The 56,511-nt window shown below is 68.3% G+C and carries 52 protein-coding genes, 1 pseudogene and 2 riboswitches (1 of these 55 only partly in view); of the genes and pseudogenes, 36 read left to right on the plus strand and 17 right to left on the minus strand.

The genetic code is table 11. The annotated features are described in order from the left end of the window. The 5 genes from ACSFA2_RS23815 to ACSFA2_RS23835 form a co-directional block, all read right to left on the minus strand. Window positions 1-930 (minus strand): methyl-accepting chemotaxis protein (locus ACSFA2_RS23815; protein ID WP_435457806.1); only part of this gene is annotated, 930 nt, incomplete at its 3' end. A gap of 23 nt (window positions 931-953) precedes the next feature. Then, the gene (locus ACSFA2_RS23820) at window positions 954-3,092 is read right to left on the minus strand and encodes a chemotaxis protein CheA (RefSeq protein ID WP_435457807.1); all 2,139 of its coding nucleotides are present in this window, start codon (window positions 3,090-3,092) and stop codon (window positions 954-956) included. After that, on the minus strand, window positions 3,089-3,400 hold the full coding sequence (locus ACSFA2_RS23825) for an STAS domain-containing protein (protein ID WP_435457808.1): 312 nt from the start codon (window positions 3,398-3,400) through the stop codon (window positions 3,089-3,091). Before ACSFA2_RS23825 ends, ACSFA2_RS23820 begins: the two co-directional genes overlap by 4 nt. Then, window positions 3,397-3,765: a response regulator gene (locus ACSFA2_RS23830; RefSeq protein WP_262076251.1), complete on the minus strand. Its 369-nt coding sequence runs from the start codon at window positions 3,763-3,765 to the stop codon at window positions 3,397-3,399. The genes ACSFA2_RS23825 and ACSFA2_RS23830 overlap by 4 nt, the downstream gene beginning before the upstream one ends. A 9-nt stretch (window positions 3,766-3,774) precedes the next feature. Continuing rightward, entirely contained in the window at window positions 3,775-4,941 is a 1,167-nt protein-coding gene (locus ACSFA2_RS23835) for a methyl-accepting chemotaxis protein (RefSeq protein WP_435457809.1), read from the minus strand. A gap of 190 nt (window positions 4,942-5,131) precedes the next feature. On the opposite strand from ACSFA2_RS23835, the gene ACSFA2_RS23840 reads away from it, so the two are divergent. Then, window positions 5,132-6,190 (plus strand): AraC family transcriptional regulator, encoded by a 1,059-nt coding sequence (locus tag ACSFA2_RS23840; RefSeq protein WP_435457810.1) that lies wholly within the window; start codon window positions 5,132-5,134, stop codon window positions 6,188-6,190. A 56-nt stretch (window positions 6,191-6,246) separates the two neighbouring features. On the opposite strand, the gene ACSFA2_RS23845 is transcribed toward ACSFA2_RS23840, so the two are convergent. The 5 genes from ACSFA2_RS23845 to tsaD form a co-directional block, all read right to left on the minus strand. After that, window positions 6,247-7,668, minus strand: a complete 1,422-nt coding sequence (locus ACSFA2_RS23845; protein ID WP_435457811.1) for a CsgG/HfaB family protein — start codon at window positions 7,666-7,668, stop codon at window positions 6,247-6,249. 35 nt (window positions 7,669-7,703) lie between these two features. Then, complete coding sequence (locus ACSFA2_RS23850; RefSeq protein ID WP_435457812.1) at window positions 7,704-8,357, minus strand: hypothetical protein; 654 nt, start codon at window positions 8,355-8,357, stop codon at window positions 7,704-7,706. A gap of 53 nt (window positions 8,358-8,410) precedes the next feature. Next, window positions 8,411-9,526 (minus strand): hypothetical protein, encoded by a 1,116-nt coding sequence (locus ACSFA2_RS23855; RefSeq protein ID WP_435457813.1) that lies wholly within the window; start codon window positions 9,524-9,526, stop codon window positions 8,411-8,413. 11 nt (window positions 9,527-9,537) lie between these two features. Next, window positions 9,538-10,719: a hypothetical protein gene (locus ACSFA2_RS23860; RefSeq protein WP_435457814.1), complete on the minus strand. Its 1,182-nt coding sequence runs from the start codon at window positions 10,717-10,719 to the stop codon at window positions 9,538-9,540. Window positions 10,720-10,889: 170 nt separating this feature from the next. Beyond that, complete coding sequence (gene tsaD / locus ACSFA2_RS23865; protein WP_435457815.1) at window positions 10,890-11,960, minus strand: tRNA (adenosine(37)-N6)-threonylcarbamoyltransferase complex transferase subunit TsaD; 1,071 nt, start codon at window positions 11,958-11,960, stop codon at window positions 10,890-10,892. Between the two features lie 87 nt (window positions 11,961-12,047). Between tsaD and ACSFA2_RS23870 the strand changes: the two genes are divergently transcribed. The 14 genes and pseudogenes from ACSFA2_RS23870 (at window position 12,048) to ACSFA2_RS23935 (ending at window position 27,162) form a co-directional block, all read left to right on the plus strand. Further along, entirely contained in the window at window positions 12,048-13,328 is a 1,281-nt protein-coding gene (locus tag ACSFA2_RS23870; RefSeq protein ID WP_435457816.1) for a nitrate- and nitrite sensing domain-containing protein, read from the plus strand. Between the two features lie 334 nt (window positions 13,329-13,662). Next, window positions 13,663-14,907 carry a CmpA/NrtA family ABC transporter substrate-binding protein gene (locus ACSFA2_RS23875; protein ID WP_435457817.1) on the plus strand — a complete coding sequence of 415 codons (1,245 nt, stop codon included), beginning with the start codon at window positions 13,663-13,665 and terminating at the stop codon, window positions 14,905-14,907. Between the two features lie 10 nt (window positions 14,908-14,917). Then, window positions 14,918-15,841, plus strand: coding sequence for a nitrate ABC transporter permease (gene ntrB / locus ACSFA2_RS23880; RefSeq protein WP_435457818.1), 924 nt, complete (start codon window positions 14,918-14,920; stop codon window positions 15,839-15,841). Continuing rightward, window positions 15,838-16,644 carry an ABC transporter ATP-binding protein gene (locus ACSFA2_RS23885; RefSeq protein WP_435457819.1) on the plus strand — a complete coding sequence of 269 codons (807 nt, stop codon included), beginning with the start codon at window positions 15,838-15,840 and terminating at the stop codon, window positions 16,642-16,644. Before ntrB ends, ACSFA2_RS23885 begins: the two co-directional genes overlap by 4 nt. A 20-nt stretch (window positions 16,645-16,664) precedes the next feature. Further along, a pseudogene (locus tag ACSFA2_RS23890) lies at window positions 16,665-17,882 on the plus strand (NAD(P)/FAD-dependent oxidoreductase); the annotation flags it as partial. Between the two features lie 12 nt (window positions 17,883-17,894). After that, complete coding sequence (locus ACSFA2_RS23895) at window positions 17,895-20,828, plus strand: nitrate reductase (protein WP_435457820.1); 2,934 nt, start codon at window positions 17,895-17,897, stop codon at window positions 20,826-20,828. Between the two features lie 74 nt (window positions 20,829-20,902). Then, the gene (gene ybiB / locus ACSFA2_RS23900) at window positions 20,903-21,808 is read left to right on the plus strand and encodes a DNA-binding protein YbiB (RefSeq protein ID WP_435457821.1); all 906 of its coding nucleotides are present in this window, start codon (window positions 20,903-20,905) and stop codon (window positions 21,806-21,808) included. Further along, window positions 21,805-22,617: a uroporphyrinogen-III C-methyltransferase gene (gene cobA, locus ACSFA2_RS23905; protein ID WP_435457822.1), complete on the plus strand. Its 813-nt coding sequence runs from the start codon at window positions 21,805-21,807 to the stop codon at window positions 22,615-22,617. The genes ybiB and cobA overlap by 4 nt, the downstream gene beginning before the upstream one ends. Window positions 22,618-22,707: 90 nt before the next feature. Further along, complete coding sequence (locus ACSFA2_RS23910) at window positions 22,708-23,838, plus strand: sterol desaturase family protein (RefSeq protein ID WP_435457823.1); 1,131 nt, start codon at window positions 22,708-22,710, stop codon at window positions 23,836-23,838. 5 nt (window positions 23,839-23,843) lie between these two features. Beyond that, window positions 23,844-24,635, plus strand: a complete 792-nt coding sequence (locus tag ACSFA2_RS23915; protein WP_435457824.1) for a YaeF family permuted papain-like enzyme — start codon at window positions 23,844-23,846, stop codon at window positions 24,633-24,635. Then, window positions 24,632-25,834, plus strand: a complete 1,203-nt coding sequence (locus ACSFA2_RS23920; RefSeq protein ID WP_435457825.1) for a BaiN/RdsA family NAD(P)/FAD-dependent oxidoreductase — start codon at window positions 24,632-24,634, stop codon at window positions 25,832-25,834. The genes ACSFA2_RS23915 and ACSFA2_RS23920 overlap by 4 nt, the downstream gene beginning before the upstream one ends. 110 nt (window positions 25,835-25,944) lie before the next feature. Beyond that, on the plus strand, window positions 25,945-26,157 hold the full coding sequence (rpsU, locus tag ACSFA2_RS23925) for a 30S ribosomal protein S21 (protein WP_068628364.1): 213 nt from the start codon (window positions 25,945-25,947) through the stop codon (window positions 26,155-26,157). A gap of 94 nt (window positions 26,158-26,251) precedes the next feature. Next, on the plus strand, window positions 26,252-26,701 hold the full coding sequence (locus tag ACSFA2_RS23930; RefSeq protein WP_435457826.1) for a GatB/YqeY domain-containing protein: 450 nt from the start codon (window positions 26,252-26,254) through the stop codon (window positions 26,699-26,701). After that, the gene (locus ACSFA2_RS23935) at window positions 26,701-27,162 is read left to right on the plus strand and encodes an NUDIX domain-containing protein (protein WP_435457827.1); all 462 of its coding nucleotides are present in this window, start codon (window positions 26,701-26,703) and stop codon (window positions 27,160-27,162) included. The genes ACSFA2_RS23930 and ACSFA2_RS23935 overlap by 1 nt, the downstream gene beginning before the upstream one ends. Here ACSFA2_RS23935 and pmbA read toward each other — a convergent pair whose 3' ends face one another. Next, window positions 27,163-28,533: a metalloprotease PmbA gene (gene pmbA, locus ACSFA2_RS23940; protein WP_435457828.1), complete on the minus strand. Its 1,371-nt coding sequence runs from the start codon at window positions 28,531-28,533 to the stop codon at window positions 27,163-27,165. Between the two features lie 68 nt (window positions 28,534-28,601). Between pmbA and yjgA the strand changes: the two genes are divergently transcribed. The 10 genes from yjgA to ACSFA2_RS23990 all read left to right on the plus strand — a co-directional run bounded on the left by yjgA (window position 28,602) and on the right by ACSFA2_RS23990 (window position 39,174). Continuing rightward, on the plus strand, window positions 28,602-29,258 hold the full coding sequence (gene yjgA / locus ACSFA2_RS23945) for a ribosome biogenesis factor YjgA (protein ID WP_435457829.1): 657 nt from the start codon (window positions 28,602-28,604) through the stop codon (window positions 29,256-29,258). Further along, the gene (gene mog, locus ACSFA2_RS23950; RefSeq protein ID WP_435457830.1) at window positions 29,255-29,848 is read left to right on the plus strand and encodes a molybdopterin adenylyltransferase; all 594 of its coding nucleotides are present in this window, start codon (window positions 29,255-29,257) and stop codon (window positions 29,846-29,848) included. The genes yjgA and mog overlap by 4 nt, the downstream gene beginning before the upstream one ends. Before the next feature lie 134 nt (window positions 29,849-29,982). Beyond that, on the plus strand, window positions 29,983-30,954 hold the full coding sequence (locus ACSFA2_RS23955) for a TRAP transporter substrate-binding protein (RefSeq protein ID WP_435457831.1): 972 nt from the start codon (window positions 29,983-29,985) through the stop codon (window positions 30,952-30,954). Window positions 30,955-31,039: 85 nt separating this feature from the next. Continuing rightward, window positions 31,040-31,534: a TRAP transporter small permease gene (locus tag ACSFA2_RS23960; RefSeq protein WP_435457832.1), complete on the plus strand. Its 495-nt coding sequence runs from the start codon at window positions 31,040-31,042 to the stop codon at window positions 31,532-31,534. An 85-nt stretch (window positions 31,535-31,619) separates the two neighbouring features. Then, window positions 31,620-32,897: a TRAP transporter large permease gene (locus tag ACSFA2_RS23965; protein WP_435457833.1), complete on the plus strand. Its 1,278-nt coding sequence runs from the start codon at window positions 31,620-31,622 to the stop codon at window positions 32,895-32,897. 91 nt (window positions 32,898-32,988) lie between these two features. Further along, window positions 32,989-33,528 (plus strand): hypothetical protein, encoded by a 540-nt coding sequence (locus ACSFA2_RS23970; protein WP_435457834.1) that lies wholly within the window; start codon window positions 32,989-32,991, stop codon window positions 33,526-33,528. A gap of 21 nt (window positions 33,529-33,549) precedes the next feature. Further along, window positions 33,550-33,638, plus strand: a riboswitch (glycine riboswitch). A 12-nt stretch (window positions 33,639-33,650) separates the two neighbouring features. Further along, a riboswitch (glycine riboswitch) is annotated at window positions 33,651-33,772 on the plus strand. 49 nt (window positions 33,773-33,821) lie between these two features. Then, the gene (gene gcvT, locus ACSFA2_RS23975) at window positions 33,822-35,003 is read left to right on the plus strand and encodes a glycine cleavage system aminomethyltransferase GcvT (protein WP_435457835.1); all 1,182 of its coding nucleotides are present in this window, start codon (window positions 33,822-33,824) and stop codon (window positions 35,001-35,003) included. A 30-nt stretch (window positions 35,004-35,033) separates the two neighbouring features. Continuing rightward, window positions 35,034-35,405 carry a glycine cleavage system protein GcvH gene (gene gcvH, locus ACSFA2_RS23980; RefSeq protein ID WP_435457836.1) on the plus strand — a complete coding sequence of 124 codons (372 nt, stop codon included), beginning with the start codon at window positions 35,034-35,036 and terminating at the stop codon, window positions 35,403-35,405. 37 nt (window positions 35,406-35,442) lie between these two features. After that, window positions 35,443-38,343, plus strand: a complete 2,901-nt coding sequence (gene gcvP, locus ACSFA2_RS23985; RefSeq protein WP_435457837.1) for an aminomethyl-transferring glycine dehydrogenase — start codon at window positions 35,443-35,445, stop codon at window positions 38,341-38,343. Window positions 38,344-38,388: 45 nt separating this feature from the next. Beyond that, complete coding sequence (locus ACSFA2_RS23990; RefSeq protein ID WP_435457838.1) at window positions 38,389-39,174, plus strand: SDR family oxidoreductase; 786 nt, start codon at window positions 38,389-38,391, stop codon at window positions 39,172-39,174. A gap of 13 nt (window positions 39,175-39,187) precedes the next feature. Here ACSFA2_RS23990 and ACSFA2_RS23995 read toward each other — a convergent pair whose 3' ends face one another. From ACSFA2_RS23995 to ACSFA2_RS24010, 4 genes are all read right to left on the minus strand, one after another. Then, a complete protein-coding gene (locus ACSFA2_RS23995) occupies window positions 39,188-41,203 on the minus strand; it encodes a putative bifunctional diguanylate cyclase/phosphodiesterase (RefSeq protein WP_435457839.1) in 2,016 nt (671 codons plus the stop codon). A 102-nt stretch (window positions 41,204-41,305) separates the two neighbouring features. Further along, on the minus strand, window positions 41,306-42,073 hold the full coding sequence (locus tag ACSFA2_RS24000; protein WP_435457840.1) for an exodeoxyribonuclease III: 768 nt from the start codon (window positions 42,071-42,073) through the stop codon (window positions 41,306-41,308). Window positions 42,074-42,076: 3 nt separating this feature from the next. Next, the gene (locus ACSFA2_RS24005) at window positions 42,077-42,955 is read right to left on the minus strand and encodes a DUF3014 domain-containing protein (protein ID WP_435457841.1); all 879 of its coding nucleotides are present in this window, start codon (window positions 42,953-42,955) and stop codon (window positions 42,077-42,079) included. A 109-nt stretch (window positions 42,956-43,064) separates the two neighbouring features. Then, on the minus strand, window positions 43,065-43,523 hold the full coding sequence (locus tag ACSFA2_RS24010) for an Lrp/AsnC family transcriptional regulator (RefSeq protein ID WP_286645386.1): 459 nt from the start codon (window positions 43,521-43,523) through the stop codon (window positions 43,065-43,067). A 143-nt stretch (window positions 43,524-43,666) separates the two neighbouring features. Here ACSFA2_RS24010 and metC point away from each other — a divergent pair, with 143 nt between their 5' ends. The 11 genes from metC to ACSFA2_RS24065 all read left to right on the plus strand — a co-directional run bounded on the left by metC (window position 43,667) and on the right by ACSFA2_RS24065 (window position 54,705). After that, entirely contained in the window at window positions 43,667-44,839 is a 1,173-nt protein-coding gene (gene metC, locus ACSFA2_RS24015) for a cystathionine beta-lyase (protein ID WP_435457842.1), read from the plus strand. A gap of 411 nt (window positions 44,840-45,250) precedes the next feature. Then, a complete protein-coding gene (locus tag ACSFA2_RS24020) occupies window positions 45,251-46,252 on the plus strand; it encodes a Bug family tripartite tricarboxylate transporter substrate binding protein (protein WP_435457843.1) in 1,002 nt (333 codons plus the stop codon). A gap of 20 nt (window positions 46,253-46,272) precedes the next feature. Beyond that, complete coding sequence (locus tag ACSFA2_RS24025; RefSeq protein ID WP_435457844.1) at window positions 46,273-47,712, plus strand: NAD(P)-binding domain-containing protein; 1,440 nt, start codon at window positions 46,273-46,275, stop codon at window positions 47,710-47,712. Between the two features lie 43 nt (window positions 47,713-47,755). Continuing rightward, on the plus strand, window positions 47,756-48,271 hold the full coding sequence (locus ACSFA2_RS24030; RefSeq protein WP_435457845.1) for a CMD domain-containing protein: 516 nt from the start codon (window positions 47,756-47,758) through the stop codon (window positions 48,269-48,271). Further along, on the plus strand, window positions 48,268-48,864 hold the full coding sequence (locus ACSFA2_RS24035) for a peroxidase-related enzyme (protein WP_435457846.1): 597 nt from the start codon (window positions 48,268-48,270) through the stop codon (window positions 48,862-48,864). Before ACSFA2_RS24030 ends, ACSFA2_RS24035 begins: the two co-directional genes overlap by 4 nt. 32 nt (window positions 48,865-48,896) lie before the next feature. Next, entirely contained in the window at window positions 48,897-50,024 is a 1,128-nt protein-coding gene (locus ACSFA2_RS24040; RefSeq protein ID WP_435457847.1) for an ABC transporter substrate-binding protein, read from the plus strand. A gap of 13 nt (window positions 50,025-50,037) precedes the next feature. After that, window positions 50,038-50,952, plus strand: a complete 915-nt coding sequence (locus ACSFA2_RS24045) for a branched-chain amino acid ABC transporter permease (RefSeq protein WP_286645381.1) — start codon at window positions 50,038-50,040, stop codon at window positions 50,950-50,952. A gap of 4 nt (window positions 50,953-50,956) precedes the next feature. Then, window positions 50,957-51,946 (plus strand): branched-chain amino acid ABC transporter permease, encoded by a 990-nt coding sequence (locus ACSFA2_RS24050; RefSeq protein ID WP_435457848.1) that lies wholly within the window; start codon window positions 50,957-50,959, stop codon window positions 51,944-51,946. A 16-nt stretch (window positions 51,947-51,962) separates the two neighbouring features. Beyond that, window positions 51,963-52,760 (plus strand): ABC transporter ATP-binding protein, encoded by a 798-nt coding sequence (locus tag ACSFA2_RS24055; protein WP_435457849.1) that lies wholly within the window; start codon window positions 51,963-51,965, stop codon window positions 52,758-52,760. A gap of 8 nt (window positions 52,761-52,768) precedes the next feature. After that, window positions 52,769-53,479 carry an ABC transporter ATP-binding protein gene (locus ACSFA2_RS24060; protein WP_435457901.1) on the plus strand — a complete coding sequence of 237 codons (711 nt, stop codon included), beginning with the start codon at window positions 52,769-52,771 and terminating at the stop codon, window positions 53,477-53,479. Window positions 53,480-53,508: 29 nt separating this feature from the next. After that, a complete protein-coding gene (locus ACSFA2_RS24065) occupies window positions 53,509-54,705 on the plus strand; it encodes a TPM domain-containing protein (RefSeq protein WP_435457850.1) in 1,197 nt (398 codons plus the stop codon). A gap of 30 nt (window positions 54,706-54,735) precedes the next feature. Here the strand turns inward: ACSFA2_RS24065 and ACSFA2_RS24070 are convergent, their stop codons facing one another. Both ACSFA2_RS24070 and ACSFA2_RS24075 read right to left on the minus strand, forming a co-directional pair. After that, window positions 54,736-55,962, minus strand: a complete 1,227-nt coding sequence (locus ACSFA2_RS24070) for a DUF1501 domain-containing protein (RefSeq protein WP_435457851.1) — start codon at window positions 55,960-55,962, stop codon at window positions 54,736-54,738. Window positions 55,963-55,973: 11 nt separating this feature from the next. Then, window positions 55,974-56,511: the 3' portion of a DUF1800 domain-containing protein gene (locus ACSFA2_RS24075; protein WP_435457852.1), read on the minus strand. The gene runs 983 nt beyond the window's last position; the window shows 538 of its 1,521 coding nt (coding positions 984-1,521); the start codon falls outside the window, past its right edge — the gene reads right to left on this strand; the stop codon is at window positions 55,974-55,976.

The following is a 56,511-nucleotide window of genomic DNA, read 5'->3' on the forward strand; positions in this document are numbered from 1 at the left end:
CATCTGTTCCATCGACGCGCTGGTCTCCTCGACGCCGGCAGCCTGCTCGCTGGAGGCCTGGCTCAAGGACTGCGCCGTCGCGCTCACCTCTTCGGAAGCACTGGCCAGCGACTCGGCACCGCCGTTGACTTCGGCCACCACCTGAGACAACCGCGTGACCATGTTCTGCATGGCCTGCAGCAGCTGGCCGGTCTCGTCACGCGACGTGGCCTCGACCGTCACCGTCAGATCGCCCTCGGCCAGCCGGTTTGCGGCGTCCACGGCGCGGGCCAATGGCCGTGTCACGCTGCGGCTGATGATGTAGCCCAGCGCAATGCCGATCAGGATGCCGCCACAGATCACGCCCAGCATCAGGCGCAGTCCGCTCTGATACAGCGTGGTGGTTTCTTCCGCTGCCACCTTGGCTCGCACCTCTTTCTGCTGGGTCAGTTCGCCCAGGTAGTCGTCCAGCGTGTTGGCCTTGGCGCGCACGCTGTCCAGCGACTGGCTCAGCGCCTCGTCGCGACTGGCCAGCTTCTTGGCGCTGGCCAAGGTCAGCGCCTGTTTCATCTCACGCTCGTAGTCGCCCGACACCTTGTCGAACTGCACGAACAGCTCCTTGGCCCGGTCCGACGTGAACAGCGGACGCCCCTTGCCGATGTTGGCCTTGAGCGAATCGGTGCTCTTGGCGATCGACGCCAGGTGCTTGGCGCGCTCGTCTTCCGAAGTGGCCAGCAGGAAGTTGCTGCGCGCACGGCCGATCGAGATCAGGTCGATGTTGGCCTCCTTGATGTAGGACAGCCCCATCAACTCCATGGCGTACATGTCGTCCGCCTTCTCGTTCATCTTGGAGGCGTTCGAGATGCCGATGGCGCCGACGATGGCACTGATGCCCGCGACGATCAGGAAGCCGGCAATCAGCCGCACCCCGATCTTCAGATTTGAGAACATGGCGATACGTCCTTGGTGGAGTTTCAGGAAAATGAAGGGGTGCCGGGCCGTTCGACCGGCTTCGTGCTTTGCGTCTGACGAAGCAGCATGGGCACGTCGAGAATGAGCGCGACCTCGCCGCTGCCCAGGATGCTGGAGCCGCTGATGCCCTCCAGGTGCGCGAACATCGGCGCCATCGGCTTGATGACGGTCTGCGCCTCGCCGAGCAGCCGGTCCACGATCAGGCCGAAGCGCTGCGCGCCCTGCTTGACGACGACGATGCTCTGCCGCGCGCTGGGCGCACCCGCCACCTTGAAGAGTTTGCGCAACCGGATGAAGGGCAGCACCTGGCCGCGCAGTTCGGCGTAGTCGTGGCCCGTGTCCGCCGTGAACTCCACGCACTCCTCGATCACGTCCAGCGGCAGCACGAACACGGCGTTGCCGACGGTGACCTGGAAGCCGTTGATGATGGCCAGCGTGAGCGGCAGGCGCACCGTCACGGTGGTGCCTTCGCCCGGCCGGCTGTCGATGCCGACCACGCCGCGCAGCGCGGTGATGTTGCGCTTGACCACATCCATGCCGACGCCGCGGCCCGACAGGTTCGTCACCTGCTCGGCGGTGGAGAAGCCGGGTTCGAAGATCAACCCGTAGATCTCGGGGTCGCTGAGCGGCTTGCCCGGCTCGATCAGCCCGCGCTCCACCGCCTTGGCCAGGATGCGGTCGCGCGAGAGCCCGCCGCCGTCGTCGCTCACCTCGATCACGATGCTGCCGGAGTCGTGGTACGCATTGAGCGTGACGGTGCCGCGCGCGGGCTTGCCGCGTTCGGCGCGCAGCGCTGCGTTCTCGATGCCGTGGTCCATGCTGTTGCGCACCAGGTGCGTCAGCGGGTCGGCGATCTTCTCGACCACCGTCTTGTCCAGTTCGGTGTCTTCCCCGTGGATATCGAGCGCGATGTCCTTGCCGATTTCGCGCGAGACGTCGTGCACCACGCGCTTGAAGCGGCTGAAGGTCGCGCCGATCTTCACCATGCGCAGTTGCAGCGCGCTGTCGCGCACTTCCTGCACCAGGCTCACCAGCGTCGAATGCGCCTCCTGAAGTGCGGTGCTCTGCAGGTGCTTGCCTGCGACGCTGGCCGTGGCCGATGCGGTGATCAGTTCGCCGACGAGGTCGACCAGGCGATCGAGCTTGTCGGCATCGACGCGCACCGATTGCGTTTCGCCGGCCTTCGCTTCCTTGGCAGCGCGCTGCCGCGGCGCCGCCGCTTCGGCGGTCACGCTGGCGGCCTGGACCTCGGTGACGGGCAGTTCGTCCGATGACGCATCGGCCGTCGCGCCGGCCAGCGCCGCATCGAGCACTGCCCGCGTGAGGCTGCGGCAATGCACCAGGATCTCGCCCATCTCCTGCGCACCCTCGGTGCCGAGCAGATCAAGGTAGTCGGCCACCGGGCTGCCCGGCGGCACGATGCGCACGGCGCAGTCGTCCTGCACGAACTCGAAGGCGCCTTCGATGGCCGCACGGTCCGCGTCGCTGCGCAGCGCCAGCTCGAAGCCCAGGTAGCACGACTCCGCATCCATCTCGGCCAGCGCCGGCAGTGCATCCGGCAAGGTGGCGATGGCGGTGACGGTGCCCAGCTTCTTCAGGTAGCGCAGGAAAGACAGCGGGTCCATGCCATTGCGCAGCACGTCCGGCCCGAAGCGCAGCGAGATGTGCCAATGGGCCGGGTCGGCTTGGGCGCCGGTCGACGGCGCCAGGCCGGGATGTGGCGCGGCCGCGGGCGCAGGCGTCGGCTCGCTGCCGAGGTGGCGGTGCAGCGCCACCAGCAGCGGTGCAGCGCGCGATGTCATGTCGTCGTCGGCCTCGGTGTGGCCCACTGCCGCGGCGTCGACCAGGCTGCCGACGTGATCGCGACAGGCCAGGAGCAGCGTGACCATCGCATCGTCCAACGGCAGCGCGCCGGCGCGCACCTTGTCGAGCACGCTCTCGGCCACGTGGGCGAACGCCACGATGAAGTCGAGGCCGAACAGGCCGGCCGAACCCTTGATGGTGTGCGCCGCACGGAAGATGGCGTTGACAGAGTCGGAGGGGTCGTCCTCCTGCAGCACGCCGAGCAGCGCGGCATCCATCTCCTCGAGCAGTTCCCTGCATTCGACGAAGAAGGTCTGGAGGGCATCGTCCATGTTCATGCGGGCTCTCCCAGCGGCAGCGCTGCCGTCGCGATGTCGAAGAAGGACGCGAGGTCGAAGAGTTCGAACAAGTCGCGCACGGCGTCGCTCGGTGCATGGAGCACCACGGTGCGGCCGCTGGCCAGCGCCGCGCGGTGCGTGGCCATCAGCAGTTGCACACCGGAACTGTCGATTTCAGTCACCTCGGCCAGATCGATGTCCAGGCCTTCGGACGCGTCGGCCAGCGCTGCGATCAGCCGCGCCTGCAGTTCCGCCGCACCGTAGATGGTGAGCTCACCCTCCAGCGCGAGCCGGCCGCGGCCGCTCATGGAAGCACCAGCTTCTCAACCGCCGCCAGCAGCATCGCCGGCTGGAAGGGCTTGACCACCCAGGCCTTGGCGCCGGCCGCCTGGCCTTCGCGCTTCTTGGCTTCCTGGCTTTCGGTGGTGAGCATGATCACCGGCGTGAACCGGTAGGCCGGCATGGCCTTGACGTTCTTCACGAAGGTGATGCCGTCCATGTTGGGCATGTTCACGTCGCTGACGATCAGGTGCACCTTCTGGCCGGTGAGCTTGGTCAGCGCATCCTGGCCGTCGCGGCCCTCGATGACGTCGTACCCGGCGCCCTTGAGCGCAATACCGACGACCTGGCGCACCGAAGCGGAGTCGTCGACGATCAGGATGGTCTTTGCCATGGGAGTCCTCTAGAAGAAAGTGATCTCGTTCTGCGGAGCCGGCGCCGGTGCCTTCGCACCGCCCGGGCCTGTGTGGATGTCGCGCTCGCTGGCCATCGCGTAGGTGGCCTCGAGTTCCTTCAGCAGGCCCGCCGCCTCCAGCGGCTGCAGGTCGCCGTCGCGTTCGCAGGCATCGCAGTGGTCCTGCACCACGTTCGGCATGCGCGTGATGTTGTCGCGCACATGCGCCAGCACCTGGCTCACGCGGTCCTGGAACTGCAGCTGCACCAGGGCGTCGTTGACTTCGGCCTGGATACCGACGCTCTCCTCGCGCAGGAAGGCGGCCGAGTCGGCCAGCGAGCCGGTCAGGCCCTGGAACTGCGCGAGCACGTCGCGGATGCGTGTCTCCGAGGCGGAGACGACCTGCTGCTCCTGCGAGCGGGTCACCTCGGCCACGCTGCGCACCTCGTCGATGGCGCTGCGGATCGCACCGGTCTTGCTGGCGATGAGCCGGCCGGTCTCGCCGGACGCCCGCGACAGCGCGCGCACCTCCTGCGCCACCTGGGAGAAGCCGCGGCCACTTTCGCCCGCGTGCGCCGCCTCGATGGCCGCGTTGATGGCCAGCAGGTTGGTCTGCTGGGCGAGCCGCGACACGCCGTCGGCCATCTCGTGGAGTTCGCCGACGAAGATCTGCAGCCCTTGCACCTTGTCGAGCATCTGCGCCTTGCTCTGCATGGCGTCGCGCAGCGAGGCGACGACGGCCTGGAGCTGTTCCTGGCTGTCTGCATAGAGGGCCGCGGCGGCGGCGTCCGACGTGTTGCCTCCGCCGCTGCCGGAGTCCGACAGCATCTTTCCGAGCTTCTGCACGATGGCCGCAAAGCGTTCGCTCAGCGCGGCGATCGCCGTTTCCATCTGGCTGCGCGAGGCTTCGATCTGGCCGGACCAGACCGGCGCCACGTCGGCGCTGAAGGCGCGGTGTCCCACGAAGTAGAGGCGCAGCGACTCATCGGTCGACTGCTGCGACTTCACGGCGAACCAGCCCGCCGCCGCGCCCAGGCCGGTCAGCGCCACGAAGCAGGCCCCGCCTGCGAGGCTCGCCGACGACAGGAACAGACAGGCCGCACCGCCGAGCACGCCCACGGCGGGTGCAACGAGAAACTGCGCGTTCTTCCGGTTCGACATCAAGTGAAGGTTCATGTTGGTTCCAGGAGTGCGCACCAGGCCAAGCCATGGCCAACGGCCACAGAGGCCGCAGACACGTGCGACAGTCACTCTTCTATTTCGGTGGGCACGGCGTCATCGAAGAGGGCACGAGTGACGAAATAGAGGACTTATCCGGCCAACATCGCCCAATTGACTTTGGCCCCGCTCCCTAGCATGGGCGACCATGGCGCAGCCCTATCCCGTCCCTTACTCCGTGCACGCCGCGACCGCCGAGGCCGAGCACCGCGCCGACCTGGTGCCCGTGGTGCTGCGGCTGCTGGTCGCGCATGCCCGCGCGCGCGAGAAGGACCCGTCGGGCCTGGTGCGGGGCCTGGGCTTCGACCTGTCCGACCTGGACTCGCCCGTGCTGCGGGTGTCGTATCGGCAGTGCGCCGAGGCCATCCGTCGCGCGCTCGTGCTGCTGCCGAACCCCCACCTGGGGCTGGAGATCGGCGAGGCGCTCAACGTCGTGTCGCTCGGCAAGGTCGGCCTGGGGATGATGGCGAGCGAGAACCTGCACCGGATGCTCGAATTCCTGATCGCCTTCCCGCGCCCGGCCGGCTGCCTGCTGTCGCTGCACGGCGAATCGCCCGCGGCGCAGTTCCGCGTCGTGGCCCAGCCGCTGTTCCACGACCCGGCGCTGCAACGCTTTCTGGTGACCTACACGCTGGCATCGCTGGCGTCGCTGGCCCGCCAGATCGTCGGCCCGGCCTGCCGCCCGCTGTCGGTCGAGCTGGCCCTGCCCCGGCCGGCCGCCACGGCAGCCTACGAGCAGGCCTTCGGACAGATGCCGCAGTTCGAGCGGCCGGCCAACCGGCTGGTCTTCGCCGCAGAAGCGCACCCCCTGCCCTGCGCGGAGCCCTCGGTGGCCCGCGCGATGCAGGAGGCGTTGCAGGCGGCCCGGTCGGCCCAACCCGTCCAGGAGATCGGCGCGGCCGTGTCCCAGATCATCCGCCGCCACCACGGCGCGCCGCCGCCGCTGGCGCAGGTGGCCCGCACCTTGAACATGAGCGAGCGCTCGTTGCGCCGCCGGCTGTGCGACGAGGGCCTGAGCTTCCGGGGGCTGGTCGCCGACGACCGGCGCATCCGCACGCTGACGCTCGTGACGCAGTCGGACGCGTCCTTGACCCAGGTGGCGACGCGCTCGGGCTACACCAGCGCGCGCAGCCTGCGGCGGGCCGTCAACCGGTGGACGGGCACCGGGCCGTCCAGCCTGCGCAAGACGGCGCAGCGGCCGGAGTGAACGACCGGCCCAGCGAGGCGGGCCTCAACTACGCGGGGAAATGCGCGCTTCGAAGCTCACCACTTGTCGTCGCTCTTGGACGGCGTGGCGGGCGTCGCCGAAGGCGCAGCAGCCGGGCGTGCCTGAGCGGGCCGTGGTGCCGTTGCCGCCGGCGGCACCGCCGCGCCGCCCGTTGCCGCAGCCGCTTGGGCGGGCTGAACCTTGGCGACGGTCACACCCTTGAGTTCATCGCGCAGCTGCAGGCCGCCGAGGGGCAACTGCTCCAGGTTCGAGCGCACGTTCTCCAGCCGGCCATAGGACAGGTTCGGCGTCACGCGTTCGATCACCAGTTCGCAGCACGGCGACTCGACACGGCCGAGGCTCTGGCCGGTCTGCGGGTCCTTCATCTCGGTGCCCATCGTGACCATCGCGTAGCGCGCGCCCTCCTTGAGCGCCTGGCCGCCCTGGCTGAGCACCACGTTGGTCCCGTCCCGCGAGACGACCGTCACGGGGAAGGTCCGCCGAAGCACCGAGGTCACGACCTGGTTGACCAGGTCGGTGCTCATGTCCTCCAGCACCTTGCCGCCGTCCACGCCGCGCCCGAGCGTGGTGGCCTCGGTCGAGGGCACACTGCCGCGCAGCGAGTCCGACGCCATCACCTGCCGTGTCGCCACGTTCACCAGCTTCTCGGTCAGTGCCCATCCGCCGGAATAGCTCACCAGCTCGCGGTCGCTCGTCTTGAGCTGGCGCGCATGCCGGTTGTAGGCCAGGTTGCTCACCCGGCCGCTCCAGACCAGGTCCGCACTCGCGGCCTGCGAGAGCTTGGCGAGCTCGGCGCTGGGCGCCTGGCCCGACGAGATCATGTCGAGCTCGCCCTGAATGTCGGGGCTGAATTCCCGGTCGAGCACCGCGAAGCGTCCCGTCTGCACCAGCGCGTCGCTGATGCGCTGGCGCAGGGCCGCGCCGACTTCCGCCGACGGCACCGAGCGGTCCCCCATCGGGAGGCTGGCACTGTTGAACCGGATCTGGCCGATGACCAGCTTGACCTTCTGCATCTCCGCCGAAGGCTGGAACTTGGCGATCCGGGCCTCGATGGTCGCCTTGTACTGGTTGCCGCCCAGAACGCCCGGCTCCTTCATCTCGACCAGCTTGAAGTTCTGGATCACGCCACCGGAGCGCTGTGTGACCGCATCGGCGAACGCATTGCCGCGCAGCGAAGCGGCGTCCTGGCCGAGGCTGACGTCGAGGCCGAACTTGACGCTCACGCTCTCGGACTGCACCGCAGCGCCGTTCACCTGAAGGATGGCCAGCTTCATGGCATCGGCCACCGCCTCGCCGGCCGATGCGCCATAGCCTTGTGCCGTGGTCTGCACGTTCGAGAGCTTGCCGACATCGGGCGCCGGCGCCGCGACGCTCATCGGCGTCGGCGCGGGCGCCGCTTTTTCAGGCTCGGCCTTGTTGCAGGCAGCCAGCAGCACCGCCGAAGCGACGGCGGTCATACAGAGGAGTGAGCGCATGAGGAGTCAGCCGATGTTCAAAGGGCCTTGAGCGCGTCGTTGGCGTCGGTCGGCACCGGAATGTCCTGGCTTTGCGCGAACGCGATCGCGTTTTGCAGTGCGCCGCCGACGTTGGACATCGAACCGGGGAAGTTGGAGACGATGTAGACCGCCGACTGCAGCTTGGGCAGTTGCAGCGGCGAGGCGCTCTTCAGGCTCGAACCCATGGTCGACACGTTCTTGCCCACGGCGACCAGTTTGGTGGTGCCGGTGCCCAGGAGCACGAGGCCTTTCGAATACAACGCCTTCGAATTCGCATCCAGCACCGGCTTCTTCGCCATTTCGGCGGCCACGGCGCTGGTCGATGCGGCGACCGCCTTGTTCGACTCTTCCAGCGAATCCTTGGTGGCGCCTTCGGTCAGCGACGCCGAGGTCGCGGCGGAGGTGGCCGCCGCCGTCTTCAGGCCCAGCGCTTCGGCCATCAGGCTGTTGGCGTTCAGCACGTCCTTGTTCGCCGCCACGTAGCCGCGCACCAGCGAATCCTGCTGACCGGTGAGGTCACCGGCCGAGGCGCCCGAGCCGCCCAGGCCCTTCACGCCGGGGATCGACGGCATGGAGAACTGTGCATGCGCTGCGGTGCTGGCACCGAGAGCGAGGATGGCGGAAGCGATGGCGATCTGAAGCTTGTTCATTGTTTTGTCTTTCGAGAGGTGCAATTGGTTTTGGAAGAGAGAGGCAGGCCGGCTTACTGGATGCCCTTGGCCGTGAGCTGGCTGGTGAGCTCGCGCGCGGCGTTGTTCGCGGCCTGCGTGAGCGCACTGCCGCGTGCGGTCGATTCGTCGGGGCCCACGCCGGCGTACTGGATCGGACCGACGGCCGCCTGGGTCGACGGGATGGCCTTGGACACGTTGTAGACCTTCGCATTGACGGTCACGCCGACGCGCACCAGGCCCGTGGCGGGGTCCTTGCCGGCCGGGGCGATGTCCAGCGTGCCGAGGGCGACGTAGGGCACGCCGGCCGTGCGCATGCCGGCGGCGATGGACTGCAGGGTGGCCGACTTCAGGTCGTTGCCGGTCTGGTAGTCCTCTTCGACCTTGGCCACCGAGAAGCGGCCACCGGTGGCCGGCTCGGCCATCCCCGCTTCGATGACCTCGAAGCCGGCGCGCGCGAACATGCCGGTGAAGACGACATTCAGGTTGGCGCTCGGGTAGAGGCGGTAGGTGGCTTCGCTTGCGCGCGTGACCGTGCTGCCGCCCGTCTCGATGCTGCGGCTGCGGTTCGCGGAGAAGTCGGCCGTCGCGGAGGTCGACTCGTTGGTGCTGATCTGGTTGCCGCGGATCGACTCGCCCTCGGTGCCCTTGGCGGTGGTGGCGCCGCGTGCGTTGACGCTGACGTTCTGGTCGACGCGCTTGTAGACGCGGTCGTCAAAGGACTTGACCGAGGCCACCTCGCGCGAGACGAAGACGAAGACCAGCTGCGATTTCTCGGCAGCGCCCGCCTTGGCGACGGCAGAGTTCGACTTCACCAGGTTGCGCAGGTTGGCCACGTTCAGCGAGACGCGAACGGCGACCGTGTACTGGCGCTTGTCGGGTGTGTCTTCTTCGCCCAGCACGGTGGTTTCCAGGATGTAGCGGTCCGGGTTGGCCAGGATCTTGTCGCGCACCACGTCGAAGTTCTCGCTCTCCGACTCGCCAGCCTCGGCGTAGAAGAATTCGATCGCCTTGAGCTGCGCCGCCTGCGTGGCCTTGGCCTTGTCGTCGGCCGACACCGATCGGCCGGGGTAGGTGACCGACGCCTTGCCGCGGGCCTGCTGGACTTGGGCCACCGAAGCGACAGCGAAGCACGCCAGGACGACGGCCATGAGTGAGCGAGTTATTTGCATTGGGACATCAGGAGGTTGGTTTTCAGGATTTGCGCTTCGATGTCGGGCGCCGCGGCCGCGGCCTTGACCCAACTCATCTCTTTGGTGGCGACCGCCGTGGCCAGCCGTGTGAACAGGCCGTTCCACGAGTCGTAGTACGCCGGGAAGTCGTCCACGTAGGTCTGCGTGGCGGGGACGACCTTGGTCTCGCCGTTCTTCAATGCCGTGTCGAGGTAGGCCGTGCCCATCAGGGGCTGCTCGATCCTCATCGTGGCGTAGGTGCCATAGACGAAGCTGTCGCCGGCCGCAACGGAGCCGAACTTCACCTTCTTGATGCCGGTGAGGTCCACGGAGATCGTGTAGTCGGGCTCGGGCAGCTTCAAGGTGAAGACGGTGCCGTCGGACACGCGCATGGCGAACACGTTGCCCACGGCGTAGCCCTGCGAATAAGGAATCAGCGGAACGCCGGCGCGGGTCGAGATCGCCTCGCTCACCATGTCCGCGGCCCAGGTCTCGGCCATGCCCGGTTCGCTCTTGAGGTACGGCGGCAGGCTGGCCATCACGCTCGGGTCGAGGCTGACCTTGGAAACCTTGAGCAGACGCGGCACCTGCGCCGGGAGGGTCGCACCGGCCAGGACGTTGGCGTAGCGCGCGAAGATCCCCGGCTTGTTCGCGGCGCCCTCGTACACCGCCTGCACCCGCCCGAGGATTTCGGCCTGGGTCGGGTCGCGATCGAAGACATCGATGTACGCGAAGCTCAGCGGATACGAGCGGACCACGGTCATGCTCTTGAAGTCGAAGAACAGCGCCTGCGCACGGATCAGCACGAACAGCTTGCGCAGGTTGCCGAAGTGCTCGACCGACACGGTCTCCGAATTCACCACCAGCGAGGTCACGATCGCCTGGTCGCGGCCCTTGAGCTCGGCGATCATGCCGGGCTCGACGGTGAGGTTGCGCGGCGGTGCAGCGGCGATGCTGGCCTGGATGCGTGCATAGGCCCGGCCGCCGGCCTGCTCCAGGCCCTTCTCATAGGCGCGGGAATATGGAAAACGCTGGTCCAGGCTGGCCGCGTCGCCAGAGAACGCCAGGCCTGCCAAGGTGACCTGTGTCCCCTGGGCTTGCGCTGTCGTCGGAAGAAAGAAGGCGTGCACGGTGAGCACGCCGGCCGCCACGGCCCTGCCAAAAAACCTCAAGATGTCTCCCCAGTCGGCCCGCGACGGCGAAGGCGATGTGCCTGCCTGGACGCGCCACATTTGTTATTCGCTAAGTTACGAACGTTTCCAAATGTACAAGATTGGGAGACCTGGTGATGTCGGCTGTGTGACGTGCAGCCGCAAGCCGCCGTCAGGGCCGCCCTGGGCCGTTAACCCGTGAGCGTCGCCGGCGCGGCGGTGGTTGCGTCCTGCGCCAGGCTGTCCAGCGGCCAGCGCGGCTTGACGTCGAAGGCGTAGGCCTCGGTCGCTTCCTGCAGCCCGGCCTGCAGGCGCATGGCGGCGGCCATGGCGATCATGGCGCCGTTGTCGGTGCACAGGTGCAGTTCCGGGTAGTGCACCCGCACGCCGCGCTGCGCGCAGGCGGCGTCGAGCTGCTGGCGCAGCATCCGGTTGGCGCCGACGCCGCCGGCCACCACCAGGCGCTTGAGGCCGGTCGCGGCCAGCGCCGACAGGCTCTTCTTCAGCAGCACCTCGACGATGGCGGCCTGCGTCGATGCCGCCAGGTCGGCCTTGCGCACGTCGAGCTGGTCCCCGAGCTTCTTGGCCTGCGTGAGCACCGCGGTCTTGAGGCCGGCGAAGGAGAAGTCGAGGTCGCCGCTGTGCAGCAGCGGGCGCGGCAGCTTGAAGGCCACCGGGTCGCCCTGCTCCGCCAGCTTGGCCAGCCACGGGCCGCCGGGGTACGGCAGACCCATCAGCTTGGCGGACTTGTCGAAGGCCTCACCCGCCGCGTCGTCGATGGTCTCGCCCAGGATCTCGTAGCGACCCACGCCGTCGACGCGCATCAGCTGGGTGTGGCCACCCGACACGAGCAAGGCCACGAAGGGAAACTCGGGCGGGTCTTCGCTCAGGAAGGGCGACAGCAGGTGCCCTTCGAGGTGGTGCACGCCCAGCACCGGCTTGCCCAGCGCCGCGCCCAGCGCGCAGGCCACGCCGGCCCCCACCAGCAGCGCGCCCGCCAGGCCGGGGCCCCGGGTGTAGGCGACGACATCGACGTCGGCCAGCCGCTTGCCGGCCTCGTCGAGCACCGTCTGCGTCAGCGGCAGCACGCGGCGGATGTGGTCGCGGCTTGCCAGTTCGGGCACCACGCCACCGTAGGCCTGGTGCATGGCGATCTGACTGTGCAGTGCGTGCGAGGCCAGCCGCGGCACGGCCGCGCCCTCCCATTCGACCAGCGCCACGCCGGTTTCGTCGCACGACGATTCGATTCCCAATACGAGCATGGCCGCGAGTGTAGGATGCGCGCGCTTGCGGGGCATGGATGTTGCTGCATGCCCCTTCACCCCGCCCTTCGGAACGCCCACGACACGATGAAATCCGGACTGAGCTTCCTGATCGCCGCCCTGCGCAGCGAGATCGACGAACTCGATCAGCTGTCGCGCACCAGCGCGCTGGTCGGCACCATCGGCCGCCTGGTGCATGCACTGCAGCGCGAACGCGGCATCTCCAACGTGCTGCTGGCCTCGGGTGGCCAGCGCTTCGCCGCCGAACAGAGCACGCAGATCGCCGAGTGCGCCGGCCTCGAGCAGGCGGTGCGCGAATGCTTCGACGCGCTCGAAGCCGATCCCCGCCGCCTGGGCAACAGTGCCCGCCTGTTCAGCCGCATCGCGTGGGTGGTGCCGGGCCTGGACGCCCTGCCGGCGCTGCGCCAGCGCATCGGTGCCCTGCAGATGCCGGCCGCCGAGGCGACGGGTGCCTTCGTCAAGGTGATCGCCGGCCTGCTCGCGGTGGTGTTCGAGGCCGCCGACGGTGCGACCGACCCCGAGATTTCCCGCCTGCTGGTGGCGATGTTCAACTTCATGCAGGGCAAGGAGCTCGCCGGCCAGGAGCGCGCCTGCGGCGCCGCGGCCTTCGCGTCCGGCCGCAACGAGTCGGCACGGCAGCAGCAATGGCTGCACCTGATCGAATCGCAGGAGCGCTGCTTTCAGGTCTTCTCGGAGTTCTCCGGCCCCGAGCTGGAAGCGCAGTGGCTGGCGCACCTGCCGCCGGCCCAGACCGCCGAACTCGAGCGGCTGCGTCGCATCGCCTGCGCCGCGCCCGCCGGCGTGGCGCTCGACCCCAACCTGAGCCCGGTGTGGTTCGACTGCTGCACACGGCGCATCGACGCCATGCAGACGGTCGAGGAGCGGCTGGCGGCGGACCTGCATCAGCTGTGCATCGCCAAGATCAGCCGCGCCCGCGGCGAGCTGCAGACCCACGAGTTGCTGCTGGCGCAGATCGCACACGCGCCGCCCGCCTCGTCGGCCGCCTTCTTCGAGCAGCCGGCCACGCCGCTGCTCGCCGCCTCGCCCGCCGCCGGCGGGCCGCCCTACGGCCGCCAGCTGGAGCGCTCGATCCTCGACATGGTCCAGGAGCAGTCGCTCCGGCTGCAGGCCATGAGCGACGAACTCGACACCGTGCGTGCGTCGCTCAACGAGCGCAAGCTGGTCGAGCGTGCCAAGGGCTTGCTGATGGCACACCGCCGCCTGAGCGAGGCCGAAGCGCACAAGATGCTGCGCCAGACCGCGATGAACCAGAACCGGCGGCTGATCGACGTGGCCGAATCGGTGCTCTCGATGGCGGAGTACCTGCCCGTGGACGGGAAGCCCTGAACGCAATTGGTGCATCGCACAAAGCGTTGCCACGTGCGGCTGAGCGAGTCGATCAGGCCCGGATCCCTGACCAGCCCTTGCTTCAACGCTACGACTTCAATAGCAAAAACAACACCCTGCCTGCTGGCACACCGCTTGCATGTGACTCTGCATAGACCGACGTAGGTCTTCAGGCAGGCGGCATCCAACGCAGGGTGTCTCCCACCGAACCGGACAAAGGCGTCCGTGTCCGTCGAAGCTCGCTTCCCAGCAGCTTCGGCGTGATGCGGACGCCTTTTTTGTTTTTGTTTTGTTGTTTGTCTCTGGCCTTGCCATTTCTTCCGGAGTTCGCCCCATGACCGATCTGCTGAAAACGAAGTTGAGCCGCCGCCGCGTGCTGCAGGCTGCCGCCGTCGGTGCCGCCGGCATCGACCCCGCGCTGCGCGCCCTCGCCTACGCGCAAGGCTCCGACAAGCCCGAGAAGGAAGAAGTCAAGATCGGCTTCATCCCCCTGACCGACTGCGCCAGCGTGGTGATGGCCTCGGTGCTGGGCATCGACAAGAAGTACGGCGTGAAGATCGTGCCCAGCAAGGAAGCCAGCTGGGCCGGCGTGCGCGACAAGCTGGTCAATGGCGACCTCGACATGGCCCACGTGCTCTATGGCCTGGTCTACGGCGTGCACCTCGGCCTGTCCGGTCCGAAGAAGGACATGGCGGTGCTCATGACCCTGAACAACAACGGCCAGGCGATCACGCTGTCGAAGAAGCTGGCCGACAAGGGCGCGGTCGACGCGCCGTCGCTCGCCAAGCTGATCGCCAAGGAAAAGGGCGAGTACACCTTCGCCCAGACCTTCCCGACCGGCACGCACGCGATGTGGCTGTACTACTGGCTGGCCTCGGCCGGCATCGACCCTTTCAAGGACGTGAAGAACATCGTGGTGCCGCCCCCGCAGATGGTGGCGAACATGCGCATCGGCAACATGGACGGCTTCTGCGTGGGCGAGCCCTGGGGCCAGCGCGCCATCATGGACGGCATCGGCGTGACGGCCATCACCACGCAGGACATCTGGAAGGACCACCCCGAAAAGGTGCTGGGCTGCACCGCCGACTTCGTCAAGAAGTACCCGAACACCGCACGCGCCGTGACCGCCGCCATCCTCGAGGCCGGCAAGTGGATCGACGCCGGGCTGCAGAACAAGAACAAGATGGCCGAGACGATCGCCGACAAGAGCTACGTCAACACCAGCGTGGACGCCATCAACCAGCGCATCCTGGGCCGCTACGTCAACGGCATGGGCAAGAGCTGGGACGACCCGAACCACATGAAGTTCTATGCCGACGGCGCGGTGACCTTCCCGTACCTGTCGGACGGCATGTGGTTCCTCACGCAGCACAAGCGCTGGGGCCTGCTGAAGGCGCACCCGGACTACCTGAAGGTGGCGACGGAGATCAACCGCATCGACATCTACAAGCAGGCCGCGACCGCCACGCAGACGCCGGTGCCCAAGGACGTGCTGCGCACCAGCAAGCTGATGGACGGCGTGGTGTGGGACGGGAAGGACCCGGCCAGGTACGCCGATTCGTTCAAGGTCAAGGCCTGAGGAGAACACCATGGTGAGCGCCGTCTTTCATTCCCCCCTGGAGGCGAATGTGCCTCTCTCCACACCGGCCGCCGCGTCGGTCGTCGCACCCGCCAAGGCTGCCGCCGTTTCGGCGCCTGCGCCGGTGCAGGCTGCGCCCCGCAAGCCGCTCGACCTGCGCGCCTTCTGGATGCGCGTGCTGCCACCGCTGGCCGGCTTCGGCCTGCTCCTGCTGGTCTGGGAGCTGATCGCGATGAACAGCACCACCGGCTTCCCCTCGCCGCTGGTCACGGGCAAGCAGGCGCTGACGGTGTTCGCCGATCCGTTCTACAGCAAGGGGCCGAACGACCAGGGCGTGGGCTGGAACGTGCTGTCCTCGCTGCAGCGCGTGGCGATGGGTTTCGGCCTCGCGGCGCTGGTCGGCATCCCCGCGGGCTTCGCCATCGGGCGCTTCGAGTTCCTCGCGCGCATGTTCAACCCGCTCATCAGCCTGCTGCGCCCGGTGTCGCCGCTGGCCTGGCTGCCGATCGGCCTCTTGGTCTTCAAGGGCGCCAACCCGGCGGCCATCTGGACCATCTTCATCTGCTCGATCTGGCCGATGGTGATCAACACCGCCGTCGGCGTGCAGCGCGTGCCGAGCGACTACATGAACGTGGCCAAGGTGCTGAACCTCAGCGAATGGAAGATCCTCACCAAGATCCTCTTCCCCGCCGTGCTGCCCTACATGCTGACCGGCGTGCGCCTGGCCGTCGGCACCGCCTGGCTGGTGATCGTCGCGGCCGAGATGCTGACCGGCGGCGTGGGCATCGGCTTCTGGGTGTGGGACGAGTGGAACAACCTCAACGTCGCCAACATCATCATCGCGATCTTCGTGATCGGCGTGGTCGGCCTGGTGCTCGAATTCGCGCTCATCAAGATCGCCACCGCGTTCACGTTCGAAGAGGTGAAGTCATGAATGATGATTCCAAGTTCATCGAGATCAGCGACGTCGAGCAGACCTTCAAGACGCCCAAGGGCAGCTTCCAGGCGCTGCGGGACATTCACCTGACCGTCGCCAAGGGCGAGTTCGTCGCGCTGATCGGCCACTCGGGCTGCGGCAAGTCGACGCTGCTGAACCTGATCGCCGGCCTCACGAAGCCGACGCACGGCACGCTGCTGTGCGCCAACAAGGAAATCGCCGGCCCCGGCCCGGAGCGCGCGGTGGTCTTCCAGAACCATTCGCTGCTGCCCTGGCTCACCTGCTACGAGAACATCTACCTGGGCGTGGAGCGCGTCTTCGCGGCGACCGAAAGCAAGGCGCAGCTGAAGGCACGTACCGACGCGGCGCTGGCCCTGGTCGGCCTCACGCCCGCGACGGGCAAGCGGCCCGGCGAGATCTCCGGCGGCATGAAGCAGCGCGTGGGCATCGCCCGTGCGCTGGCCATGGAACCCAAGGTGCTGCTGATGGACGAGCCCTTCGGCGCGCTCGATGCCCTCACCCGCGCCCGCCTGCAGGACGAGCTGCTGGCCATCGTGCAGAAGACGCACAGCACGGTCGTGATGGTCACGCACGACGTGGACGAAGCCGTGCTGCTGTCCGACAAGATCGTGATGATGACCAATGGCCCGTCGGCCACCATCGGTGAGGTGCTGCCGGTGAACCTGCCGCGCCCGCGCCACCGCGTCGAGCTGGCCGAGGACCGCGACTACGTGCACTACCGCAAGGCGGTCATCGACTTCCTCTACACGCGGCAAGGCCACGTCGAGAAGGCGGCCTGAGCCGCCTGCCGGGAACCGCCATGGACATGCGCGTGAAGAAGCAGAAGCTGGTGCTCGTGGGCAATGGGATGGCCGGCGTGCGCACGCTCGAGGAGCTGATCCGGATCGACCCGGCGCTCTACGACATCACCGTGTTCGGCGCGGAGCCGCATCCCAACTACAACCGCATCCTGCTGTCGCCGGTGCTGGCGGGCGAACAGACGCTCGACGAGATCGTCCTGAACCCCTGGTCGTGGTACGAGGAACATGGCATCACGGTGCATGCGGGCCGTCGGGTGGTCGAGGTCGACCGCGTGCGGCGCATCGTGCGCGCCGACGATGGCACCGAGGCGCCCTATGACCGCCTGCTGCTGTGCACCGGCTCCTACCCTTTCATGCTGCCCGTACCGGGCAAGCACCTGGCCGGCGTGATCGCCTACCGTGACATCGCCGACACGCAGGCCATGATCGACACCGCCAAGACGCACCGGCACGCGGTCGTCATCGGCGGCGGCCTGCTGGGCCTGGAGGCGGCCAACGGCCTGATGCTGCGCGGCATGACCGTGACCGTGGTGCACGTCAGCGAATGGCTGATGAACCGCCAGCTCGACGACGTGGCGGCCGGCCTGTTGCGCCAGTCGCTCGAAGACCGCGGCCTGAAGTTCCGCCTGGGTGCCCACACACAGGAATTGCTGGACGACGGCGCGGGCCGCGTGCGCGCCGTGCGCTTCCAGGACGGCAGCGAAGAGCCCGCCGACCTGGTGGTGATGGCCGTGGGCATCCGCCCCAACGTCCAGCTCGCCGAATCGATGCGGCTGCACTGCCAGCGTGGCATCGTCGTCACCGACACGCTGCAGACCGTGACCGACGCGCGCATCTATGCGGTGGGCGAATGCGCGGCGCACCGCGGCATCGCGTACGGCCTGGTCGCACCGCTGTTCGAGCAGGCGCGCGTGGCCGCCAACCACCTGGCCGAGATGGGCTACGGCCGCTACATGGGATCGCTCACCTCGACCAAGCTGAAGGTGACCGGCATCGACCTCTTCAGCGCCGGCGACTTCATGGGCGGCGAAGGCACCGAGGCCATCGTGATGCGCGACCCGGCCGGCGGCGTCTACAAGAAACTGGTGATCAAGGGCGACAAGCTGGTCGGCGCCTGCCTCTATGGCGACACGGCCGACGGCAGCTGGTACTTCCAGCTGCTGCGCGAGGGCAGCAGCGTGCAGGGCATCCGCGACACGCTGATGTTCGGCGAAAACGCCTGAGCGGCCATGAGCCTCGGCCTGTCCATGCACGGCGCGACGCGGGAAACCCGCTCCACCTGCCCCTATTGCGGCGTGGGCTGCGGCGTGATCATCGAATCCGCCGGCGCGCAGATCACCGGCGTGCACGGCGACCCGGACCATCCGGCCAACTTCGGCCGGCTGTGCACCAAGGGCTCGACCCTGCACCTCACAGCTTCCGCCGCGGTCACGATGCAGACCCGCCTGCTGCAGCCGATGCGGCGTGCCGAACGCGGCGCGGCGCCTGCGGCCATCGGCTGGGACGACGCGCTGGCCACAGCGACCGGCAAATTCGCCCAGGTGATCCGCGACCACGGCCCCGACGCGGTCGGCTTCTACATCTCGGGCCAGTTGCTGACCGAGGACTACTACGTCTTCAACAAGCTGGCCAAGGGCCTCGTCGGCACCAACAACATCGACACCAACTCGCGCCTGTGCATGAGCAGCGCGGTCGCGGGCTACAAGAAGACGCTCGGCGCCGACGCGCCGCCGGCCTGCTACGACGACTTCAAGGATGCGCAGTGCCTGTTCATCGTCGGCAGCAACACGGCGTGGGCGCACCCCATCCTGTTCCGTCGCATCGAGGACGCGAAGCGCGCCAACCCGGCGATGAAGATCGTCGTGGTCGACCCGCGCCGCACCGACACCTGCGAGATCGCCGACCTGCACCTGGCCATCCAGCCCGGCACCGACGTGATGCTGTTCCATGGCCTGCTGCACCTGATGCTGCGGGAGGGCTGGACCCGACCCGACTACATCGCCGCTCACACCACGGGCTTCGACGCGCTGACCGCGACGGTGCGCGACTGCACCCCCGAGCGCGTGGCGCAGGTCTGCGGCATCGATGCGCGTGACTTGCTCGAGACCGCGCGCCTGTTCGCCACCTCGGCCGCGACGCTGAGCCTGTACTGCCAGGGGCTGAACCAGTCGTCGTCCGGCACCGCGAAGAACGCGACGCTGATCAACCTGCATCTGGCGACTGCACAGATCGGCCGGCCCGGCGCGGGGCCTTTCTCGCTGACCGGCCAGCCCAACGCGATGGGTGGCCGCGAGGTCGGCGGCATGGCGAACCTGCTGAGCGCTCACCGCGACCTGGCCAACCCCATGCACCGCGCCGAAGTGGCCGCGCTGTGGGGCCTGAGCGAAGGACAAGACGTACCGGCCACGCCGGGCAAGACCGCGGTCGAGATGTTCCAGGCCGCGGCCGACGGCGAGATCCGCGCGCTGTGGATCGCCTGCACCAACCCCGCCCAGTCGATGCCCGACCAGGCCACCGTTCGGCGCGCGCTCGAGCGCTGCGAGTTCGTGGTCGTGCAGGAAGCCTTCGCCACCACCGCGACCGGCGCCTACGCCGACCTGCTGCTGCCCGCCACGACCTGGGGCGAGAAGGTCGGTACCGTGACCAACAGCGAGCGCCGCATTTCGCGCGTCCGCCAAGCGGTGCCCGCACCCGGCGGGGCGCGGCACGACTGGTCGGCGGTCGCCGATTTCGCGCAGCGTCTCGAAGCGGTGCTGCCGCCGCGCAGCGTCACGCCGCTCTTCCCCTACGCCCTCGACACCGAAGCCGGCGCCGAAGCCATCTGGAACGAGCACCGCGAGAGCACCCGCGGCCGCGACCTGGACATCACCGGGCTGAGCTGGGCGATGCTCGACACGCACGGACCCCAGCAATGGCCGTGTCCTGCGGACACGGCCTGCGGCGGCAATGACAACGGCAACGCGACCGCGTTGCCGGCCGTCAGGCGCCAGTTCGGCAAGGCACGCCTGTACGAAGACGGCGTGTTCCCCACGCCCGACGGCCGCGCCCGTTTCTACGACGTCGCCTACCAGCCGGTGGCCGAAGCCCGCGAACCGCATTACCCCTTGTCGCTCAACACCGGCCGCCTGCGCGACCAGTGGCACGGCATGAGCCGCACCGGCACGCTGGGCCGCCTGTTCGGCCACGTGCCGGAGCCGGTCGTGCAGATGCACCCGCAGGACATGGCGCGCCGGGAGATTCGCGACGGCGACCTCGTGCAGGTCGCATCCAAGCGCGGCGCGATCGTGCTGCCGGCGCAGGGCAGCACCGACATCGGCCCGGGCCAGAGCTTCATCGCCATGCACTGGGGCGAAGAGGCGCTGAGCGGCCGGTCGAGCACCGGCGAGCGGCTGGCGGGCGTCAACGCCCTGAGCACGCCGGTGTTCTGCCCCGATTCGAAGCAGCCCGAGCTCAAGCACGCGGCCGTGCAGATCGCGAAAGCCGGGCTACCCTGGTCGTTGCTCGCGGTGGCCTGGCTGCCCGGTGACCGGGTGCTCGCGGCGCAGACTGCCTTGCGCGCGTTGATGCCGCGTTTCGCCTTCGCCAGTTGCGTGCCCTTCGGCAGCGGCGGTGCGCTGGCGGGTGGCGCGGCCGAACGCAGCGGCCTGCTGTTCCGCGCGGCCGACACGGAAGCCGCGTCGCCCGAGCTGCTCGCCCAGATCGAGGCCCTGCTCGGCCTGGCCGCCCCGGACACCCTGCGCTACGCCGACGCGCGCCAGGGCCAGCACCGCGCCGCGCGGCTGCTGCGCTCGGATGCCGACCCGCAGGCGGCACGGCTCGACGCCTTCCTGCTGGGCGGCGACACGCGCGCCGAAGCCTGGCTCAAGCCGCTGCTGCAGGACCAGTTGCCGGCCCAGGCCTTCGGCCGCCAGTTGCTGCGGCCGGGTGCCACGGCACCGGTGCCCATGCAGGCGCGCGGCAAGGTCGTCTGCAGCTGCTTCGGCGTGACCGAAAGCGCCATCCGGGTGCAACTTCCGCGCTGCGCGGGCTCCGACCGCGAGCGCCTGACCGCGCTGCAGGGCGCGCTGAAATGCGGCACCAACTGCGGCTCCTGCCTGCCCGAACTGCAGCGCATGCTGCACGCCACACCGGCTGCGGCTGCACCCGAGGCGGCACTGTCGTGAACGTCCTTGGTGCGTCCACGGGCATAAGCGAAGCGCCTTTCCGGCATAAGCCTTGCGGGACAATCCGCCTACCCATGGGAATCAGCCAATACATCAAGGAAATCGGCCGCGGCGCGCGAGGCGCCAAGCCGCTCACGCGCGAGCAGTCGGAAGACCTGTTCGGCCAGGTGCTGGACGGCACCGTCACCGACCTGGAGATCGGCGGCTTCTGCCTGGCCATGCGCATCAAGGGTGAAACGCCCGAGGAGATGGCCGGCTTCCTCGATGCCACCCACGCGCGGCTGACCCTGTTCCCCGCCGCGGGCCGCGCGCTGGTCGTGCTGCCCAGCTACAACGGCGCGCGCAAGCTGCCGGTGCTCACGCCGCTGCTCGCGCTGCTGCTGGCGCGGGAGGGCCTGCCGGTGCTGGTGCACGGCAGCGCGAGCGAGTCGAGCCGCGTGCTGGCGTCGAACGTGCTGGCCGCGCTCGACGTACCGGCGCTCGCCGCCGTGCGCGCGGTGGCCGACGGCGAGGTGGCCTTCGCGTCGACCGAACTGCTGAACCCGGCGCTGAAGAAACTGCTCGACGTGCGCCGCGTGGTGGGCCTGCGCAACCCCGGCCACAGCGTCGTGAAGCTGATGCGGCCGACCGCCGGCCCCTGCGTGGTGGTCGCGAGCTACACGCATCCGGCCTACGCCACGGTGATGGGCGACACCTTCGCGCTCACCGGCACCACGGCGCTGCTGTCGCGCGGGCTCGAGGGCGAGGTCGTATCCGACCCGCGCCGCGTCGCGCAGATCGATGGCTACATGCGCGGCGAGCGGCAGGAACTGCAGGCGCAGCAGGCCGGCACGCTGGCCGAGGTGCCGGGGCTGCCGACCGAGATCGACATCGCATCGACCGTGCAGTACACGCGCCGCGTGCTGGCGGGCGAGCTGCCCGTGCCCGACGCGATCGCGACGCAGGTCGTGCACATCCGACAACTGGCTTCCCACGCATGAACGACCTCACCCATCACGGCCACCACGGCACCTGCACGCTGGTCGGCGCCGGCCCCGGCGACCCGGAGCTGCTGACCCTCAAGGCGGTCAAGGCGATCGGCGCCGCGACCGTGCTCTTCGTCGACGACCTGGTGAACGATGCCATCCTCGACCACGCGCGCCCCGGCGCGCGCATCGTGCACGTGGGCAAGCGCGGCGGCTGCAAGAGCACGCCGCAGGCCTTCATCGAGAAGCTGATGATCACGGCCGTGCACGAAGGCGAGACGGTGGTACGCCTCAAGGGCGGCGACCCCTTCATCTTCGGCCGTGGCGGCGAAGAGGTGGAACACCTTCGCGAGGCCGGCATCGAGGTCGCCGTGGTCAACGGCATCACCGCGGGCCTGGCGGCGGTGACAGCCTTGGGCGTGCCGCTCACGCACCGCGACCACGCACAGGGCGTCATCTTCGTCACCGGCCATGCCCGAACCGGCGCTGGCGCAGAGCAGGATCCGACCGATTGGCGCGGCCTGGCCGGCATGGCGCACCACGCACGGCTCACCCTGGTGATCTACATGGGCGTGGCCGGCGCGGCGCACATACAGCGCGAGCTGCTGCAGGGCCTGCCGGCTTCGACGCCGGTCGTGGTCGTGCAGCACGCGAGCCTGCCGCAGCAACGCCACGTAGCGACCACCCTCGAGCGCCTGTGCCTGGACATGGCCGACGCCGGCCTGGGCAGCCCGGCGGTGATCGTGGTGGGCGACGTGTTGCGCGGTCTGGCGGCCGCTGGCATGCAGCCGGAAACGACGCGCCAGGCGACGGGGCGCAGGTAACGCGGGCCGGTACACGCCATTCGGCCTGTCGCTTCCCGCAGGGGCTGCCCCTAAAATCCGCCGATTCCACAACAACATCGAGGGGTCGGCATGCTCAAGATCGACAAGCTCAACGAGTTCACCGCGAGCCACGGCGAGCTGCAGCGCGGCAAGGGGCTGGTCACCGGCACCATCGCGCTGAGCCTGGGCGTCCTGTGCTTCCTCGGGGTGCTGGCCTTCCACTTCCCGCAGTACCTCACCACGCCCGAGCTGCGCCGCAGCTACAACGTGGACATCATGCGCACCATCCTGCTGGTGGCGATGGTCGTGGCGGGCGGGCTGGCGCTGGTGAACATCGTGTTCAACCGCTCGCGCTGGCTGTCGTCGGCGGCCTTCCTGCTGATCGTCTCGGCAGCGCTGCTGGGCGGCCACAAGGTGCCGGTGAACGACTTCGCGGACAACACGCCCTACATCGGCCTGGACTGGTTCATCCTCGACCTGCTGGGCTCGGCGCTGATCTTCATCTTCATCGAGAAGCTGTTCGCGCACCGCAAGGACCAGCCGGTGTTCCGCGCCGAGTGGCAGACCGACTTCCACCACTTCGTCGTCAACCACATGATCGTGGGCTTCGTGCTGCTGGCGACCAACCTGCTGGTGCACAAGCTCTTCGGCTGGGCCGCCAACGACGGCATCCGCGGCTGGATCGCCGGCCTGCCCTTCTGGGCCGGCGTGCTGCTGATCATCCTGGTGGCCGACCTGGTGCAGTACTGGACGCACCGCGCCTACCACGAGGTGCCGGTGCTCTGGCGCCTGCACGCGGTGCACCACAGCGTCAAGAGCATGGACTGGATGGCCGGCTCGCGCCAGCACATCCTCGAACTGCTGCTGACCCGCACGCTGGTGCTGGCACCGATCTACGTGCTGGGCTTCAGCAAGGAAGTGATCGACGCGTACATCGTGGTGGTCGGCTTCCAGGCGGTGTTCAACCACTGCAACGTGAACGTGCGGCTCGGCCCGCTGCGCTACCTCATCGTCACGCCCAACTTCCACCACTGGCACCACGCGCAGGACCAGGAGGCGCTCGACCGCAACTACGCAGCGCACTACGCCTTCCTCGACTACCTCTTCGGCACCGCCGTGAAAAGCACCAAGCTCTGGCCGGAACGCTACGGCGTGCTGGGCGACTACGTGCCGAACGGTTTCTTCAAGCAGCTGAAGTTCCCGTTCGTGTGGAAGGGTTGAGCGCCTTGAGCCCGACACGCCTGCGTGGCGCTTCCCTGTTCGTCGCCGCCCTGCTGCTGGCCGGCTGCGCATCACGCTTCGAGCCCTCCGAGAACGGCGGGCTGCCGCGGCTCAACGTGCAGAGCTCGGCCATCGCCCCCGGCAATGGCGGCGAGCTGATCTCGGCGACCGCGCTCGAGCCCGGCGACATCCTGCTCACGTCGGTCGCGACGCTCGGCTCCTTCGGCATCCGTCTGGGCACCTTCTCGCCGGTGAGCCACGCCGTGCTGTACCTGGGGGACGGCCAGGTCGCCGAAGCCGTGGGCGACGGCGTGCGTGCGCGACGCATCGACGACGTGGTGGCCGAAGAGCAGATGGTGGTCGCCTTCCGTCACCCAGGCATCGACGCCGAGCACGCGCAGCGCCTGCGCGGCTGGGCGATGTCGCAGGTCGGCACGCGCTACAACACGGTCGGCGTGATGCTGAACGCGCCCTTCGTGCTGAACCGGCGCATCTGCGAGCTGCCGCTGATGCCTGGCGCTGCACGCGACTTCTGCCTGCGCGGCTTCGCCATGGTGCAACTGGGCGCGAGTCGCAACGACCAGTTCTTCTGCTCGCAATTCGTGCTGGAAGCCTACAACCAGGCCGGCCTGCCCGTGACCACGGCCGACCCGCGCTGGGTGAGCCCTGCCGACCTGCTGCACATGCGCGAGGGCGACGTGCCGTCGATTCCCGCGACGCAACCGCTGCGCTACGTCGGCCACCTCAAGTACAACCCGCCGCCGGTGATCGTCGTCGACGGAGCGACCGCGCGTTGAACTTCGACGCGGTCGTCATCGGCGCGGGCGCGGCCGGGCTGTTCTGCGCGGCGCAGGCGGGCCAGCGCGGCCGCAAGGTGCTGCTGATTGACCACAGCGAGCGCGTGGCCGAGAAGATCCGCATCTCGGGCGGCGGCCGCTGCAACTTCACCAACCGCGACATCGACGTGCGCGCGCCACAGCGCCATTTCGTGAGCGAGAACCCGAACTTCTGCCGCTCGGCCCTGTCGCGCTACACACCGCAGCAGTTCATCGGGCTGATCGAACGGCACGGCATCGCGTTCCACGAGAAGCACAAGGGCCAGCTCTTCTGCGACGGGCCCTCGCAGCAGATCATCGACATGCTGCTGGCCGAGTGCGACGCGGGCGGCGTGACGCGCTGGCAGCCCTGCGCCGTGCAGGGCGTTGCCTTGGACGACGGCCGCGCGCTCTACCGCCTCGAGACCGACCGCGGCATGGTCGAAACGCCCCGGCTGGTGGTGGCGACCGGCGGCCTGTCGATCCCGCAACTGGGCGCGAGCGACTTCGGCTACCGGCTGGCACGGCAATTCGGCCTGCGCGTGGTCACGCCCCGCCCGGCCTTGGTGCCGCTCACCTTCGCCGGCGATGGCTGGGCGCCCTACGCCGGGCTGGCCGGCCTGGCGCTGCCGGTTCAGATCGAAACCGGCCGCAAGAAGGAGCGCATGGCCTTCCTGGAGGACCTGCTCTTCACCCACCGCGGCCTGTCGGGCCCGGCGGTGCTGCAGATTTCGAGCTACTGGCGCGAGGGCGAACCGCTGACCATCGACTTCGCCCCCGGCACCGACGTGGCGGTGGCGCTGGGCGAAGCCAAGTCCCGCTCGCGCAAGCGCATCGCCAACGAGTTGGCGGCGCTGGTGCCGTCGCGGCTGGCGGACGCGTGGGTCGGTGACGACCCGGCCCTGCAGCGCCCCGTCAATGAGGCCGCCGACAAGGCGCTGGGCCAGCTCGCGGAGCGCGTCAGCCGCTGGGCGATCACCCCGGCCGGTACCGAGGGCTACAAGAAGGCCGAGGTCACGGCCGGCGGCGTCGACACCCGCGACCTCTCGTCCCAGACCCTGGAATCGAAGCAGCCGGGCCTGTTTTTCATCGGCGAAGTGGTCGACGTGACGGGTTGGCTGGGCGGTTACAACTTTCAATGGGCGTGGGCCAGCGCCCATGCCTGCGCCAACGCGTTATAATCGCGGGCTAACTTCTGGCCTTCCCTCAACGGCCACCAAGATTTTCAGTTGAGGAACCCCGGCCTGGGGCCTCGATCTCCCCCGGCCAACTTCAGTTCAACGATTCATCAATGACCACCATCCGCGTTAAAGAAAACGAGCCCTTCGACGTCGCCCTTCGTCGCTTCAAGCGCACCATCGAAAAGCTCGGCCTGCTGACCGACCTGCGCGCCCGCGAGTTCTACGAAAAGCCGACCGCCGAGCGCAAGCGCAAGAAGGCTGCGGCCGTCAAGCGCCACTACAAGCGCGTGCGCAGCATGCAGCTCCCCAAGAAGCTGTTCTAAGCACTCCGTCACTGGCCGCGCGCCAGTGAACCGAGCCGCGCCGGGGTAACCTGCCGCGGCTTTTGTTTTTTGTCAGCCGAGAAGAAAGACAGTCATGACCCTCAAGGAACAGATCACCGACGACATGAAGACGGCCATGCGCGCCAAGGACAGCGAGCGCCTGGGCACCATCCGGCTGCTGCTGGCCGCGATGAAGCAGAAGGAAGTCGACGAGCGCGTCGAACTCGACGACGCCCTGGTCGTGGCCATCGTCGACAAGATGGTCAAGCAGCGCAAGGACTCGATCGCCGCCTTCACGACCGGAGGCCGCGCCGATCTGGCCGACAAGGAAGCCGCCGAGATCAAGGTGCTGGAGGTCTACCTGCCGCAGCGCATGAGCGCCGACGAGGTGGCTGTCGCGGTGAAGGCCATCGTCGCCGAACTCGGCGCCACGGGCCCCGGCGACATGGGCAAGGTGATGGGCACGGTCAAGACCCGTCTGGCCGGCAAGGCCGACATGGGCCAGGTCAGCGCCGCGGTCAAGGCGGCCTTGTCGGGCGCCTGATGCGCGAGCCGGTCCACAAGGCCTGCGCCTGCCTGGTGGACAGCCGCGGCCGCCTGCTGGTGTTCGACCACCCGGAAGACGGCGGCATGCAGTTGCCCAAAGGCACGGTCGAGCCCGGCGAGACGCCCGAAGACGCCGTGCGACGCGAGTTGCTGGAGGAATCGGGCATCGCCTATGAAGGCGCACTGGAGCCGCTGGGCACGATGGACCGCGAGTGCGAGGCCGGTGTGGAAGGCAACGTGCACCGGCACGCCCAGCTCTGGCACATCTATCTGATGCGGACGGACGGCGTGCTGCCCGAGACCTTCGAGCACACCGCCAGCGGCAGCCCGGAAGAAGACGGCCTCGTCTTCCGCTTCCGGTGGCTCGCGCCGGATGCGCCGCTCGACGGCTTCGCCGAGCCCTACCGCCGCGCCATCGCCGTGGCGCGTGCAGCCATCACGCCGCCACGCACACCCTGATCAGCTGCCCGCGATCTTCATCCGGTCGATGAGGATCGAGCCGGTGGTCTTGGCGCCATAGTTGTAGGCGTCGGCGCCCACCGCCTGGATGCCCATCAGCATGTCCTTCAAGTTGCCGGCGATGGTGATCTCCTGCACCGGGAACGCGATGCGGCCCTTCTCGACCCAGAAGCCGCTGGCGCCGCGCGAATAGTCGCCGGTCACGTAGTTCACGCCCTGCCCCATCAACTCGATCACGAACAGGCCGGTGCCCAGCTTGCGCAGCATCTCGTCGAGGTCGTCGCCGGCCTTCGTCAGGCGCGAGCGCAGCGTCAGGTTGTGCGAGCCGCCGGCGTTGCCGGTGGTCTTCATGCCCAGCTTGCGGGCCGAGTAGGTGCTGAGGAAGTAGCCCTCGAGCCGGCCGCCGTCGACGATCTTGCGGGCCCGCGTGGTCACGCCTTCGTCGTCGAAGGGCGCGCTGCCCTTGCCGCGCTTGATGTGCGGGTCTTCAGCCACGTCGATGTGCTTGGGCAGCACCGGCTTGCCGAGCGAATCGAGCAGGAAGGTGCTCTTGCGGTAGAGCGCGCCGCCGCTGGTGGCCTGCACCAGTCCGCCCAGCAGGCCGGCGGCCAGCGGCGATTCGAACAGCACCGGACACTGCGTCGTCTTGATCTTGCGCGATTTCAGGCGCGACAGCGCGCGCTCCGCCGCATAGCGGCCCACCGACTCCGGGCTGGCCAGCTCGTCGGCCGAGCGCATCGAGCTGTACCAGGCGTCGCGCTGCATGCCGTCGCCCTTGCCGGCGATCGGCGCCACCGAGATGGAGTGCCGCGAGCTGGCATAGCCGCCCCGAAAGCCGTGCGTGTGGGCGCTGAAGAAATGGCTCTGCTGGGCCGAGACGCCCGCGCCTTCGCTGTTGGTGATGCGCTTGTCGGTCGACAGGGCCGCGGCCTCGCATTCCAGCGCCAGCTTGGCGGCGTGTTCGCTGTCGATGTCCCAGGGGTGGAACAGGTCGAGGTCGGGCTGCTCGCGCACGATGTCGGCCTCATCGGGCAGGCCGCCGACCGGGTCTTCGGCGGTGAAGCGTGCGATGTCGTAGGCGGCCTGCACCGTCTGGGCAATGGCGGCCTCGGAAAAGTCCGAGGTGCTGGCGTTGCCGCGGCGGTGGCCGACATACACCGTGATACCCAGCGACTTGTCGCGATTGCGCTCGACGTTCTCCAGTTCTCCCTTGCGCACCGACACGCTCAGGCCGCAGCCTTCGGAGGCCTCGGCCCCCGCGTCGGTGGCGCCGAGCTTCTTGGCATGCGCCAAGGCCGAGTCGACCAGGTTTTCGAAGAAGGAGCGGCTGTAGGCAAAGCCGGACGCGGGGCGCGTGGAGGGTGTCGTCATGTGTTGGCTATGATACTTGGCCCCCTGTTCCCTCTATCGCGCGGTCCTTTGCGGCCCAGGATTTTCCGATGTCCCGCAAACCCAAAAAAGGCTACTACGTCCGTGGCGAATTCGTTGCCGAAGGCAGCGAGCTCGACCTGGAGCTCAAACGCGAGCTCAAGGGCACCGACGACGCCAGCAAGACCGACCTCAAGCGCGAAAGCGCCGAGCTGCAAAAGCTCGGTGAAGACCTGCTCGGTCTGCGCGCCGGCCTGTTCGACCAGTTGCCGCTCGGCGAGAAGCTGGCCGACGCCATCGTCGAGGCGCGCCGTATCACGAATTTCGAAGGCAAGCGCCGCCAGATGCAGTTCATCGGCAAGCTGATGCGCGCACTCGACCCCCAGGTGCTCGATGCCGTGCGCAGCGCGCTCGACGAGCAGCACAGCGGACCCGCCGAGGAAACCGCCATGCTGCACGAGGCCGAGCGCTGGCGCGACCGGCTCATCGCCGACGACGACGCGCTCGGCGGCTGGATCGAGACCCATCCCGACACCGACAGCCAACAGCTGCGCGCCCTGGTGCGCCAGGCCCGCAAGGACATCAAGGCCGGCAAGCCCGGCGAAGCGCCGCGCCAGGCCAAGGCCTACCGCGAGGTGTTCCAGCTGGTGCGCGCGCAACTGGCCGCCCATGCAGGCAGCGACCGTGCGGCCGAGGCCAGCGAGGAATCGCGGGAGCGCGACGCATGAGCACTCCGGACCCGGTCCGCATCGGCATCGTCTCGGTCAGCGACCGCGCCTCCACCGGCGTGTACGAAGACAAGGGCCTGCCAGCATTGAAGGACTGGCTGACGCGCGCCCTGCGCAACCCGATCGACTTCGAGGCGCGGCTGATCCCCGACGAGCAGGCCGGCATCAGCGCCACGCTGATCGAACTGGTCGACGCCGGCTGCTCGCTGGTGCTGACCACCGGCGGCACCGGCCCCGCCCTGCGCGACGTCACGCCCGAAGCGACGCTGGCCGTGGCGCACAAGGAGATGCCGGGCTTCGGCGAGCAGATGCGGCAGATCAGCCTGCGCTTCGTGCCCACCGCCATCCTGTCGCGCCAGGTCGCGGTGATTCGCGACCGCGCGCTGATCCTCAACCTGCCGGGCCAGCCCAAGGCCATCGCCGAGACGCTCGAAGGCCTGAAGAACGCCGACGGCTCGCAAGCCGTGCCGGGCATCTTCGCGGCCGTACCCTACTGCATCGACCTCATCGGCGGGCCGTACCTCGAGACCGACGACACCGTCTGCAAGGCCTTCCGGCCGAAGTCGGCGATCCGCCCGGCCCGCGCCTGAGCCGACGCGCCTTAACACGGCGCGCTCCCCGTGGAAATCCCGACGCTGCACTGCAGCAGAGTGCGGCATAGTCGCGGCCTGCCTGCGCGCCGGCATGTCCCGCGCGCAGTCTTTTTCAAAACAGGAGACACCGCATGAAGTTGAACCGACTGGCCGCTGGCCTGGTTCTGGGAATGGGCCTGGCCTGCGCCGCGTTCGCGCAGACCACCATGAAGATCAGCATTTCGACCGCGCAGAACTCGCACCAGGGCGTCGCCATCGACACCTTCGCCAAGGAAGTCGCGACCCGCACCGGCGGCCGCTACAAGGTCGAGACCTTCTACAACGGCGCACTCGGCGGCGAACGCGAATCCATCGAGGCAGTTCAGCTCGGCACGCAAGAGCTGGCCTTCTCGTCGACCGGCCCCGTCCCCAACTTCGTGCCTGAGACGAAGATCCTCGATGTGCCCTTCCTGTTCCGCGACAAGGCGCACGCCCGCGCGGTGCTCGACGGCCCGATCGGCCAGGACCTGCTCGCCAAGTTCGACGCCAAGGGCTTCAAGGCACTGGCCTGGGGCGAGAACGGCTTCCGCCACATGACCAACAGCAAGCGCGACGTGAAGGCGCCGGAAGACTTGAAGGGCCTGAAGATGCGCACCATGGAGAACCCGGTGCACATCGCGGCGTACAAGGGCCTGGGCATCATCACGACGCCGATGGCCTTCCCGGAAGTCTTCACCGCGCTGCAGCAGGGCACGGTCGACGGCCAGGAGAACCCGCTGCCGGTGATCATGTCGGCCAAGTTCTCGCAGGTGCAAAAGCACCTGTCGCTGACCGGCCACGTGTATTCGCCCTGCATCTTCGTGATGAACAAGGCCAGCTTCGACAGGCTCAGCGCCGCCGACAAGACGGCCTTCCTCGAAGCCGCGAAGGTGGCCGTGAAAGCCAACCGCGACCGCGTCGACCAGGACGACGCCAACGGCGTGAAGGAACTGCGCGCGCAAGGCATGACCGTGATCGAGAACGTCGACAAGGCGAAGTTCGTCGCCATGCTGGCGCCGGTCAACGCCGACTTCGAGAAGCAGTTCGGCAAGGCCAACCTCGACAAGATCCGCGACGTGAAGTGATGCCCGGGCCGCCGTCCCGCGCGGGATGGCACCGGGGCCCGCCGCAGCTTTCGGCGGGCTTTTTGTTTTTGAGAACGGCGTAGAGATGAAAGATAAATTCCTTGGTCTGGAGCGCTGGACAACCGGCGCGTCCATGGTGCTCGCCTGCCTGATGCTGGTGGTTGCCTCCTCGCTCGGCGTGTTCCAGATCGTCACGCGCTTCGTGCTCGAGCAGCCCGCCGAGTGGAGCGAGATCCTCATCCGGGTCAGCCTGATCTGGATGGTGTTCCTGGGCATTCCCATGGCCTTCCGCCAGGGCGCGATGGTGAGCGTCGACGTGCTCTACCGCTGGAGCCCGCCGCGCTTTCGCCGCGTGCTCGACGCCGTCGTGAGCATCGCCGCGCTGGTGCTGATGCTGGTGATCCTCTGGTACGGCTGGGACTACGCGATGCGTGGCCGCGTGCAGTCGATGGCCGGCCTGGAGAGCCTGTCGATGGTCTGGGCCTACCTGGCGCTGCCGGTGGGCGCCGTGTTTTCCCTGTTCGGCATCGCCGGCAATTTCCTCGATCCGAAGCGGCTTGAGCTGGAGACCGCGCAATGAGCGCCGCGCCGGGCCGCCCCGAGCAAGCGAACGGCCCCCTCGGGGGGCAGCGAGGACATGAAATGCCGAGCGTGGGGGTGACATCATGACGCCCATGATGGTCGGCACGATGGTGCTGTGTTTCGCGCTGTCGGTGTCGGTGGCGGTCTCGATCGGTCTCGCATCGATTGTCGGCATCCAGGTCAATGGCGCCAACATGCTGATCTCCGCCAAGGAGATCTTCAACTCGATCAACAAGTTTCCGCTGGCCGCCATTCCCTTCTTCATCCTGGCCGGCAACCTGATGGAAACCGGCGGCATCTCGCGCCGCCTGGTGGAGTTCGCCAAGAGCATCGTGGGCGGCGTGCAGGGCGGCTTGCCGATGACCTGCGTGCTCACCTGCATGATCTTCGCGGCGGTGTCGGGCTCGTCGGTGGCCACCACCTTCGCCATCGGCGCGATCCTGATCCCGGCGCTGATCAAGCACGGCTACCCGACCTCGTACGCCGCCGCGCTGCAGGCCACGAGCGCAGAGCTGGGCGTGATCATCCCGCCGTCGATCCCGATGATCCTGTATGGCGTGAGCGCCGAGGTGTCGATCGGCGAGCTGTTCATCGCGGGCTTTGGCCCGGGCATCCTGATCAGCCTGGCGTTGATGCTCTTCGTGTGGGTCTACTGCAAGTTCAAAGGCTGGGGCAAGAACGACGGCGACGGTCGCATGCCCTTCGGCCGCGCGCTGTGGCAGGCCGGCTGGGCGCTGCTGATGCCGGTGATCATCCTCGGCGGCATCTACGGCGGCGTCTTCACGCCGACCGAGGCGTCGGCGGTGGCGGTGTTCTATGCGCTGGTCGTCGGCATGGTGATCTACCGCGAGATCAAGGTCACCGACCTGTTCGTGATCCTGCGCAAGTCGGTGCTGTCGTCGGCGGTGATCATGTTCATCATCGCCAACGCCGGCCTGTTCGCCTTCCTGATCACCCGCGCCGGCGTGCCCGACGCCATCGGCCGCTGGCTCCAAGAGGTGCTGCAGTCGCCCGCCATGTTCCTGCTGGGCGTGAACGCGGCGCTGTTCATCATCGGCATGTTCATCGAGACCAGCGCGGCCATCATCGTGCTGGCGCCGATCCTGGCGCCGGTGGCGATGCACTTCGGCATCGACCCGGTGCATTTCGGGCTGATCATGGTGGTCAACCTGGCGCTCGGCATGATCACGCCGCCCTTCGGCGTGAACCTGTTCGCGGCCTGCACCGTGGCGCGAATATCCCTGGACCGCATCGTGAAGGACCTGATCCCCTTCGTGCTGGTGGTGCTCGGCTGCCTGATGCTGATCACCTACTTCCCGGCGATCTCGCTCACGCTGCGCGACCTGGTCTACGCAAAATAGCGCACGCCTGCGCACGGGCGTGACAGCGGCCTTCATGCCGCTGTCACGCCCTGCCCCGATGCTGGCGAGCCCATCCTCTGCCAGGCATCCGATGTTCTTCAGCAAGACCGACAAGGCCCGCGACGAATTGCGCCCCGGCCGCCGCACGCTGACGCAGCGTGAGCGCGCCGTGCTGCTGATGGCCGACGGCCAGCGCTCGGTGACCGACTTCGTGCCGCTCTTCAGCGACCGCGACGAGGCGCTCCGCGTGGCGCGCCACCTGTTGCACGAGGGCTACCTGCATGCGCCGGATGCGCGCTTCGACGCGCCAGCCGTCGTCGTGGCGGATGTGCCCGAGTCGTCGGCAGCCGCTGCGCCCGACACCGCATCGGCCGACCCTTTCGACGGCAAGCCGTCGCTCGCCACCACCCGCATGTTCCTGTTCGACCTGTGCGAGCGCATGTTCGCGCGGCGCGACCCGGCGATGGCGCAGGTCTTGCGCGACACGCTGCGCGAGGCGCGCGACCGCGCGTCCATGCTGACGGTGGCCGACACGATGCTCTCCGAGATCCGACAGGCGGCCGGCGACGAGCGTGCCGACGCCATCCAGGACCGCATCGCCAAGTTGTTGCCAGCCGAAACGGTGCACTGAGCCCGCGCCGATCCACTACACTCGCCCGGGTCAGGAGAGCGCCCGCAACGGGCCGCCGAAGGCGCAGGAACCCATCCGAACGCTCAGGTACCAAGGACTGACGAGGCGCCCGTTCATCCGGGCGTTTCCTTGCTGGAGAGAGGTCGGTCGTCCATCGCGACACGCCGGCCCACCGAAGGAGCAAACCCTAAGCCTCTGAAAAGGCGGGGCGAATCTCTCAGGTAGAGCGGACAGCAGGGGTGGCCCATGACTTGCGTCGTGGATTTCGTCTGCCCCTGTTTTGGAGAGCGCCCATGGCTGCTTCCGACGATTCGCTTCAGCTCCAGAAGACCCCGCTGCACGCCCTGCACGTCGAACTCGGCGCCCGCATGGTGCCCTTCGCCGGCTACAGCATGCCGGTGCAGTACCCCGCCGGCCTGATGGCCGAGCACAAGCACACCCGCACGGCCGCTGGCCTGTTCGACATCTCGCACATGGGCCAGCTGCGCCTGGTCGGCCCCGGCGCCGCTGCCGCGTTCGAGACGCTGATGCCGGTCGACGTGGTCGACCTGGCGCCCGGCAAGCAGCGCTACGGCCTGCTGCTGAACGACGCGGGCGGCATCCTCGACGACCTGATGTTCTTCAACGAAGGCCACGGGTCGCTCTTTGTGATCGTGAACGGCGCCTGCAAGGTGGCCGACATCGCCCACATCCAGCAGAAAATCGGCGCGCGCTGCGACGTGCAGCCGATGCCCGACCACGCGCTGCTCGCGCTGCAAGGGCCGCAGGCCGCCGCCACACTGGCCCGCCTGTCGCCGGGCGTCGAGCGCTTCGTCTTCATGACGGGCGGCGCGGTGCAGATCGGCGGCGATGACGTGAAGATCTCCGCTTTCGTCACCCGCAGCGGCTACACCGGCGAAGACGGCTTCGAGATCTCGGTGAAGGCCGGCGACGCCGAGGCGCTGGCCCGCCTGCTGCTGGCGCAGCCCGAGGTGCAGCCCATCGGCCTGGGCGCGCGCAACTCGCTGCGGCTGGAAGCCGGGCTCTGCCTCTATGGTCACGACATCGACGAAACGACCACGCCGGTCGAGGCCTCGCTCAACTGGGCGATCCAGAAGGTGCGGCGCACCGGCGGCGCGCGCGCGGGCGGTTTCCCGGGGGCCGACAAGGTGCTGGCCCAGCTGGCGGCCGCGGCATCGGGTGCGGCCGGCATCGCCGACCATGACACGCTCAAGCGCCGCCGAGTCGGCCTGGTCGCGCTGGAACGCATCCCGGTGCGCGACGGGACGCCGCTGGAGTCCTTCGAAGGTGTCGCCATCGGCCAGGTCACCAGCGGCCTGCTCGGGCCAACCGCCGACCGGCCGATCGCCATGGGCTACGTGGCCACCGCCTTCGCTGCGCCCGGCACGCGCCTGCAGGCCATCGTGCGCGGCAAGCCGGTGCCGATGGAGGTCACCACCCTGCCCTTCGTGCCGACCCGATACTACCGAGGCTGATTTCTTTTTCACCCCTTATCAGGAGCCCCCATGAGCACCAAATTCACCAAGGACCACGAGTGGGTCCAGGCCGCTGGCGACACCGCGATCGTCGGCATCACCGTGCATGCGCAGGACGCGCTCGGCGACGTCGTGTTCGTCGATCTGCCTGACGTCGGCAAGACCTTCGCGCAGGGCGAAGTCGCCGGCGTCGTCGAATCGGTCAAGGCCGCCGCCGATGTCTTCATGCCCGTCTCGGGCGAGATCACCGAAGTCAACGAAGCCCTGCGCGCCGACCCCTCGCTGGCCAACAGCGACCCGCTGGCGGCCGGCTGGTTCTTCAAGGTCAAGCTGAGCGAGCCCGCCCAGCTCGACGCCCTGCTCGAAGCCGCCGACTACGACAAGTTCGCAGCCGAGAGCTGATCCCCGCCTTTCCTCTTCGCCCCATCGCTTCATGCCCATGCCGACGCCATCCTTCCCCACCCTGCGCGAACTCGAGAACGCCGACGAGTTCATCGCCCGTCACATCGGCATCGAGCCGGCCGACGAGGCACGCATGCTGCCGGTCATCGGTTCGGCCACGCGCGAGGAACTGATCGACGGCATCGTGCCGCCGGCCATCCGCCGCACGCGGCCGATGCAGCTTCCCGCCCCGGTGAGCGAGGCCGACGCGCTGGCCGAGCTGAAGGCGATGGCGGCGAAGAACAAGGTGGCGCGCAACTTCATCGGCCAGGGCTACTACGGCACCCACACGCCCGGCGTGATCCTGCGCAACATCCTCGAGAACCCGGCCTGGTACACGGCCTACACGCCCTACCAGGCGGAGATCTCGCAGGGCCGCATGGAAGCGCTGGTCAACTTCCAGACCATGGTCTGCGACCTGACCGGCATGGCGATCGCCAATGCGTCGATGCTCGACGAAGCGACGGCCGCGGCCGAGGCGATGACGCTGGCCAAGCGCAGCGTGAAAAGCAAAAGCAACATCTTCCTGGTGGCCGGCGACTGCCACCCGCAGACCATCGAAGTCCTGCGCACGCGCGCGGCCCCCCTGGGCATCGAGATCAAGGTGAGCACTGCGTCCGAAACGCTGCCGCACCTCATGACCAGCGGCGACTTCTTCGGTGTGCTGGCGCAGTACCCCGGCACCACCGGCCAGGTGCACGACCTGCGTCCGCTGGCCGGCCATGCGCATGCCTGCGACGCCGCGCTGTGCGTGGCGGCCGACCTGCTGGCGTTGACGCTGCTGGCGCCCCCCGGAGAGTGGGACGCCGACATCGTCTGCGGCACCACGCAGCGCTTCGGCATGCCGATGTGCAACGGCGGCCCGCACGCCGCCTACCTGGCCTGCCGCGACGCGTTCAAGCGCTCGCTGCCGGGTCGCCTGGTCGGCGTGAGCGTCGACGTGCACGGTTCGCCGGCCTACCGCCTCGCGCTGCAGACGCGCGAACAACACATCCGCCGCGAGAAAGCCACATCGAACATCTGCACGGCGCAGGTGCTGCCGGCCGTCGTCGCGAGCATGTACGCCGTGTACCACGGCCCCGCCGGCCTCACGCGCATTGCGCAGCGGGTGGCGGCGCTCACCGGCATCCTGGCCGCGGGCCTCGAGCAGATGGACCGCGAGCTGGTCAACACCACCGCCTTCGATTCGCTGACCGTGAAGACTGGCGACGACACCGCCGCCATCCTCGCGCACGCGAACGCGGCCGGCGTCAACCTGCGCCATCGGCTGCAGCAGCACCTGGGCATCTCGCTCGACGAGACGACGACGCGCGCCGACATCGAGACGCTGTGGGCGCTGTTCGTGCCCACCGGCACGCCGATGCCGCGCTTCGAGGAACTGGCCGACACCGCCCCGGTGCGCATTCCGGACGACCTGCGCCGCACCTCGGCGTTCCTCACGCACCCGGTGTTCAACACGCACAAGAGCGAGACGGCGATGCTGCGCTACATCCGCAGCCTCTCCGACAAGGACCTGGCGCTCGACCGCAGCATGATCCCGCTGGGCAGCTGCACCATGAAGCTCAACGCGACCAGCGAGATGATCCCGATCACCTGGCCCGAGTTCGCGAACATCCACCCCTTCGCGCCGGCCGACCAGTTGCAGGGCTACGCCGAGCTCGACCAGCAGCTGCGCGACTGGCTCTGCGAAGCCACGGGCTACGCCGGCATCAGCCTGCAGCCCAACGCCGGCTCGCAGGGCGAATACGCCGGGCTGCTGGCGATCAAGGCCTTCCACGTGGCTCAGGGCGAAGGCCAGCGCAACATCTGCCTGATTCCCTCGTCGGCGCACGGCACCAACCCGGCGAGCGCCCAGATGGCCGGCATGCAGGTGGTCGTGACCGCCTGCGACGCACAGGGCAACGTCGACCTCGACGACCTGAAGCGTGCCTGCGAAAAGCACAGCGCGAACCTGGCCGCGGTGATGATCACCTACCCCAGCACCCACGGCGTGTTCGAGACCCGCGTGAAAGAGTTGTGCGAGCTGGTGCATGCACACGGCGGGCGCGTGTACGTCGACGGCGCCAACATGAACGCGCTGGTCGGCGTGGCCGCACCGGGCGAATTCGGCGGCGACGTGAGCCACCTGAACCTGCACAAGACCTTCTGCATCCCGCACGGCGGCGGCGGCCCGGGCGTCGGCCCGGTGTGCGTGGTCGAAGACCTCGTGCCCTTCCTGCCGGGCCACGCGACGGCCGGTGTCGGTGGGCATGACGTGGGCGCGGTCTCGGCGGCACCACTGGGCAATGCGGCCGTGCTGCCGATCAGCTGGATGTACTGCCGCATGATGGGCGCGGCCGGCCTGCAGGCCGCGACCGAGACCGCGATCCTGTCGGCCAACTACATCAGTGCGCGATTGAAGGACCACTACCCCACGCTGTACGCGAGCCCGAACGGGCATGTCGCGCACGAGTGCATCCTCGACCTGCGCCCCATCAAGGACCGCTGCGGCGTGACCGCCGAAGACGTGGCCAAGCGCCTGATCGACTATGGCTTCCACGCGCCCACGCTGAGCTTCCCGGTGCCCGGCACGCTGATGGTGGAGCCGACCGAGAGCGAGCCGCTGGCCGAGCTCGACCGCTTCATCGACGCGATGATCGCGATCCGCGGCGAGATCCGCAGGGTGGAAGAAGGCGTCTGGCCGAAGGAAGACAACCCGCTCAAGCACGCGCCGCACACCGCCGCCAGCCTGATGACCACCGAGTGGACCCACCCCTACTCGCGCGAACTTGGCGCCTACCCGCTGGTTGCTCTCAAGCAGGCCAAGTACTGGTCACCGATCGGGCGCGTCGACAACGTCTACGGCGACCGCAACCTGTTCTGCAGCTGCGTGCCGGTGGGCGACTACACGACGGGCTGATCACGGCGGCACAATCGATGTTTCCCATTCCAAGGAGAGACATCGATGAGTGAAACGAAGCAGCCCCTCGACGGGCAGATCGCCTGGGTCACCGGCGGCGGCAGCGGCATCGGACTGGCCGGTGCCATCGACCTGGCGAAGGCGGGTTGCCAGGTCGTGATCTCGGGCCGCGAGGCGGCCAAGCTCGACGCGGCGATCGCCGAAGCCGAGGCCAAGGGCGCACCGCGCGGCCGCATCACGGCGATGGCGCTCGACGTGGGCGACCGCCCCGCCGTCGACGCCGTGGCTGCCGCCATCGAGGCGCGGCACGGCGGCGTCGACATCCTGGTCAACAGCGCCGGTGTCAACTTCCCCAAGCGCTTCTGGAGCGAGACCGACGGCGACACCTTCGCGAAGGTGATCAACATCAACCTCAACGGCGCGACCTTCTGCACGCTGGCGGTGCTCAAGGGCATGCAGGCCCGGCGCCGCGGCACGGTAATCAACATCGCGTCCTTCGCCGGCTGGCATCAGAGCTACCTCACCGGCCCGGCCTACGTGGCGAGCAAGGCGGGCCTCACGGCGATGACGCACAACTTCAACATCGAGCAATGCGTCCACGGCCTGCGCGCGACGGCCGTGTGCCCGGGCGAAGTGGCCACGCCGATCCTGAAGAAGCGCCCGGTCGAGCCGAGCGCCGAGGACAAGGCGCTGATGCTGCAGGAGGACGACATGGGCCGCACCATCCGCTTCATCGCCGAGATGCCGCCGCACGTGTGCATCAACGAGCTGGTGATCGCGCCGGTGCACAACCGCATCTACATCGGCGGCAGCGAACTGCAGCGCCGCTGACGGGGACGCGCGCTCAGTTCGGTAGAGCGGCCGCCCAGGCCATGACCTCGGGCAGCGGTGCCGGCCGCGCGAACAGGTAACCCTGCACCAGCCGGCAGTCCAGCAGAGTCAACACTTCCAGTTCGGCCTTGGTTTCGACACCCTCGGCCACGACGAGGATGTCGAGCGAGTTGCCCAGCTGCACGATCGAATTGACCAGCACCGCGTTGCCGGGGGAGGTTTCCAGCCCGTCGATGAAGCTGCGGTCGATCTTGACCTGTCGCACGTAGTCGCTGCGCAGCGAGGCCAGCGACGAGTAGCCCACGCCGAAGTCGTCGACGGCGATCGCCACGCCCGCGGCCGACAGCGCGCTCAAGCGGCCGCGCGTGGCCTGCGTATCGAGGGCGACCTCTTCGGTGATCTCGATCTGCAGCCGGCAGGTGGCGATGCCGCGCGCCGCCAGCGTCCCCAGCACGATCTCGTCGACCGCCAGCTGGGCCATCTCGCGCGGCGACACGTTCATGGCCACCGGCACGCCGGACAGCGGTGAACCGGGCGCGTCCAGTTGCTGCATCGCGAGGCAGATCTCGTCGAGGATGTAGCGCAGCAGGTTCTCGGCGATGCCGGTGCTGGCGGCCGCAAACACCACGTGCTCGGGCGAAATGCGGCCATGGCGGGGATGCTTCCAGCGTATCAGCGCCTCCAGGCTGTGAATGCGTCCGCTCTGGCGCTCCAGGATCGGCTGGTACCACAGCTCGATGCTGCGCGACTGGATCGCCCCCAGCAGGTCGCGCTCCACGTCGCGGCGTGTGGCCAGTTGCAGGTTCAGCGCCTCGTCGACCACCTGGTAACGGTTGCGGCCGGCCCGCTTGGCTTCGTAGAGCGCCTCGTCGACGACGCTGATCAGGTCGGTGAACTCCAGCGCGTCCGCCGCCTGGAACTTCAGGACACCGACGCTCACGCCCAGATGTCCACCGTAGTGCGAGGTCGCGAAGGGAATGGAACGGATCAGGGCCTCGGCCAGCATCTCCGGCGTCTTCAACCCGCCCGGGCTGTACAGGATAGCGAACTCATCGCCGCCCCATCGGCCCGCCACCGCCTGCAGGCCGTCGAGTTCGCTCGTCAGCCAGCGGGCCACATCTTCCAGGACCCGATCGCCGACCTTGTGGCCGAAGATGTCGTTGACGGTCTTGAACCCGTCCAGGTCGAGCAGCATGAGGCAGTGCGACTGCTGCGGATGTTCGTCCAGATGGGCGGCAACGGCCTGGGTGAAGCCTTCGCGGTTGAGCAGCCCCGTGAGGAAGTCGTGCGATGCCCGGCGGGCCAGCGCCTGCGTCGACGCCTGCAGCGACTGGTGTGCCTGGTGCAGCCGTGCCGCGAGTTCGGTGGCCTCGTTCTTGAGCCGGCTGCCGGCGCGGAAGGCCTTCTCGCTCACCAGCGAGCCGCGTGTGAGACCGACGAAGTACAGCAGCACCATCGCAGCCAGGCTGACGTTCTCGAAGCCGCCGGCGATCACCAGGGACACCATCACCGAGAGCAGCGTCGGCAGGATGAAACTCAGCGGTGCCAGCGCATAGGCGCTGCTGTAGGTCACGGCGCCCGCGCAGGTGCCGCAGACGATCGTCAGGTAGAACACCGTCTGCGGCGAGGTGTAGCCGTCGCACAGAAAGGCCACCAGGGCCCACACGCAGCCCGACACGCCAGCGGCGATGGCCGTCCACCGCAGCTGCCATTCGACCCAGCGGGCGTTGGCCAGGCTGATGTCGCCGCCCTGCGCCGCCGTGGCGGCCGAGCGCTCGAGCAGGCGCCGACTCGTGATGATGCGCACCACGCTGACCGTCAGCGTCAGCATCAGCCAGGCAAGCCCCATGACGGGGCGGCCCGACTTGATCGCCACCAGCGCCGCAGTGCAGCTCAGCACGATGCTGATCGGCATGCCCGCCAGCACGCTGCGCCGCACCGACACCAGTTGGTCGACGCGAACCATGCGCGCCAGGAGCAGGTGGTCGGCCGAGGCGATGGGCGTCGAGGAAGGCGCGCTGTGGTTCATGAAAAAGCAGACCGGCGCCAGCGCGGGGCCGCGGACGAGACAGGAAGGACCCGCCGAAGTGTACAGAGCGATTCCTACCGTGCGTCCGGACGCCTCAGCCGCTCACAGCACGACCCAGGTCGGCGCATGGTCGCTCGCGCCGGCGCGCCCGCGGACGTCGCGGTCGACGCCGGCGTCCTGCAGCTGCGGCGCCAGGTCGGCACTCAGCAGCAGGTGATCGATGCGCAGGCCCGCGTTGCGCGGCCAGCGGTTGCGCCAGTAGTCCCAGTAGGTGTAGATGCGCTCGTCGGGGTGGCGGGCACGCAGCGCATCGGTCCAGCCCTGCGCGAGCAGGCGCGCGAAGGCCTCGCGGCTGGCCGGCTGCAACAAGGCGTCGTCGCGCCAGGATGCCGGGTTGTAGATGTCGACGTCGGTCGGCACGACGTTGTAGTCGCCGGCCAGCACCACCGGCAGGCCGCAACCGAACAGCCGCTTCGCATGCGCGTTGAAATGCTCGAACCAGGCGAGCTTGTAGTCGAACTTCGGGCCGGGCTGCGGGTTGCCGTTGGGCAGGTAAAGGCACCCGATCACGATGCCGTCGACCACCGCCTCGAGGTAGCGGCTCTGCGGGTCGTCCTCGAAGCCGGGCAGGCCGCGGCCGGTCTCGATGGGCTCGCGGCCACGGGCGAGGATCGCCACGCCGTTCCACGACCGCTGCCCGTGCCACACCACCCCGTAGCCGGCCGCCCGGATCGCCTCGGCCGGGAAGTTGGCATCGGGCGACTTCAGTTCCTGCAGGCAGGCCACGTCGGGCTTCGATTCAGCCAGCCATTCCAGCAGCCGTGGCAGGCGACCGTTGACGCCGTTGACGTTGAAGGTCGCGATCTTCATGAATCAGCGCTTCACGGCGCCGGTCGCCACCTGCGCGCGAAACGCACGCAGCTTGGCCTTGAGCCGCCGCTCGTTCGCCAGGCCCACGCGCACCATTAGCTTCTGGCCGCTGGACATCGATTCGAGCGCCGGGTCGACGTACTCGTAACGCGTCCAGGGCCGTTCGGCCGTGAACTCGCCGCGCACCTCGGTCAGCTGCACCTGCACCGGGCCGGTCGGCTCGGGGGTCTCGAGCAGGTGGTCGATGACGGCCACCAGGCGGTCGTTGAAGTAGCGGCCCGGGTAGCCAAGCTCCTCGTAGGCCTGCTGGAACAGCGGGTAGAAGCGCGCGTAGAGCGACGCCGCGCGTTCGGCGTCCACCGCCTCCACCATCTGGGTGAAGGCGGCATAGCGCGCGCCGTTGGCCTGGCCGATGGTCGTGCGCGCCGCGCCGGCGTCGACGGTGAAGCGTTCGGGCGCCGGCACCATCGGCCACATCCGCGACGGCGCCTGCGCACGCGGCAGGTTGTCGATCGTCGCGACCACGCGCCGCACGAAGCCGTCGATGTTGAGCAACGTGGTGACGCGCTGGGCGCCCAGCAGATCGGTCAGCGCCTTTTTCGCCTGGGCGTCCGAATCGCCCAGCGCGGGCAACACGGCGTCGGGTTCGGCCAGCGCATCGACCGGGTTCTGCGGGCCCATGGCCGAGACCGGCGGTGCGGGCGGCGGCGCATCGGGCACGGCCGGTGCGGTGGCAGCGGGCGGCATCACGGGCACGACCGCGTCGCGCTGCGACCAGTACCACCAGCCCCCGGCGGCAAGGGCGATCAGCACCCCCACGACGACGGCCTTCACGGGCGACTGTCGGGCGGCAGGCCGGAAATCGGGTTCACGCTCGGACATGGGGGACACTTCCTTTCGAGCGCCGTGGCGGCGCGGCCCTCCATTGGAAACCATGCGCCATCGTGCGCCGTAACCTCATGTGAACATTCCGACCTCGCCACCCCTTCGCTCAGGCGTAGTCGAGCGGCAGCGCGGTGGTGTACTTGATCTGCTCCATGGCAAAGCTCGAACTCACATCCGACAGCTCGATCTCGCGGATCAGGCGCTTGTAGACCGCGTCGTAGGCCTTGATGTCGGGCACCACGACCCGCAACAGGTAGTCGTCGTCGCCGCTCATGCGATAGAACTCCACGATCTGCGGGATGGCCGCCACCACGGCGCTGAATCGCTTGAACCACTTCTCGTTGTGCTGGCTGGTGCGGATGGCGACAAAGACCGTGACGCCCACGTTGAGCTTGTCGGGGTCGAGCAGTGCCACACGCTGACGGATGTAGCCCTCGCGCTCGAGCCGCTGGATGCGGCGCCAGCACGGCGTGGCCGACAGGCTCACCTGCTCGCTGATCTCCTGCAGCGAAGCGCTCGCATTGACTTGCAGCAGTTCGAGGATCGCCTTGTCGATCTTGTCCATCGAGTATCCCAATCCAATATGGATGTCATGTTGAGAAGAATTTTGCTCGATGACGGCTCGATGAGGCAAATTTCAGCAAAAGAAACCACACCGCCCTTTCTAGACTGGAACACCGCCACAGCCCTTCCTGAAAGACCAGTCCGTTGACCTCCTTCGATTCAGAAACCGTTCTGGTACGCACCGGGCGCGACCCCTCCAGCCATGGCGGCATGGTGAACACGCCGGTGTTCCGCGGCTCGACCATCCTGTCGAATTCGCTCACGGAGTGGGAGTCGCGCAAGCTCCCCGGCAACCCCTATGCGTCGTACGGCCGCTTCGGCACGCCCACCACGCGCGCCCTCGAAACCGCACTGGCAGAACTCGAAGGCGGCTACCGCTCCATCGTGTTTCCATCAGGCTTGGCCGCTTGCACCCACAGCCTGCTCGCCCTGCTCAAGCCCGGCGACCACGCGCTCATCAGCGACAGCGTCTACGGCCCAACGCGCAGCTTCGCCACGAAGGTGCTCACGCGCTTCGGCATCGACGTGGAGTTCTTCGACCCGCTCGCGGGCGGCGAGATCCGCCGGCAGATCCGGCCGTCCACGCGTGTCGTGTTCGTCGAGTCGCCCGGCTCCACCACCTTCGAGGTGCAGGACATCCCCGCCATCGCCGAAGAAGCGCACAAGGTCGATGCCTTCGTGGTCATGGACAACACCTGGGCCACGCCGCTGTTCTTCAAGCCCTTCGAGCATGGCGTGGACATCTCGGTGCAGGCCGCGACGAAGTACATCGTCGGCCATTCCGACGCGCTGCTCGGCGCGGCCACGGCCAACGAACGCGCCTGGCCGCTGCTGCAGCAAACCGCCCACGACTTCGGCCAGACGGCCGGGCCGGACGACCTCTACCTCGCGCTGCGGGGCCTGCGCAGCCTGTCGGTGCGCCTGCATCGCCACTGGGAAAACGGCGTGCTGCTGGCCGAGAGCATGGCGCGCCATCCGATGGTCGCCCAGGTGCTGCATCCGGCACTGCCCGGCGATGCCGGCCACGCGCTGTGGCGCCGCGACTTCCGCGGCGCGAGCGGGCTCTTCGGCGTAGCGCTGAAGCCGGTCGGCCGCGAGGCCCTGGGCGTGTTTTTCGACAGCCTCGAGCTCTTCGGCATCGGCCTGTCCTGGGGCGGCTACGAAAGCCTGGCGCTGCCGATGGATGCACCCACGCGCGCCGTCCGGCCGTGGGCGCTCGAAGGCCCGCTGCTGCGCATCCATGCCGGGCTGGAGTCCTGCAACGATCTGATGCGCGACATGCAGTCGGCGCTCGACCGCATGCAGCGGCACCTCTGATCCCTTGGCGCCGAGCGCGTCTGCATGCTGCATCTATCGGCCCGCCTCGCGCGGGCCGTTTGCATGGGACGCCGCCAGCCGCCAGCGCGGCACGTCAGGCTGCATCGAATCGTGCATGCCCCGTGCACGAGGCGCACCCTTTTCAGGCGCGGCCTGTTCGCGCCATGATGTCGTTTGCGATGCCACGGCATGACGGGGCCTACGTGCACGGGGAAATTTTTGTCGCCACGGCCGCAAGCAAGGCAAACGTTGTTCGCGCACAATCCCCGCCCCGGCTTCTGTTGGAAATATTTTTCTCGTTATATCGATATGGCGAAAACTTATATCTAACGATCACCGAACTCTTGTTGATAAATTACTACTTGGCATGGACATTGCCTTGACAAGCCATCCCCTTCCAACGAGGACCGCATGACCCCATCCCTCCGCTCCAGCCGCACCATCGCCCTGCTCTCGGCGGCGCTCTCCCTCTTCGTTCAGGCGGCACCCGCTGCCGCGGAAGAATGGCCGACCAAACCCATCACGATGATCATGGGCTTCCCCGCCGGCTCCGGCGTCGATGTGGTGGCCCGCGCCATCCAGGAGCCACTGGCCAAGCAGCTGGGCCAGCCGGTCATCATCGACTACAAGGCTGGCGCGGCCGGCAACATCGCGAGCGAATACGTGGCGCGTGCCAAGGCCGACGGCTACACGCTGGCCTTCGGCACCGCGGCCACGCACGGCAGCAACGCCGCGCTCTACAAGAAGCTGCCCTTCGACGTGGAGGACGACTTCGTCGCCGTGGCGCCGGTGCTCGACGTGTCGAACGTGCTCACCATCAACCCCGAGGTGATGAACGTGACCACGCTCAAGGAATTCGTCGACCTGGTGAAGGCCAACCCGGGCAAGTACAACTACGCCTCCACCGGCAATGGTGCGGGCACGCACATGGCCTTCGCGGAGTTCAATTCGCGTCTGGGCCTGCAGATGACGCACGTGCCCTACAAGGGCGGTCCCGAAGCCATCAGCTCGGTGGTCAAGGGCGAGACCTGCTGCATCATGAACCAGGTGCAGACCGTGCTGCCGCAGTACAAGGCCGGCAAGGTCCGCCTGCTGGGCGTGACGACCGCCGCGCCCGTGACCGCGGTGAAGGAAGTGCCGACCATCGCCGCCAGCGGCCTGCCGGGCACGAAGGGTTTCGACAGCTCCATCTGGTTCGCGGTGTTCGCCCCCAAGGGCACCGACCCGAAGATCGTCGACAAGCTCAACGGCGCCCTCAAGGCGGTGCTCGAAGACAAGGAACTGCGCGCCAGGTTCGAAGCGCAGGGCAACACGGTGCGCATCGAATCGCCGGCCCAGTTCAAGAAGACGGTGCACGACAACCGCGTGAAGTGGGCCGAGGTGGCCAAGGCGGCGAACATCAGCATCGATTGACCCGAAGCCGCACGCCTTCCATGACCACGACACTCTCTCCCACCGCCCCCGGGCTGGCCGCGCTCGAGCAGCGCCTGGCCAAGGACCTCGAATGCCTGGGCTGGCCGGCCCGCGACTGGATGCCGCAGCAGGCCCCCGAAGGCGGCGTGCCCGTGCTCGACGTCGCCATCATCGGTGCCGGCCAGGCCGGTCTGGCGGCCGCGGCCGCGCTGGCGCAGCAAGGCATCCACGCCGTGGTGTTCGACCGCGCGCCGCGCGACTTCGAAGGCCCCTGGGCCACCACCGCGCGCATGGAAACGCTGCGCTCGCCCAAGGAACTCACCGGCCCGGCGCTGGGCCTGGCCGCGCTCACCTTCCGCGCCTGGTTCGAGGCGCAGTTCGGCGCCGACGCCTGGACGCAGCTCGACAAGATCCCGCGCCTGCAGTGGATGGACTACCTGCGCTGGTACCGCCGCGTGATGGCGGTCGACGTGCGCAACGACACCACCATCACCACCATCACGCCCCGGGCCGACGGCAAGGTGCTGCTGGCGCTGCAGACGCCGGCCGGCGATTCGCGCGTGCTGGCGCGCCGCGTGGTGCTCGCCACCGGCCGCGACGGCCTCGGCGGCCCGGCCGTGCCGGCCTTCGTGCAGGCGCTCGACCGCAGCCAGTGGGCGCACTCGTCGGACGTGATGGACTACGCGCAGCTCGAAGGCCTGCGCGTCGGGGTGATCGGCGCCGGCTCTTCCGCCATGGACAGTGCCGCGACCGCCCTCGAGATCGGCGCGAAGAGCGTCGACCTGCTGATCCGCCGCGACGACCTGCCGCGCATCAACAAGTCCAAGGGGGCCGGCGTGCCGGGCCTGACGCAGGGTCACTTCGACCTGCCCGACGAGCTGAAATGGCGGCTGCGTCACTACATCAACGTGGCCAACGTGCCGCCGCCGCACGGCAGCACGCTGCGCGTGTCGCGCCACCCGAATGCGCGCTTCAACTTCGGCTGCCCGGTGCTGGCGATCGAGCGCGACGGCCAGGCCATGCGCGTGCGCACCCCCAAGGGCGAATTCGCCTTCGACTTCCTCATCGTCTCGACCGGTTTCAAGATCGACTGGAACGTGCGCCCCGAGTACACCGCCATCGCGCCGCATGTGCGCGCCTGGAAGGACCGCTTCACGCCCGCACCCGGCACCGACGACACGGAGCTCGCCGACTCGCCCGACCTCGGCCCGGTCTTCGAGCTGCAGGAAAAGACCGCCGGCGCCTGCCCCGGCCTGGACCGCATCCACTGCTTCTGCTACCCGGCCACGCTCTCGCACGGCGCAGTGTCGGGGGACATCCCGGCCATCAGCGACGGCGCACGCCGCCTGGCCAACGGCATCGCCAGCCTGTTCTACCGAGAAGACTTCAAATACCACTTCGCGCGCCTCGAAGCCTATGACGACCCGGAACTGCTGGGCAACGAGTGGACGCCGGCCTGAGCACACGCACCTCCTTGACGAACCCTTGATCTCCGAGAACCACATGACAAGTCCATCCCCCATCGACGTGATCGACCACGCCGTGCCTCTCGCGCCGACACAGGCAACGCACGCCGTTCGCCACCAACGCACGAAAGTCGTGGCCGCCACGCAAGGCAGCTACGAAGGTCTCTTCACACCCCAGATCGAAGGCATCTCGGTGGTCGAGCGCCTGCTGACGGCCTTCCACGCCTGCCGCCTGTCGAAGGCCGACAGCCTGGCCGCGCACTACCGTGAACGCCTGGTCGCCGAGAAGGCCGACGCCGCGCTGATCGCTACGGTGGAAACGGGCCGCATCGCGGCCATCGACGATGCGCGCATCGCCACCATCCTCGGCTTCACCACCAAGCTGATCGAGCGCCCCATCGACGGCGACCGTGACGCGGTGCAGGCGCTGGTGAAGGCCGGCATCTCCACGCCGGCCATCGTGGCGCTGGCGCAGCTCATCGCCTTCCTGTCGTACCAGGTGCGCGTCGTCGCGGGCCTGAAGGCCATGGCGGCTGCGGAGGTGGTGGTATGAGCGGCGTCATCACCATCAACGGCTTCACCAACGAAGTGCTGGACTGGGCCTCCTGGCTCGACACGGTGAAGCTCGAAGACGCCACGCCCGAACAGATCGCCGCGCTCGACGAGATGAGCCCGACCGCCAAGCAGTCGGCCTACTTCCTGCTGCTGGCGCACCAGCCCGAGATCCTGCTGCAGCGCTCCATCGCCTTCAACGCGATCATGTTCGCGCCCGGCGGCATGCCGCGCGCCGAGCGCGAGCTGGGCGCCACGGTCGAATCGCGCATCAACGGCTGCGTGTACTGCACCTCGGTGCATGCGCAGCGCTTCGAGCAGCTGGCCAAGCGCAGCGACGTGATCGAACAGGTCTTCGAGGACCCGGCCACCGCCGGCACGACCGAGCGCGAGAAAGCCATCGTGCAGTTCTCGGCCGAGCTCACGCTGCGGCCCGATGCGGTGTCGGCCGAGCATGTGCAGGCCCTCAAGGCCGTCGGCCTGACCGACATCGAGGTGCTCGACCTGGTCCATTCCGTCGCGCTCTTCGCCTGGGCCAACCGCCTGATGCTGAACCTGGGCGAGCCGATCTTCCCCGCGCCCGCCGCCGCCTGACCCCTTTTCCCCCTTTCTCATCGGAAGCTCCCATGACATCCATCCTCCGTACCGCCCTGCCCGCCGTGCTGGCCGCCGCCCTCGGCCTTGCTGCCTCGGCTGCCCTGGCGCAGAACAAGATCGTGATCGGCTACCAGTTGCCGCTGTCGGGCGACAACTCGCAGTACGGCACGCTGTTCAAGAACTCGGCCACCCTCGCGCTGGACGACTTCAACAAGGCCGGCAAGCTCAAGGGCAGCACGGTCGAGATCCGCTACGAGGACAGCAAGAGCGACGCCAAGGAAGGCGTGAACATCGCCAAGAAGTTCTCCGACGACGCCGCCATCGTCGGCGTGCTGGGCGACTTCAACTCCACGGTTTCGATGGCCGCGGGCCAGGTGTACGCGCAACAGAAGGTGCCGCAGCTGTCGCAGACGGCGTCGCACCCCGACTTCCTGAAGATCAGCGACTGGCAGTTCCGCAACATCACGACGATGGAGATCGAGTCGCCCTTCATCGCCAAATGGCTGGCCGAGAACGGCCTGAAGAAGTACGCCGTGGTCGCCATCCAGAACGACTGGGGCCTGAGCGCGGTGAAGGCCTTCACCGATGCCGCCAAGGCGGCGGGCACGCAGATCACCAGCACCGAGTTCTTCAACCCGGGCAACCGCGACTTCCGCTCAATCATCACCAAGCAGAGCCGCGACAAGCCCGATGCGATCGTGATGTTCATGTTCTACGAGGAAGGCGCTTCGTTCCTGCAGCAGCGCACGCAGCTGGGCGTGAAGACCCCCATCTACGGCGCCTCGTCGATGTATGCGCCCAAGCTCATCGAGCTGGCCGGCCCGAGCGCCAACGGCGTGAAGTTCCCGACCACCTTCGTGGCGAGCAACCCGGCACCGAAGGTCAAGGCCTTCGTCGACGACTACAAGAAGCACTACAGCGCCGAGCCCAGCATGTTCGCCGCGCAGGCCTTCGACGCCACCAACATCATGCTCGACGCCATCGTCGCGGCCGGGCCCAACCCGACGCGCCAGAAGGTGCGCGACGCGCTCGCCGCCACCAAGGGCTTCCCGGGCGTGACCGGTGACACCACCTTCGACCCGAAGACCCGCGAGCCGTCGAAGGGCCTCACGCGCATGGAAGTGAACGCGGGCGCCTTCACCGTCGTCGCGAAGTAAGGCGCGGGCCCTCATGTTCGATGCCTTCCTGGTCCAGCAGCTCGCCAACGGCCTGAGCCTTGGCCTGGTCTATGCGCTGATGGCGATCGGCTTCACGCTGATCTTCGGTGTGCTCAATGTCGTGAACTTCGCGCATGGCGAGATCTACATGCTGGGCGCTTACGCCGGCCTGCTGTTCATCACCAGCACGGCGCCGCCGCTGTTCGCGGTGCTGCTGTTCGTGCTGGCGGTGGGCGCTGCGCTGGGCTTCAGCCTGGAACGCATCGCCTTCCGGCCCTTCCGTCGCTTCCGCGACGAGGCCTCGCTCAAGTCGAAGGCCATCCGCGAGGCGACGCTGCTGTCGTCGCTCGCGCTGTCGATCGTCATCCGCGAGCTGGTCGAGAAGTTCTTCGGCGCCAGCATGCAGACCATTCCGCAGGACTACCTGCTGATGACGCCGATCGAGATCGGCCCCATCTCGTTCTCCAGCGGCCAGTTCGTGATCTTCGGGCTGTCGATCGTGATGCTCGCGGGCCTGTACTTTCTGCTGTTCCGCACGCGCATCGGCCTGTCGATCCGCGCGGTGGCGAACAACCCGATGGGCGCGATGTATGTCGGCCTCAACACCGAGCGCACCATCGTCGCGACCTTCGTCATCGGCTCGATGATGGGTGCGGTGGCAGGCCTGGTCGTGGGCCTGTACCAGGGCTCGATCTTTCCGTCGATGGGCTTCACACCGGGCGTGAAGGCCTTCGTCGCGATGGTCATGGGCGGGCTCAGCTCGATCGGCGGTGCGGTCGTGTGCGCGCTGATCCTGGGCATGGCCGAGGCGCTGACCACCACCTTCGTCGCGCAGGGCTGGGGCGACATGGTCGCCTACCTGTTCCTCCTGATCACGCTCGTCTTCTTCCCGACCGGCCTGTTCGGCGGCGGACGCGAACGCGCCTGATGACATGAAATCACCCAAGACTCTCACCTTCGCGCTGCTCGCGGTGCTGCTGCTGGTGGTGCCGGCCATCGGCCTCGCGGCCGGCGGCGGCTACGTCTTCCGCATCGCGACCACCATCTGCGTGTTCTCGATCCTCACGCTCAGCGCCAACCTCATCACCGGCACCACCGGGCTGCTGTCGCTGGGGCATGCGGCGTTCTACGGCATCGGCGCCTATGCGGCCGCGCTGCTCGGCACCGCCTTGCACTGGCCCGTGTGGTTGACGATTCCGGTGGCCGGCATCGTCACCGCCTGCGCGGGCGTCCTGCTGGCGCTGCCGACGATGCGGCTGGTCGGCATCTATTTCGCGGTGGCCACGCTGGGCGTGGGCGAGATCATCCACGTCACGCTGCTCAACTGGGTCGGCTTCACCCGCGGGCCGATGGGCATCACGGGCATTCCGTCGCTCGGCCTGCCGGGTCTGCCGGCCCACAGCGACATGGCGGCCTACCTGGTCACCGCCCTGTGCCTGGCGGTCACCGTGGCCGTGGTGCACCGGCTGTCGCACTCGTACTTCGGCAACGCACTGCGTGCGGTGCGCGAGGACGACCAGTGCGCCGAGGCCATGGGCCTGAACGTGGTGCGCCTGAAGATCCAGGTCTTCGGCTTCTCCTGCTTCTTCGCGGGCGTAGCGGGTGCGCTGTGGGCGCACAGCACCGGCTACGTGTCGCCGGCCGACTTCCGCTTCTCGGAGTCGATCCTGATCCTCTCGATGATCGTGGTCGGCGGCCTGGGCAGCCTGCCGGGCGCCATCATCGGCGCGGCCCTGCTGATCGGCCTGCCGGAGCTGATGCGCCCCATCGGCGATTTCCGCATGATCGTGGTCGGCCTGGTGATGTTCCTGTCGATCATGTTCCGGCCCAAGGGCCTGTTCGGCGAGGTGTCGGCCATCGAGTTGGTGCGCAAGCGCTTCGGCGCGGCCTGGCGCCCATCCGGCACGCTGGGCTGGCGCTGACCGGGGACGACACGCCATGACCCATCTTCTCGACATCGACAACGTCTCGCGCCACTACGGCGGTCTCACGGCCGTCGGCGAGTTCAGCGGCCACATCGCCCAGGGCGAGCGTGTCGGCCTGATCGGCCCCAACGGCGCGGGCAAGACCACGCTGTTCGACCTGATCACCAGCTACACCCAGCTGTCCTCCGGCGATGTGCGCTTCAAAGGGAGATCGATCTCCGCGCTCAAGCCGCACGAGGTGGCGCGCCTTGGCATCGCCCGGACTTTCCAGAACCTGCGCATCCTGCCGAACGTGACGGTGTTCGACAACGTGTCGATCGGCGCGCTGGGCCACGTGGGCCACAGCCCGTGGAACAGCCTGTTCGGGCGGCGCGCCATCTCGGGCCGCATCAGCGACCTCACGATGCAGGCGCTGGAACGCACCGGCCTCGAATCCCTGGCCGGCGAGCTCGCGGCCAACCTGTCCTACGGCAAGCGCAAGTACCTCGAGATCGCCCGCGCCCTCGCGCTACAACCGACGCTGCTGATCCTCGACGAGCCCGCGGCCGGCCTCAACGACACCGAGACCGCCGAGCTCTCGCGCTTCGTGCGCGCGCTGTCGGACGAAGGCATGACGATCCTGCTGGTCGAGCACGACATGGGCTTCGTCATGAACCTCTGCGAACGCGTGATGGTGATGGCCTCGGGCCAGAAGATCGCCGACGGCACGCCCGCCGCCGTCTCGCAGGACCCGAAGGTGCTCGACGCCTACCTCGGCACCGACCTCGAGGACGACGAGCCCGCCGCCCTTGCCTTGGGAGAACCCGCATGAACGAGCCACTGCTGCGCGTCAGCCACCTCGGCGTCCGGATCGGACAACAGACCATCCTGCACGACGTGTCGATCGAGGTACCGCAGCGCGGCATCGTCAGCGTGCTCGGCAGCAATGGCGTGGGCAAGACCACGCTGATGCGCGCGCTGTCGGGCGTGTACAAGACCACATCGGGCCAGGTCAGCTTCGAAGGCCGCGACATCACGAACCGCCCGCCGCACGAGATCGTCGCGGGCGGGCTGGCGCAGGCGCCGGAAGGCCGGCAGATCTTCTCGGCGATGACGGTGCTGGAGAACCTCAAGCTCGGTGCCGGCAAGCGCCCGGCCACCGAGTTCGCGCAGGACCTCGACCGCATGCTCACGCGCTTCCCGCGTCTGAAGGAACGCCTCACGCAGAAGGCCGGCTCGATGTCCGGCGGCGAGCAGCAGATGCTGTGCATCGCCCGCGCGCTGATGAGCCGGCCGCGCCTGCTGCTGATGGATGAGCCGTCGATGGGCCTGGCGCCGATCGTCGTGCGACAGGTGTTCGAGCTGGTGCGCGACATCCGTGCCGAAGGCACGGCCGTGCTGCTGGTCGAGCAGAACGCGCGTGCCGCATTGCGCGTGGCCGACACCGCTTACGTGATGGACAGCGGCCGCATCGTGCTTGAAGGCGACGCGGCCAGCATGGCGAAGGACCCGCGGGTGAGCGCGGCCTACCTGGGCGGGCACGCCAGCTGACGGCCGGCGCGCGCCGGTAGCATCGGCGCATGCATTTCCCTCGACACCGGCAAGCGCCGGCCATTCGTTTCCGGGCCTTGGCGTGGTGGCTGTGCCTGTACCTGTGGGTCTGCATCGGCCCGACCGCTGCCGCAGCACCCCCGAAACCCGCAGCCCCCGCGCCCGTGCCGAGCCCGCTGATCGCCGTGCCCGAGAGGCACTCCCTGGTGACCGACACCACCGGCGCCCTGACACCGGCGCAGCAGGCGGCACTGCGCGAGAAGCTCGACGACCTCCAGGCCCGCCTGGGTCCGCAGCTCGCGGTGCTGGTCGTGCCGACCACGGGTCCCGAGGACATCGAAGCCTATGCCACGCGGGTGTTCGCCCAGTGGCGGCTGGGCAGCGCGACGAACGACGACGGCCTCTTGATCCTGGTGGCGCTGAAAGACCGGCGCATGCGCATCGAAGTGGGCCAGGGCCTCGAGGGCCGCGTGCCCGACTTGGTGGCCAGCCAGATCATCGACCAGCAGATGGCGCCGCGCTTCCGGCAATCGGATGTCTACGGCGGCATCGACGCGGCGATCGATGTGCTGATCGACCGGCTGGGCGGCAGCACGGTGGTGGGTGAAACCGAGGTCGGTGACGAATCGCCTGTCATCTCCCTCGAAACACCGACGCACGATGCGCCACGCGAGCGGCACGTGACCCCGTTCGGTTGGGTCTTCCTGGCCGCATTGGCCGCACTGCTCGGCGGCAGCAGCTACCGCTGGCGCGTCATGCGCTTCGTGACGGCCGGCTTGGCGGTCATCGCCGCGGCGATCTGGGGCGTGTCGCGCCTCGTTGGCAACGGGGAAAGCGCGTTCCTGGTGGTGATTGGCGGTTGCTTCGCGGCAGTCTTCGGCTCGTTGATCCTGGGCATCACCGGCTTCGGCATGCGCGCGGCCTATCGCAGAAGCCGGACCGGCTTCACGGTGCAGTGGCTGATCGTGCTCAGCATCACGGGCTATGTCGCTTACGCCAACGACGGCGAGTGGATCCCGGTCGCCATCGCGGGGATGATGTCGATGCTGTTCGTGTTCGCCGGCTCGCTGGGTGGCAATGGTGGGGGCAGCAGCAACGATGACGACGACGACGATGACTCGTCGAGCAGTTCATCGAGCAGCAGCTCGTCGTCCAGCAGCAGCAGCAGCAGTTCTTCGGGCGGTGGTGGGTCGAGCAGCGGTGGCGGTGCGTCGGGCAGCTGGTAGATCCGTCGCAAAGACACTCGCGCACCGGCGTCAGACCAACGCTAGGTCCTTGGGCGCAACGCCGTCGAAGACGTGGTCCAGCTGCGCCGGCGACAGCCCGTACATCCGGGCGAACAGTCCGCCAAAGACCGCCCGGTACTCGTTGAGCACCGGGTGGTCGCGGTTCTGGAACAGCGCACCGGGCTGCGTCAACGCGACCTGCTCGCCCACCAAGCGGCCACCGGCCTGCGCCGTCAGTCCGCCGCCGAGCACCCAGTACACCGTGCCGTGGCCATGGTCGGTGCCCTTGTTGCCGTTTTCGCGAAAGGTGCGGCCGAACTCGCTGATGACGACCACCACCGTGTCGCGCCAGGGCGCCTGGCCCATCTCCTCGGCGAAGCTGGCCACGCCGCGGCCCAGTTCCTCGAAACGGGTGGCGAGGTAGCCGGTGGCTGCGCCCTGCCCCACGTGCGTGTCCCAGCCACCGACGTCGACGAAGCCGAGGTCGAAGCGGTCTTTCATCAACCGGGCCATGCGGCGCGCGACCAACTCGAAGCCCTTGGCCGTCATCGCGTTGCGGCTGGCCGCGTCCATTTCGGCCTTCACCGATCGCAGCACCTCGTCGCGCACCGCGAAGCCTTCGGCCACAGGCTGGGCCAGCGCGGTGTCGCGGTACATCGCCGCGATCACCTGGCTCTGCCGGGCGTCGATCGCCTGACGGCCGACGTTGCCCAGCGCCATGTTGGCGACGTTGGCGTCGCCGCGCAGCACGAGCGGCAGCTGGTCGGTGAAGGCGATGGGCGCCACGGCCGTGAGCGGCCCACCGCCCAGCACGCCGGCCAGGCGGTTGAGGAAGCCCGAGCGGTAGTCGCGCCCGCCGTCGAGCGCCTGGCCGAGTTCGATCGAATCCTGCGTCTCGAAGTGGCTGCGAGTCAGGTCGTTGGTGCCGGCGAAAGGAATGAACGCCGCCTGCTTCTTCTGGAACAGCGGCAGCATGCTGCCCGCGAGCGCCGGGTGCAGGCCCCAGTCGCCATCGAGCGGCAGCGCGCCGTTGGCCTCGCCGGGCATCGGCACCGCGATGCCGGGGCGCGCGCTGCGGTAGAAGTCGCTGGCCGCACCGGAGATCGGCACCAGCAGGTTCGCGCAGTCGTAGGCCCCCCGCAGGAACACCACGAGCAGCTTGGCGCCGTCTGCAGCGGGCGCGGCCATCAGGCGCCCCGTGCCGCCGGCCAGCGGGGCGGCGACGGCGAGCATCTTCAGAAGGTCACGGCGTTGCATGGCAGGTCCTTTCAACGGTGGTTGTTCTCGGGGGACGCGAGGTAGAAGGTGTTCCAGTCCTGCGGCGTCGCGGCCTGCGCCAGCGCCTGGCGCGTTGCGCTGCTCAGGGTCGGCAGGCCATCACGCACCGGCGCGGATTCGGCCAGCGGCGGGAACGGCGGCTTCTCCAGCGGCGCCTGGTTGTCGCTGCGGAACAGCACCGCGCCATTGGCGCCCAGGGCGCGCGCGATCTCGAAGCGCGTCGTCATCTGGCCGGCGCTGGCCCAGGCGTCCTGCGTGAGCGGGTAGCCATCGGGCGTCTCGTGCGCATAGAGCGTCTCGCCCATGCGGTTGATCCAGCCGATCATCGGGTCGACGCTGGCTACCACGCGCCCGCCATAAGCCAGCCGCACGCTGCCGACCACGTAGTGCACCGGGTCGCGGAACTTCTGCCCCAGCGAGGCGGCGAACTCGGGCGACTCGAACATCGTCGTGAGCACCGCGGCGATGTCACCGTCGCTGCGCCGAAAGGTGGCGCTCATGCGCTCGACCAGCGCGGGCGGCGGCACG

The sequence above is a fragment of the Variovorax cryoconiti genome, assembly GCF_051216395.1.
Lineage (GTDB): Bacteria > Pseudomonadota > Gammaproteobacteria > Burkholderiales > Burkholderiaceae_C > Variovorax.

Coding starts and splice junctions, on each gene's coding strand:
- ACSFA2_RS24050 (WP_435457848.1), top strand. CDS start 50,957: ATGAAATCACCCAAGACTCTCACCTTCGCGCTGCTCGCGGTGCTGCTG.
- ACSFA2_RS23990 (WP_435457838.1), top strand. CDS start 38,389: ATGAGTGAAACGAAGCAGCCCCTCGACGGGCAGATCGCCTGGGTCACC.
- ACSFA2_RS23845 (WP_435457811.1), bottom strand. CDS start 7,668: ATGACCGCCGTCGCTTCGGCGGTGCTGCTGGCTGCCTGCAACAAGGCC.
- ybiB (WP_435457821.1), top strand. CDS start 20,903: ATGGGAATCAGCCAATACATCAAGGAAATCGGCCGCGGCGCGCGAGGC.
- ACSFA2_RS23930 (WP_435457826.1), top strand. CDS start 26,252: ATGACCCTCAAGGAACAGATCACCGACGACATGAAGACGGCCATGCGC.
- ACSFA2_RS24045 (WP_286645381.1), top strand. CDS start 50,038: ATGTTCGATGCCTTCCTGGTCCAGCAGCTCGCCAACGGCCTGAGCCTT.
- gcvT (WP_435457835.1), top strand. CDS start 33,822: ATGGCTGCTTCCGACGATTCGCTTCAGCTCCAGAAGACCCCGCTGCAC.
- ACSFA2_RS24040 (WP_435457847.1), top strand. CDS start 48,897: ATGACATCCATCCTCCGTACCGCCCTGCCCGCCGTGCTGGCCGCCGCC.
- mog (WP_435457830.1), top strand. CDS start 29,255: ATGAGCACTCCGGACCCGGTCCGCATCGGCATCGTCTCGGTCAGCGAC.
- ACSFA2_RS23995 (WP_435457839.1), bottom strand. CDS start 41,203: ATGAACCACAGCGCGCCTTCCTCGACGCCCATCGCCTCGGCCGACCAC.
- ACSFA2_RS23840 (WP_435457810.1), top strand. CDS start 5,132: ATGGCGCAGCCCTATCCCGTCCCTTACTCCGTGCACGCCGCGACCGCC.
- ACSFA2_RS23825 (WP_435457808.1), bottom strand. CDS start 3,400: ATGAGCGGCCGCGGCCGGCTCGCGCTGGAGGGTGAGCTCACCATCTAC.
- ACSFA2_RS24025 (WP_435457844.1), top strand. CDS start 46,273: ATGACCACGACACTCTCTCCCACCGCCCCCGGGCTGGCCGCGCTCGAG.
- yjgA (WP_435457829.1), top strand. CDS start 28,602: ATGTCCCGCAAACCCAAAAAAGGCTACTACGTCCGTGGCGAATTCGTT.
- ACSFA2_RS23955 (WP_435457831.1), top strand. CDS start 29,983: ATGAAGTTGAACCGACTGGCCGCTGGCCTGGTTCTGGGAATGGGCCTG.
- cobA (WP_435457822.1), top strand. CDS start 21,805: ATGAACGACCTCACCCATCACGGCCACCACGGCACCTGCACGCTGGTC.
- ACSFA2_RS23875 (WP_435457817.1), top strand. CDS start 13,663: ATGACCGATCTGCTGAAAACGAAGTTGAGCCGCCGCCGCGTGCTGCAG.
- ACSFA2_RS23965 (WP_435457833.1), top strand. CDS start 31,620: ATGACGCCCATGATGGTCGGCACGATGGTGCTGTGTTTCGCGCTGTCG.
- ACSFA2_RS23850 (WP_435457812.1), bottom strand. CDS start 8,357: ATGAACAAGCTTCAGATCGCCATCGCTTCCGCCATCCTCGCTCTCGGT.
- ACSFA2_RS23820 (WP_435457807.1), bottom strand. CDS start 3,092: ATGAACATGGACGATGCCCTCCAGACCTTCTTCGTCGAATGCAGGGAA.
- ACSFA2_RS24070 (WP_435457851.1), bottom strand. CDS start 55,962: ATGCAACGCCGTGACCTTCTGAAGATGCTCGCCGTCGCCGCCCCGCTG.
- gcvH (WP_435457836.1), top strand. CDS start 35,034: ATGAGCACCAAATTCACCAAGGACCACGAGTGGGTCCAGGCCGCTGGC.
- tsaD (WP_435457815.1), bottom strand. CDS start 11,960: ATGCTCGTATTGGGAATCGAATCGTCGTGCGACGAAACCGGCGTGGCG.
- ACSFA2_RS24005 (WP_435457841.1), bottom strand. CDS start 42,955: ATGTCCGAGCGTGAACCCGATTTCCGGCCTGCCGCCCGACAGTCGCCC.
- ntrB (WP_435457818.1), top strand. CDS start 14,918: ATGGTGAGCGCCGTCTTTCATTCCCCCCTGGAGGCGAATGTGCCTCTC.
- ACSFA2_RS24010 (WP_286645386.1), bottom strand. CDS start 43,523: ATGGACAAGATCGACAAGGCGATCCTCGAACTGCTGCAAGTCAATGCG.
- ACSFA2_RS24000 (WP_435457840.1), bottom strand. CDS start 42,073: ATGAAGATCGCGACCTTCAACGTCAACGGCGTCAACGGTCGCCTGCCA.
- ACSFA2_RS24035 (WP_435457846.1), top strand. CDS start 48,268: ATGAGCGGCGTCATCACCATCAACGGCTTCACCAACGAAGTGCTGGAC.
- pmbA (WP_435457828.1), bottom strand. CDS start 28,533: ATGACGACACCCTCCACGCGCCCCGCGTCCGGCTTTGCCTACAGCCGC.
- rpsU (WP_068628364.1), top strand. CDS start 25,945: ATGACCACCATCCGCGTTAAAGAAAACGAGCCCTTCGACGTCGCCCTT.
- ACSFA2_RS23895 (WP_435457820.1), top strand. CDS start 17,895: ATGAGCCTCGGCCTGTCCATGCACGGCGCGACGCGGGAAACCCGCTCC.
- ACSFA2_RS24065 (WP_435457850.1), top strand. CDS start 53,509: ATGCATTTCCCTCGACACCGGCAAGCGCCGGCCATTCGTTTCCGGGCC.
- gcvP (WP_435457837.1), top strand. CDS start 35,443: ATGCCGACGCCATCCTTCCCCACCCTGCGCGAACTCGAGAACGCCGAC.
- ACSFA2_RS23960 (WP_435457832.1), top strand. CDS start 31,040: ATGAAAGATAAATTCCTTGGTCTGGAGCGCTGGACAACCGGCGCGTCC.
- ACSFA2_RS23970 (WP_435457834.1), top strand. CDS start 32,989: ATGTTCTTCAGCAAGACCGACAAGGCCCGCGACGAATTGCGCCCCGGC.
- ACSFA2_RS24020 (WP_435457843.1), top strand. CDS start 45,251: ATGACCCCATCCCTCCGCTCCAGCCGCACCATCGCCCTGCTCTCGGCG.
- ACSFA2_RS23870 (WP_435457816.1), top strand. CDS start 12,048: ATGAAATCCGGACTGAGCTTCCTGATCGCCGCCCTGCGCAGCGAGATC.
- ACSFA2_RS24030 (WP_435457845.1), top strand. CDS start 47,756: ATGACAAGTCCATCCCCCATCGACGTGATCGACCACGCCGTGCCTCTC.
- ACSFA2_RS23935 (WP_435457827.1), top strand. CDS start 26,701: ATGCGCGAGCCGGTCCACAAGGCCTGCGCCTGCCTGGTGGACAGCCGC.
- ACSFA2_RS23855 (WP_435457813.1), bottom strand. CDS start 9,526: ATGGCCGTCGTCCTGGCGTGCTTCGCTGTCGCTTCGGTGGCCCAAGTC.
- ACSFA2_RS23885 (WP_435457819.1), top strand. CDS start 15,838: ATGAATGATGATTCCAAGTTCATCGAGATCAGCGACGTCGAGCAGACC.
- ACSFA2_RS24055 (WP_435457849.1), top strand. CDS start 51,963: ATGACCCATCTTCTCGACATCGACAACGTCTCGCGCCACTACGGCGGT.
- ACSFA2_RS23910 (WP_435457823.1), top strand. CDS start 22,708: ATGCTCAAGATCGACAAGCTCAACGAGTTCACCGCGAGCCACGGCGAG.
- ACSFA2_RS23830 (WP_262076251.1), bottom strand. CDS start 3,765: ATGGCAAAGACCATCCTGATCGTCGACGACTCCGCTTCGGTGCGCCAG.
- ACSFA2_RS23835 (WP_435457809.1), bottom strand. CDS start 4,941: ATGAACCTTCACTTGATGTCGAACCGGAAGAACGCGCAGTTTCTCGTT.